The organism is Pseudomonas sp. 478, from assembly GCF_003254125.1.
Lineage (GTDB): Bacteria > Pseudomonadota > Gammaproteobacteria > Pseudomonadales > Pseudomonadaceae > Aquipseudomonas.
In genome coordinates, this window is record NZ_QKZG01000013.1 from 112,192 (window position 1) to 168,300 (window position 56,109).

Genomic DNA, 56,109 nt, shown 5'->3' on the forward strand with positions numbered 1-56,109 from the left:
GTGCTGGCTGGAAAATACCGAATCCCTGGAACAGCTACGCGCCCTGTGGCACGGCGTGCGGATTCACGTCGCCGACGCGCTGATCGCACCGCCGACCGGCGTCGACACCGTCGAAGACCTTGAGCGCGTTCGTCGCCTGCTGGAGGCCTGATGCGGGTTTTGTTTGTCTGCCTGGGCAACATCTGCCGTTCCCCCACGGCCGAAGGCGTGTTGCGACATAAACTGCGCGAAGCGGGGCTGGCCGATCAAATCGAAGTCGCCTCCGCGGGTACCGGTGACTGGCATGTCGGCAAGGCCCCGGACAAGCGCAGCCAGGCGGCGGCCAAGCTGCGCGGTTATGACCTGTCCGCCCAGCGCGCCCAGCAAGTGTCCCGCGCCGATTTCGCCACCTACGACCTGATTCTGGCGATGGACCACAGCAACCTGCGCAACCTCGAGGCTTTGCAACCGGCCAAGGGCAAAGCCGAGCTGGACCTGTTCCTGCGTCGCTACCAGTCGGAAATCGATGAAGTGCCGGATCCGTACTACGACGGCGACCAAGGCTTTGAGCAGGTACTGGACCTGATCGAGCGCGCCAGTGATTTGCTGGTGATCGAATTGAAGGGACGGTTATGAGTTTGCAGGTCCAACCCCGGGTTTCGCTCAAGCCGTTCAACACCTTTGGCGTCGATGTTCAGGCCCGGCTGTTTGCCGAGGCCCATAACGATGCCGACGTGCGTGAAGCCCTGGCTTATGCGGTGGAACATGACGTGCCGCTGCTGGTGATTGGCGGTGGCAGCAACCTGCTGCTGACGGCCGATATCCAGTCGTTGGTGCTGCGCATGGCCACCCGCGGGATTCGCATCCTGAGCGATGACGGCAGCAAGGTCGTGATCGAGGCCGAGGCCGGCGAGCCTTGGCATCCGTTCGTGCAGCACACTCTGGCGCAGGGGTTGTCGGGACTGGAGAACCTCAGCCTGATTCCCGGCACCGTCGGTGCGGCACCGATGCAGAACATCGGCGCCTATGGTGTGGAGATCAAGGACGTGTTCGCCGGCCTGACCGCGCTGGATCGCCAGACCGGCGACTTGCGGGACTTCACCCTGGAAGAATGCAACTTCGCCTACCGCGACAGCCTGTTCAAACAGGAACCGGGGCGTTGGTTGATCCTGCGGGTACGTTTCATCCTGGACCGCGCCGCGCACCTGCATCTGGAGTACGGCCCGGTGCGTCAGCGCCTGACCGAGCAAGGTATCGATCACCCGACCGCCACCGATGTCAGCCAGGCGATTTGCAGCATTCGCAACGAAAAGCTTCCTGACCCGGCAGTGCTCGGCAATGCCGGCAGCTTCTTCAAGAATCCGTTGGTGCCAGCGGCGCTCGTCGCGCAACTCAAAGGTGAATACCCGGATCTGGTGGCCTACGCGCAACCCGACGGGCAGATGAAACTGGCGGCGGGGTGGCTGATCGAGCGGGCCGGCTGGAAAGGTTTCCGTGAAGCCGATGCCGGCGTGCATAAATTGCAGGCATTGGTGCTGGTCAACTACGGCAACGCGACCGGTCTGCAATTGCTGAACCTGGCGCAACGCATCCAGAAAGACATTTCAGAACGTTTTCATGTCGACCTGGAAATGGAGCCCAATCGGTATTGAGGCTACGCTTTCAAGAATGATCTAAAAGCCCTGCACACGTTTAACGGTGCAGGGCTTTTTTGTTAATGCTGGGTTAACTTAGCCACCTAACGATGCAAACGTTTGCTCCACCAAAGGCCCGATGCAGACGCTACCGTCCGTATAAGAGAGCCCATTTAGCCTGAGCCGATCTGCGTGATACCAACCGCCAACCCTGGGCGGCAGATTGCTCGACCCCATAACCAATAATATGCGGGCGTGCCCATGATTACCCTGAAGCTCAATGGTCAAGACCATCAACTCGATGTCACCGAGGACATGCCGCTGCTCTGGGCAATCCGCGACGTGGCCGGTTACAACGGCACCAAATTCGGCTGTGGTATGGGCCTGTGCGGTGCCTGCACCATCCATATCGACGGCGCCCCGGCGCGCAGTTGCATCACGCCGATCGGTTCAGTGGTCGGCCAGAACGTCACCACCATCGATAACCTGCACGCCGACCCGGTCGGGCAAGTCGTCCAGCAAGCCTGGCTCGAGACCGCCGTGGCCCAGTGTGGTTTCTGCCAGGGCGGGCAGATCATGTCCGCCACGGCGTTGCTCAAGACCAACCCGAACCCCAGCGACGAACAGATCGAAGAGGCGATGGTCGGCAACATTTGCCGCTGCGGCACGTACAACCGCATCAAGACCGCCATCCGCCAGGCATCCACTCACCTGAAGGAGGCTAAGGCATGAGCCAGTTACCGAATGATTTCGCGCTGAGCAACCTCAGTCGTCGCGGTTTCCTCAAAGGCGTTGGCGCCACCGGTGCGTTGGTTTTGGTGGCGAGTTGGGGCTGGCAAGATGCTTTGGCTGCGGAGAAAGAGAAGAAATTCGGCGCCGATGGCATGCCCAACGGCTGGATCGACGATCCAAAGGTTTACGTCAGCATTGCCGCTGACGGCAGGGTGACCGTGGTCTGCAACCGTTCGGAAATGGGCCAGGGTGTGCGCACCAGTCTGACGATGGTGGTGGCCGATGAACTGGACGCCGACTGGGCGATGATGAAGGTGCAACAGGCGCCGGGCGACGAAGTGCGCTTCGGCAACCAGGACACCGATGGCTCGCGCAGCATGCGCCACTGGTACGAGCCGATGCGTCGCTGCGGTGCTGCCGCGCGGACCATGCTTGAACAAGCCGCTGCCGAACAGTGGAAAGTGCCGGTCAGCGAATGCCATGCGCAATTGCATAAAGTCATCCATAAACCGAGCGGTCGTGAGCTGGGTTACGGCGCCTTGGCCGCCGCGGCCGGTGCGTTGGCAGTGCCGGCGCGTGACAGCCTGCGGCTCAAGCAGCCGTCGGAGTTCCGCTACATCGGCAAGGAAGGCACCAAGGCCATCGACGGTGCCGACATCGTCAATGGCCGCGCCATTTACGGTGCAGACGTTCATTTCGATGGCATGCTCTACGCCACCATTGCACGCCCTGCGGTGTACGGCGGCAAGGTCAAGTCCGTCGACTCCAGTGCCGCGATGAAAGTCCCGGGCGTGATCAAGGTCGTGCAGATCGAAGGCCATCCGCTGCCGTCGGAGTTTCAGCCATTGGGCGGCGTGGCCGTGGTCGCCAGTAATACCTGGGCGGCGATCAAGGGCCGTGAAGCGCTGAAAATCGAGTGGGATGATGGCCCTAACGCCAGTTACGACTCGATCGCCTACCGCAAGGAAATTGAGGCCGCCTCCCTCAAACCCGGCAAAGTGGTGCGCAATACCGGCAGCATCGACGAAGCCATGGGCGGCGCCGACAGCACGCTCGAAGCGTCCTATTACCTGCCGCACCTGACGCAAGCCCCCATGGAGCCGATGGTCGCCATCGCCCGCTTCAAGGACGGTGTGTGCGAAGCCTGGGCCCCAAGCCAGGCCCCCCAAGTCACCCGCGAACGCATTGGCGAGCGCCTCGGCATTACGTTCGATAACGTCACCTTTAACGTCACTTTGCTGGGCGGCGGTTTCGGGCGTAAATCCAAACCGGACTTCATCATCGAAGCGGCCATCCTCGCCAAGGAATTCCCCGGCAAGGCCGTGCGGGTGCAATGGACCCGTGAAGACGACATCCACTGCTCCTATTTCCACACGGTGTCGGCCGAGTACCTGAAAGCCAGCCTGAACAAGGATGGCCTGCCGTCCGGCTGGTTGCACCGCACCGTGGCGCCGAGCATCACCGCGTTGTTTGCGCCGGGCATGAACCACGAGGCGGCTTTCGAACTGGGCATGGGCTTCACCAACATGGCTTACGCGATCCCCAACGTGCGCCTGGAAAACCCGGAAGCGGCGATTCACACCCGGGTCGGCTGGTATCGCTCGGTGTCGAATATTCCTCACGGTTTTGCGATTCAGAGCTTTGTCGATGAACTGGCGCACAAGGCCGGCCAGGATCCGCTCAAGTACCAGATCAAATTGCTGGGCCCGGACCGGCAGATCGATCCGCGCACCTTGAGTGAAGAGTGGAACTACGGCGAATCCCCCGAGCGTTATCCGATCGATACCGCGCGGATGCGCACGGTGCTGGAAACCGCTGCCAAAGCCGCCGGTTGGGGTCGTGAGTTACCCAAGGGCCGAGGTTTGGGGCTGGCGGTGCATTACAGCTTCGTGACCTATGTGGCGGCGGTGATCGAGGTTGAAGTCAAAGACGACGGCACGCTGATCGTGCACAAGGCCGACATCGCAGTGGATTGCGGTCCGCAGATCAACCCCGAGCGGATTCGCTCGCAGTTCGAAGGCGCCTGTGTCATGGGGCTGGGCAACGCGGTGCTGGGGGAAATCAGCTTCAAGGACGGTAAGGTCCAGCAGGACAACTTCCACATGTATGAAGTGGCGCGCATGTCCCTGGCGCCGAAGGAAGTCGCGGTTCATCTGGTCACGCCGCCAGGCAATGTGCCACTGGGCGGTGTCGGTGAACCGGGCGTGCCACCGATTGCGCCAGCACTGTGCAACGCAATCTTTGCCGCCACCGGCAAGCGCATCCGCAACTTGCCGGTTCGCTATCAGCTGCAAGGTTGGCAGAAGGCACAAGCCTGATGGACAGCGTCGATCTGAACGTCCTGCGCAGCGTGCTCGAATGGCGCCGCGCCGGTCAGCGGGTGGTGTTGTACAGCGTGGTCCAGACCTGGGGCACCGCGCCGCGGGCACCTGGCGCCATGCTGGCGTTGCGTGAAGATGGTGTGGTGATTGGCTCGGTGTCCGGTGGTTGTGTCGAAGACGATTTGATTGCCCGGCTGCATGACGGTCGGATTCCCGCCGATGGGCCGCCGGTGCAGTTGATCACTTACGGCGTCACCCGTGAGGAGGCGGCACGCTTCGGTTTGCCGTGCGGCGGCACCTTGCGCCTGACCGAGGAGCGGGTCGGCGATCCGGCTTGGGTCGCCGAGTTGCTGGCGCGCTGCGAGGAACATGAAATCGTGGCTCGCTCACTCAGTGTCGAGACGGGTGAAGTCACGCTGCAAGCGGCTGACAAGACGGATGTCCTGACGTTCGATGGCAAGACGCTACGGGCCATTTACGGCCCGCGTTGGCGGCTGTTGCTGATCGGTGCGGGGCAGTTGTCCCGGTATGTCGCCGAAATGGCACGGCTGCTGGATTTCGAAGTGCTGATCTGCGATCCGCGCACCGAGTTCGTTTACGGCTGGGAAGAGCAGCACGGGCGATTTGTTTCGGGTATGCCCGATGACGCGGTACTCAGCATCCAGACTGACGAGCGAACGGCCATCGTCGCACTGACCCACGATCCTCGACTCGATGACATGGCGCTGCTGACGGCGCTGGACTCCAGGGCGTTTTATGTCGGTGCGCTGGGGTCGCGGGTCAACAGCTTGAAGCGCCGGGACAATCTGGCTCAGCTAGGCTTGTCACAAGAGGCTATCGCTCGGCTGCACGGTCCGATCGGTTTGCACATTGGCAGCCACACACCGGCGGAAATCGCTTTGTCGCTGCTGGCCGAAATTGTCGCGATCAAGAACGGTGTCGAGCTCAAGCAGAAGAAGCTGTTGCAGGAGGGCGTATGAGCGAACCCATCGGCGTCATTGTGCTGGCAGCGGGGCAGGGCCGTCGGTTTCGACAGGAGGCCGGTGCCGAGCGGGACAAGCTGGTGGCGGATTGCACGGGGCGCGACGGCGCTGTGCATTCGATGATCGAGCAAGTGCTGGTGAATTTGCCGGCGTCTCTTGAGAAGCGCGTCCTGGTGACCACGGTGGATCGACCGCAAGTGATCCGCATGGCCAAGGCTTATGGTTGCGAAATTGTGCTGATTGAATCGACCGGCATGGGCGACAGCATCGCGGCCGGGGTGGCGGCGTGTCCGCAGCTCAGTGGCTGGCTGATTGTGCTGGGGGACATGCCGTTCATCTTGCCGTCGAGCATCGAGCGGGTAGTGGCGAGTATGGCCGACGATTGCATCAGCGTGCCGGTGCATGAAGGCGAGTTCGGGCACCCGGTGGGATTTGGGCGCAGCTTTGGTCCGGCGTTAATGGCGTTGTCCGGCGATCGAGGGGCCAAGGCGTTGTTCGCGCAGGCGAGAGTAGTCGAGGTGGTCGTGGACGATCCTGGGGTGTTGTGGGATGTGGATGTGCCGGAGAAATTGACCTTCCAGTAGCCTCGGAACAGATCCCCTGTGGGAGCGAGCCTGCTCGCGATAGCGTTCGATCAGCTTGCATAAGTATCGAATGTTAAACCGCCATCGCGAGCAGGCTCGCTCCCACAGAGAGTGATATTTGCGGTGTCTAGTCCTGAATAAGGTTTACACCTTCTGGTTTCTCATCAGGAAGGTGCAATGGACACGGGCATAAAAAAAGCCCCGCCTGGATCACCAGGCGGGGCTTTTTAGTGGCCGATGGAATCAGACGAGAGGTTTAGGCTCGTGTTCTTTTTCCAGGGCTTGCTCGTGTTGCTCTACCGCTTCCTGAACGGAGCGCGGTGCTTCTTCGATCACCGATTCAGCGGGTTCGGCAGCAGCGACTTCAGCAGCCGGGGCAGGTGCTGCCTCGACGACTTCAGCGACAACCGGTGCTGGTTCGACAGCCGCTGGAGCAGCAGCGGCAGCCAGTTCGGCTTCCTTCTGCAGACGTTCCTCTTCACGCTTGCGACGACGCACTTCTCGTGGGTCGTTCGGCGCACGGCCACTTGGCGTCAGGGCGCTGACAGGGGCGGCTTCGACTTGCGGTGCGGCCACTTCGGCAACAACCGGCGCTTCAACCACCGGAGCAGGCTCGGCAGCAGCAACCACTGGCTCGGACACCTTGGCCTCGGCTTCTGGCACTTCGGCGACGGGTGGCTCGGCAACCCAGTTGAACGCCGTTTGCTCTTCGCGAACTTCACGGACAGCTTCGGTTACTGTTTCGCTAGTTGTTTCGGCAGCCGGTTCTGCGGCAACTACTGGCTCAGCGGCAGCTTCGAATACAGGCTGTGCTTCACGAACCGGGGCCACTTCGATTTCCGGAGCGGCGGTGGCTTCGACCGGAGTCGTTGCTTCAACCACTGGCGCTTCCACTGGAGCCGTTTCCAGGGTGGCGGCAGTTGCGCGTTCGGCTTGCTCGTTAGCCTGTGCTTCGGCTGGAGCGCTGATCACGGTGCTGGCAACAGCTGCGGTAACAGCCAGGCCGGCGGCCAGATCGGCTGCGCTTGGCGCTTCGCTGGTTTCGGCAGCTTCATTACCTTCGGCGGACTCGGATTCTTCCGAACCTTCGATCACGTTACCGTTGGCATCGCGTTGACGCTCGCGACGGTTGCTGCGACGACGCTGGCCACGGGAGCGGCGGCGTGGGCGTTCGCCTTCGGCGCCGTCCTGACCGTCTTCCTGCAGTTGCTCTTCGTTGGTAACCAGTTCTTCTTCAGCTACAGCGGCAGCGGCTTGGGCTTGCTCGGCACGTGGCTGACGTTCTTCACGCGGTGGTCGTGGAGCACGTTCTTCACGTGGCTGACGAGCCGGACGCTCTTCAACGGCAGCAGCGGTAGCAGCGGCGGCCGGAGCGGCATCCAGAGGCTCGCGCAGTTCACGAACCGGACGCTCTTCACGATCGCCACGTGGCTTGCGATCTTCGCGAGGAGCGCGCGGTGCACGTTCTTCACGAGGTGCGCGTGGTGCGCGCTCTTCACGTGGAGCGCGTTCTTCGCGGGCGACTGCTACTGCTGGCGTTTCCTCGCGGGCTTCGCGTGGCTCACGTGGTGCGCGCTCTTCACGCGGTGCACGTTCCTCGCGAGGCTTGCGTTCTTCATCGCGGCGACCGTTACGGTTGCGGCTCTGCTGACGACCGTTGCGACGCTCTTCGTTGCGGGCCGGACGCTCGGTGGTTGCCGGTTTTTCAACCACCACCGGAGCAGCAGGCTCTTCCTTGGTCGCGAACAGGCTGACCAGCGACTTCACCAGGCCTTTGAACAGGCTTGGCTCTGGCGCGGCGACCGGTGCGGCAACAGGAGCGGCAGCGACGACTTCGGTCGGAACCGGAGCGTTGGCGCGGGCCGGAGCTGTCTTGACCGCGGCTTCCTGGCGAACCAGGGTGCGGGTCGCAGCGGCTGGCTGGACTTCTTCGACTTCGGCAGCGGCAGCAGCGATTTCGTAGCTGGACTGGCCGACTGCGGCTTCCGGGCTGTCATCGCGCAAACGCTGCACTTCGAAGTGCGGCGTTTCGAGGTGATCGTTCGGCAGAATGACGATGCGGGCACGGGTGCGCAGTTCGATCTTGGTGATCGAGTTGCGTTTTTCGTTGAGCAGGAACGCGGCGACCGGGATCGGCACCTGGGCACGAACTTCGGCAGTGCGGTCTTTCAGGGCTTCTTCTTCGATCAGGCGCAGAATCGCCAGCGACAGCGATTCAACGTCACGGATGATGCCGGTGCCGTTGCAACGCGGGCAAACGATGCCGCTGCTTTCGCCCAGCGATGGACGCAGGCGCTGACGGGACATTTCCAACAGGCCGAAGCGCGAGATGCGACCGACTTGCACGCGAGCGCGGTCGGCTTCCAGGCATTCGCGGACTTTCTCTTCCACGGCGCGCTGGTTCTTGGCAGGGGTCATGTCGATGAAGTCGATGACGATCAGGCCGCCGATGTCGCGCAAGCGCAACTGACGGGCGATTTCTTCGGCGGCTTCAAGGTTGGTCTGCAGAGCGGTTTCTTCGATGTCGCTGCCTTTGGTGGCGCGCGCCGAGTTGATGTCGATGGACACCAGGGCTTCGGTCGGATCGATAACGATGGAACCACCGGAAGGCAGTTCAACGACGCGCTGGAAAGCGGTCTCGATCTGGCTTTCGATCTGGAAACGGTTGAACAGCGGAACGCTGTCTTCGTAGAGCTTGATCTTGCTGGCGTACTGCGGCATCACCTGGCGGATGAACGTCAGGGCTTCGTCCTGGGCTTCAACGCTGTCGATCAGCACTTCGCCGATGTCCTGGCGCAGGTAATCGCGGATGGCGCGGATGATCACGTTGCTTTCCTGGTAGATCAGGAACGGCGCGGAGCGATCCAGCGAGGCTTCTTTGATGGCGGTCCAGAGTTGCAGCAGGTAGTCGAGGTCCCACTGCATTTCTTCGCTGCTGCGGCCCAGGCCGGCAGTGCGAACGATCAGGCCCATGTCGGCTGGAGCAACCAGGCCGTTCAGGGCTTCACGCAGTTCGTTGCGCTCTTCACCTTCGATGCGACGGGAAATACCGCCGGCACGCGGATTGTTCGGCATCAGAACCAGGTAACGACCGGCCAGGCTGATGAAGGTGGTCAGGGCTGCGCCCTTGTTGCCACGTTCTTCTTTTTCGACCTGAACGATGACTTCCTGGCCTTCGCTCAGGACGTCCTTGATATTGACGCGGCCTTCGGGGGCTTTCTTGAAGTATTCGCGGGAGATTTCTTTGAGGGGCAGGAAGCCGTGGCGCTCAGAGCCGAAATCGACAAAGGCAGCCTCAAGGCTTGGTTCGATGCGAGTAATCCGGCCTTTATAGATGTTGGCCTTTTTCTGCTCGCGTGCACCGGATTCGATGTCCAGGTCGTAGAGGCGTTGGCCATCTACCAGTGCAACACGCAACTCTTCGGGTTGAGTTGCGTTAATCAGCATTCTTTTCATGTAGTACCGTCGGTTTCCGGGCTGCCGGAAACGGCGTTCGGCACACACGACTTCTCATGGTCGGTGTCAGGTGCGTCAGGAGTGGTTGGACACTCCAGTGTCTAGCGATGGCGGCCAATGTGGGCCGGCGTCGCGACGTACGCGTCCTGCTTGCTGTGGCTACTTAAGCACTCAGTCAGGAGGAGGAATCAACCAGCGGCTGTGGACGAGATGAAGCGTCTTGATAAAGCCTATTGCTACACAGTCCAGCGGTTGTGCATCTCCACCCTACACGTATCCCTGATAATTCGGGTGCTGCCGCGCGCAGAATCCGCAGCGGGTTGGCATTTACCGTGAGCTCCGAAAGGGGAGGTCACGCATCATGGCTAATTTAGGCGTTGTTTCCGAAGCGTTCGCTCGGGGTTGTTCGTAGCTGACTGCACTTTGTGAACTGGCCGTGAATATTTGCTCGCAAGGCGAGTGAAAACTCTGCTTTGCGGCATGCTTCAGGCCTCATGTCACCTGCGCTCGTTACAACTGCGAACTCTACCGTTTCGTAGCGAAAGCCCCGTAGGACGGCCTCTCGTCCTCGTGAATTGCGTTGGTCAGGGCCGGTTTTTGACCGTTAGTCCGCTGTCCAGGCCACTTTTGGCGGCGTTCGCGACTATAGCAGCAATGATTAAGTGCTTCAATTCCATAAAAAATTGTTATCATCCGCACCATGACGACTACTGCCCCTTCGACCCCAGCCGTACAACTGCTGGAGGTCTCGCCGGAATATGCCGGCCAACGTATTGATAACTTCCTTCTCGCTCGGCTCAAAGGCGTGCCCAAGACCTTGATTTACCGCATTTTGCGCAAAGGCGAAGTGCGAGTGAACAAAGGTCGGATCAAGCCCGAATACAAGCTGCAGGCGGGCGATATCGTGCGCGTGCCGCCGGTTCGCGTGCCTGAGCGCGACGAACCTGTGCCGCTGGCACAAGGCCTGCTGCAGCGCCTCGAAGCCTCGATTGTGTTCGAGGACAAGGCGTTGATCGTGATCAACAAGCCTTGCGGTATCGCGGTTCACGGCGGCAGCGGCTTGACTTACGGGGTGATCGAAGCCTTTCGTCAGTTGCGCCCCGATTGCAAGGAGCTCGAGCTGGTTCACCGTCTCGACCGTGACACCTCCGGCCTGCTGATGATCGCCAAGAAGCGCAGCATGCTGCGTCACTTGCACACGGCATTGCGCGGCGATGGCGTCGACAAGCGCTACATGGCGCTGGTTCGCGGCAACTGGGCGGCCTCGATCAAGCAGGTCCGGGCGTCGCTCGGCAAGAGCAATCTGCGCTCCGGCGAGCGCATGGTCGAGGTCGACGAGGAGGAGGGCAAGGAGTCCGTGACCGTGTTCAAGGTCCTGCGTCGTTTCGGCGACTTTGCCACCCTGATCGAAGCCAAACCGATTACTGGCCGGACTCACCAGATCCGCGTCCACACCTTGCACGCCGGGCATTGCATCGCCGGTGACACCAAGTACGGCGATGAAGGCTTCAGCAAAGAGATTCGTGACCTGGGCGGAAAGCGCCTGTTCCTGCACGCCTACCTGCTGACCGTGCCGTTGCCTGATGGCGGTGAGCTGAAGTTGCAGGCGCCGGTCGACGAGATGTGGGCCAAAACCGTGGAGCGCCTGAGTGCACCCATCTGATTACAAGCTGCTGATTTTCGATTGGGACGGCACGCTCGCCGACTCCATTGGTCGGATTGTCGAGTCGATGCATGTCGCGTCCGAGCGCTCCGGTTTTCAGTTGCGCGATGATTTTGCCGTCAAGGGCATCATCGGTCTTGGCTTGCCGGAAGCGATTCGCACGTTGTATCCGGAAATTGGTGGCGACGAACTGGTGGCCTTCCGTCAGTACTATGCTGATCACTACATCGCCTCGGAAGCCGTGCCATCGCCGTTGTTCGAAGGTGTGGTCGAGTCGATGGAAGCGTTTCGTGCCGAGGGTTATCACTTGGCGGTCGCGACCGGCAAGGCTCGTCGCGGTCTGGATAGGGTGCTGAAGTCTCACGGCTGGGAAGATTATTTCGATATCACCCGCGCGGCCGACGAAACCGCCAGCAAACCCCATCCGTTGATGCTTGAGCAGATCCTCGCTCACTGCGAGGTTCGCCCGGAGCAGGCGCTGATGGTGGGCGATTCGTCCTTTGACTTGCAGATGGCACGTAATGCCAGCATGGATTCGGTGGCCGTCAGCTATGGTGCGCAATCGATCGAAGCGTTGAAATTATTCGAGCCGGTATTGGCTATTAATCGTTTTTCAGAATTGCGTGCCTGGCTGAGTCAGCGGGCTTAATAGGTTTTTGCTGGGGTAAATGTCATGACCGACGAATGGAAAGCGCCCGCCAAGGCGAGCGCAGAGAGCGGTGACGAGAAAAGCTGGAAGCTGCTGGAAAAAACCTTGCTGGCCAGCGTGCAGGAGCAGCGTCGGTCCCGTCGCTGGGGGATTTTCTTCAAGCTGCTGACCTTTGTGTACCTGTTTGGCTTGTTGATCCTGTTCTCGCCTTTGATGGACATGGAAAAAGCTGCCACCCGCAGTGGCAATTACACTGCGCTGATCGATGTGACCGGCATGATCGCCGACAAGGAGCCTGCCAGCGCTGACAACATTGTCGGCAGTCTGCGTGCAGCGTTCGAGGACGATAAGGTCAAGGGTGTCATCCTGCGAATCAACAGTCCGGGCGGCAGTCCGGTGCAGTCGGGCTACGTCTATGACGAGATCCGCCGTTTGCGCGGCCTGCATCCAGACACCAAGCTTTACGCGGTGATCTCGGATTTGGGTGCTTCCGGCGCTTATTACATCGCCAGTGCGGCGGATCAGATCTACGCCGACAAGGCGAGCCTGGTGGGTTCCATTGGTGTGACGGCGGCCGGTTATGGCTTTGTCGGGACGATGGAGAAGCTGGGTGTCGAGCGTCGCACTTACACCTCCGGCGAGCATAAATCGTTCCTCGATCCGTTCCAGCCGCAGAAGCCTGAAGAAACTCTGTTCTGGCAGGGCGTGCTCGATACCACTCATCAGCAGTTCATCAGCAGCGTCAAGAAAGGTCGTGGCGACCGCCTCAAGGACAAGGAACATCCGGAGTTGTTCTCAGGGTTGGTCTGGTCGGGCGAGCAGGCGTTGCCGCTGGGCCTGATCGATGGTCTGGGGAATGCCAGTTCGGTGGCGCGTGATGTGATCGGCGAGAAAGAGTTGGTGGATTTCACCGTTCAGGAATCGCCCTTCGACCGCTTCTCGAAAAAACTCGGTGCCAGCGTGGCTGAACATCTGGCGATGTGGATGGGCTTTCAGGGGCCTTCGTTGCGCTGATTTTCTGGCTGCATAAAAAAACCGGCTTTTGCCGGTTTTTTTAAGTCAAAAGATCTTTAAGGTATCTGCACACCTTCGGCCAGTAACATGTCCACCAGGCGAATCAATGGCAGGCCGATTAGGCTGGTGGCGTCAGGGCCTTCGGTGCTTTGAAACAGGCTCACCCCCAAGCCTTCGGCTTTGAAGCTGCCAGCGCAGTCGTAGGGCTGCTCAGCGCGCAGGTAGCGTTCGATGCGCGCCTCATCGAGCGTGCGCATGTGCACGGTGAACGGCACGCAGTCGACCTGGCATTCACCCGTCTGGCTGTTGAGCAGCGCCAGGCCGGTAAGGAAGGTCACACTGGCGCCGCTCGAAGCCAGCAATTGTTCGCGGGCTTTTTCTAAGGTGTGCGGTTTGCCGATAATCCGATCGCCAAGTACCGCGACCTGGTCGGAGCCGATAATCAGGTGAGCGGGGTGGCTGCTGGCCAGCGCGCGTGCTTTTTCCTCGGCGAGGCGCTTTACCAGCACGACGGCAGACTCGCCCGATCGGTGGCTTTCGTCGATATCCGGCGAGCTGCAGGTAAACGGCAGCTGCAAGCGGGCCAGCAATTCCCGGCGATAAACCGAGCTAGAAGCGAGTAATAAAGGCAGCATGCGCATCTCCAAAAGGCAGGGGCGAATTCTAGCGGAGGCTTGCAAGTGACGGACAGGGCTGAATTTCCTTTGACATGGCTGGGGGCATCCCTATAATGCTGCGCCTATGTTGAATGACCCGATTCCACCTCACGTTGACCCGCGCAAATTGGCTGATCGTGGCACCACCCTTCAAGGTGAACTGCTGCTGGCCGATTTGGAGAGACTCTGCGACCCGCTTTCCGACACTGTCGGTACGGTGCAGGCTAAATTCGTTTTTGAACGAGATGAACGTAAGTCTGTGGTAATCCACAGTTTTATCGACACCGAAGTCAAAATGGTTTGCCAGCGTTGTCTTGAGCTGGTCACCCTGCCGATCCATAGCGAATGCAGTTATGCTGTGGTGAAGGAGGGTGCGAATACCCAGTCGTTGCCGAAAGGTTATGACGTGCTGGAACTGGGCGAAGATCCATTGGATCTGCAGTCACTGATCGAGGAGGAGCTTCTGCTCGCCTTGCCCATTGTGCCTGCTCATCATCCGGAAGAATGCCAGCAGCCGGCGGGTCTCGATGAGCCCGAACCGAGCGAGGACGAGGTAACGCGGTCCAACCCGTTCAGTGTATTGGCGCAGTTAAAGCGTGACCCAAACGTTTAGGAGTTAATCAATTATGGCTGTTCAGCAGAACAAAAAATCCCGCTCTGCCCGTGACATGCGTCGTTCGCACGACGCCCTGACGGCAAGCACTCTGTCTGTAGAAAAAACCACCGGTGAAATTCACCTGCGTCACCACGTATCGCCAGAAGGCGTATACCGTGGCCGTAAAGTGATCGACAAGGGCGCTGACGAGTAATCACTTGTCTGCTCAAGTCATCGCGATTGACGCAATGGGCGGGGACTTCGGTCCCCGCAGCATTGTTCAGGCCAGCCTTGCTTGCCTGTCTGCTACGCCCTCGCTGCACCTGACCCTCGTCGGTCAACCCTCCCTTCTTGAAGAATTGCTCTCTGGCCAATCGGCTGTGGATCGCTCGCGCCTGTCGATTGCGCCGGCGTCTGAAGTCATCACCATGGACGAAAAGCCTGCCCAGGCCCTGCGCGGCAAGCCCGACTCGTCGATGCGCGTGGCGCTGGAGTTGCTGCGAGACGGCAAGGTGCAGGCTTGTGTCAGTGCCGGCAATACCGGTGCGCTGATGGCGCTGTCGCGGTTTGTGCTCAAGACCTTGCCGGGCATTGATCGGCCGGCGATGGTGGCGGCGATTCCGACGCAGAAGGGTTATTGCCAGTTGCTCGACCTGGGCGCCAATGTCGATTGCAGCGCCGAGCATCTGTTGCAGTTCGCTGTGATGGGGTCGGTGGCGGCGGAAACCCTGGGCATCGTTCGTCCGCGAGTGGCGCTACTGAATATTGGCACCGAAGACATCAAGGGTAATCAGCAGGTCAAGCTGGCTGCAACATTGTTGCAAAGTGCTCGTGGTATCAACTACATCGGCTTTGTCGAGGGTGACGGTGTGTACCGTGGCGAGGCGGATGTGGTGGTCTGTGACGGTTTTGTCGGCAATATCCTGCTCAAATCCAGCGAAGGCCTGGCGACCATGATTGCCGCGCGCATCGAAGCCTTGTTCAAGAAAAACCTTGCGTCGAAAGTGGTCGGTGCTCTGGCATTGCCGCTGATGAAGCGCTTGCAGGCTGATTTGGCGCCTGCGCGGCATAACGGCGCAAGCTTCCTCGGGTTGCAGGGGATTGTGGTGAAAAGCCATGGTTCGGCGGGGGTTCAGGGCTTCCAGAGTGCGATTCAGCGTGCCTTGATCGAGATCCAGGAAAACCTGCCGGAACGTATTCATGGTCGCCTGGAGGATTTGTTGCTTTAGGCGTTTTCGTCGGACAATGCTTAAATGTGACCGCTCAGTTCAATTTGCCATCCAACTGTCAGTTTCTTGCGTCCCCAAGCGGGACGTCAATTCTCCGACGACAAGATCATTAGGGGCTTGTTACATGTCTGCTTCCCTCGCATTCGTCTTTCCGGGACAGGGTTCGCAGTCCCTCGGCATGCTGGCCGAGTTGGGCGCACAACATCCGGTTGTCCTCGAAACATTCAAAGAAGCTTCCGATGCTCTGGGTTACGACTTGTGGGCACTGACCCAGCAAGGGCCGGAAGAGCAACTCAATCAAACCGATAAAACCCAGCCGGCCATTCTGACCGCCTCGATTGCCTTGTGGCGTCTATGGCTGGCTGAAGGCGGCGCGCGTCCGGCTTATGTTGCCGGTCACAGCCTGGGCGAATACAGCGCTCTGGTCGCTGCAGGCAGCCTGAGCCTGGGCGACGCGGTGAAGCTGGTTGAGCGCCGTGGTCAGTTGATGCAGGAAGCCGTTCCGGCCGGGCAAGGTGGCATGGCTGCCATTCTCGGTCTGGACGATGCTGATGTGCTGGCAGCCTGTGCCGAAGCGGCTCAAGGCGAAGTGGTCAGTGCGGTCAACTTCAACTCCCCTGGCCAGGTGGTCATCGCCGGTGCCAAGGCAGCGGTCGAGCGTGCCATCGAAGGCTGCAAGGCTCGTGGTGCCAAGCGCGCCATGCCGTTGCCGGTCAGCGTGCCGTCCCATTGCGAGCTGATGCGTCCGGCGGCCGAGCGTTTCGCCGAGTCGATCGCAGCGATCGACTGGCAGGCGCCGCAGATTCCAGTGGTTCAGAACGTCAGCGCCACTGTGCCGGCTGATCTGGAAACCCTCAAGCGCGATCTGCTCGAGCAGCTTTACAAGCCTGTACGCTGGGTCGAATCGGTTCAGGCGCTGGCCGCCAAAGGTGCTACCCAGTTGGTCGAGTGCGGCCCAGGCAAAGTGCTGGCAGGCCTGAACAAGCGTTGCGCCGAAGGCGTGTCGACATCCAACCTCAATACCCCCGACGCCTTCGCTGCCGCTCGCGCAGCGTTGGCCTGAATCAGGAGAAGCCTGCATGAGTCTGCAAGGTAAAGTTGCACTGGTCACTGGCGCGAGCCGCGGTATCGGCCAGGCTATCGCCCTGGAACTGGGTCGTCAGGGCGCCATCGTTATCGGCACCGCGACGTCTGCCTCGGGTGCCGAGCGCATTGCGGCAACCCTGGCGGAAAACGGGATTCAAGGCACTGGCCTGGAACTCAATGTCACCAGCGACGAATCCGTTGCGGCAGTACTGGCGAGCATTACATCGCAGTTCGGTGCGCCGGCGATCCTGGTCAATAATGCCGGTATCACCCGCGATAATCTGATGATGCGCATGAAAAATGACGAATGGCATGACGTCGTTGATACCAATCTGAACAGTCTGTTCCGCCTGTCCAAGGGTGTTTTGCGCGGTATGACCAAAGCCCGTTGGGGACGAATTATCAGTATTGGCTCGGTTGTGGGTGCCATGGGCAACGCAGGCCAAGTAAACTACGCAGCCGCCAAGGCCGGTCTGGAAGGTTTCAGCCGTTCATTGGCGCGTGAAGTCGGTTCGCGTTCGATTACGGTAAACTCGGTGGCCCCTGGGTTCATCGACACCGATATGACCCGCGAACTGCCCGAGGCACAGCGTGAAGCCTTGCAGACGCAGATTCCGCTGGGTCGTCTGGGACAAGCTCAAGAGATCGCGTCTGTGGTCGCTTTTCTTGCATCCGACGGTGCGGCTTACGTTACTGGGGCTACAATCCCGGTGAACGGCGGGATGTACATGAGTTAAATGTGACGGATTGCTTCAAAAAAATGTCATACGAGCTGTCTAAAATCCGTTATAAAGCTGCAATCTATTTATAGGCAGAGGGTCGTCGGGTTTGAGGAGTGAAGCTTTCAGTTGAAAAACTGAAAAGTCTTTCTATACACTTACCCACTGGCCAGCTGCCTGAATTTGTCCATTAGGAGTGAAAACAAGGTATGAGCACCATCGAAGAGCGCGTCAAGAAAATCGTTGCTGAGCAACTGGGCGTTAAAGAAGAAGAAGTGGTCAACACTGCTTCCTTCGTTGAAGACCTGGGTGCCGACTCCCTTGACACCGTTGAGCTGGTGATGGCTCTGGAAGAGGAATTCGAGACCGAAATCCCTGACGAAGAAGCTGAGAAGATCACTACTGTACAAGCTGCAATCGATTACGTTACTAACCACCAGGCTTAATAGCTTGTAATCGTTGCTTGCTGTCATGGAAAAACCGCACTGCCATCACGGCGTGCGGTTTTTTCCTTTAGGCCTGATGCAAAGTCGTCATTTGAAAAAAGGAGAGTGCTGTGTCGCGTAGACGCGTCGTAGTCACCGGTATGGGTATGTTGTCGCCACTGGGCACGGATGTGCCGAGCAGTTGGCAGGGCATTCTGGCTGGCCGCAGTGGCATTGGTCTGATCGAACACACCGACCTTTCTGCCTATTCCACCCGTTTTGGCGGCTCGGTAAAGGGCTTCAATGTCGAGGAATACCTGTCGGTCAAGGAAGCTCGCAAGCTCGACCTGTTCATTCAATACGGTCTGGCCGCAGGTTTTCAGGCAGTTCGTAACGCCGGTCTGGAAGTCACCGACGCCAACCGTGAGCGCATCGGCGTGGCCATGGGTTCGGGTATTGGCGGGCTGACCAATATCGAAGAAACCAGCCGCACGCTGCATGATTCCGGCCCACGACGGATTTCTCCGTTTTTCGTGCCTGGCTCGATCATCAATATGATTTCCGGTTTCCTGTCCATCCATCTGGGCGCACAGGGACCTAACTACGCCATCGCCACCGCGTGTACCACCGGTACGCACTGCATCGGCATGGCGGCACGCAACATCATGTACGACGAAGCCGACGTGATGATTGCCGGCGGCGCTGAAATGGCAGCTTGCGGTCTGGGCATGGGCGGCTTCGGTGCCTCGCGCGCGCTGTCGACCCGCAACGACGAACCGACCCGCGCCAGCCGTCCATGGGACAAGGGCCGTGATGGCTTCGTGCTCTCCGACGGTGCCGGCGCTCTGGTTCTGGAAGAACTGGAACACGCCAAGGCCCGTGGCGCGACGATCTACGCCGAGCTGATCGGCTTTGGCACCAGTGGCGATGCCTACCACATGACTTCGCCTCCGGCCGATGGTGCAGGTGCTGCACGTTGCATCACCAATGCGCTGCGCGATGCCAAGATCAATGGCGATCAGGTTCAGTACATCAACGCCCACGGCACCTCGACGTCGGCCGGCGACCTTGCGGAAGCCCGTGCGATCAAGTCGGTATTTGGCGATCACGCTTACAAACTGGCGGTCAGTTCGACCAAGTCCATGACCGGTCACCTGCTGGGTGCGGCGGGCGCGGTCGAGGCGATCTTCAGTGTGCTGTCGATCAACAGCCAGGTAGCGCCACCGACCATCAACCTTGATGAGCCGGACGAAGGTTGCGACCTCGATTTCGTACCGCATACCGCGCGCAATATGGATATCGATGTGGTGCTGTCCAACTCCTTCGGGTTTGGCGGTACCAATGGCTCGCTGGTATTCCGCCGGTTCGCTGACTGATGGACAGCTGGGTCGACGGTCAACCGGCTGACGCTTTGTCGCTGAAGGATCGCGGCCTGGCTTACGGTGATGGTCTGTTCGAGACCATCGCTGTACACAACGGCAGTCCAGTGCTGCTGGATCGGCATATGGTGCGTTTGGTCAAGGGTTGCCAGCGCTTGGCAATTAATCTCGATCATGCGGCTGTCTGCACAGAGTTACTGACCTATGCCCAAGCGTTGGGCGAAGGTGTGCTCAAGCTCATCGTCACGCGTGGCGAGAGCGCGCGCGGTTATGCGCCCGATCCTTCGGCTCAGGCACGCCGCATCATGCTGGGCAACCCTCCTGCGGTTTATCCTGCTGCCAATGCGGAGCAGGGCGTTCGCCTGTTCCCCTGTGCGACGCGGCTTTCCAGGCAGCCTCTGCTTGCCGGACTCAAGCACCTGAACCGTCTTGAGCAGGTTATCGCCCGCTCCGAATGGCAAGACACCGATCATGCCGAAGGCTTGATGCTCGATCAGGCCGGACGCGTCATTGAAGGCGTGTTCAGCAATCTGTTCCTGATCCGCGATGGCGTGCTGATCACGGCTGATTTGAAGCGCTGCGGCGTGGCCGGCGTGATGCGTGCCGAATTATTGTTTCAAGCCGAGTCATTGGGGATTCCCACGCAAATCACCGATATCACCCTCGATCAGCTGCAATGGGCTGATGAAGTCTTTGTCTGCAACAGCGTGTATGGCATTTGGCCGGTGCGCGCCTATGCCGCACTGAGCTGGCCGGTTGGTCCGCTCACCCGTAAACTCCAAACCATTGCCCGCGCGCTACTGGATGCTTGATACGTGAGACGTAAATTCTTGCTGCTGCTGGAAACCGGATTGGTTCTGGCAGGGCTGTGTCTGGGCGCTTCTGCCTGGAAAATCCATTCGGCGCTGGAACAGCCGCTGAACATCACCCAGGAAGAGCTGCTGGAAGTGCCCAAAGGCACGACACCGACCCGCACCTTCTATCGACTCGAAGCCGATGGCGTCATCAAGGACGCTTTCTGGCTGCGGGTGTATTGGCGCTTCAATCTCGCCAAGCAACCGTTGCACAAGGGCGAGTACCGCATGCAGCCCGGCATGACCGTCGAAGGCCTGATTGACCTGTGGAAACGCGGGGAAATGGTTCAGTACAGCCTGACTCTGGTCGAGGGCTGGAATTTCCATCAGGTCCGCGCTGCTCTGGCCAAGGATGAAAAACTCGAAAAGACCCTCGACGGTTTGAGTGACAGCGAGGTGATGGACAAACTCGGTCACAGCGGGATTTTTCCGGAAGGGCGATTCTTCCCTGACACCTATCGCTTCGTGCGCGGCATGACCGATGTCGAGCTGCTGAAAAAAGCTTACGACCGTCTTGATGAAGTCCTCGCCAAGGAGTGGAGCCAGCGCGCCGCTGACGTGCCTTACACCGAACCCTATCAGGCGCTGATCATGGCCTCGCTGGTGGAGAAGGAAACCGGCGTGCCGCAGGAGCGCGGGCAAATCGCTGGCGTGTTTGTACGGCGTATGGAAATGGGCATGTTGTTGCAGACTGATCCGACCGTGATCTACGGCCTCGGTGATCGTTACAACGGCAAATTGACTCGCGCCCACCTCAAGGAACCGACGCCGTACAACACCTACGTGATTTCGGGACTGCCGCCGACCCCGATCGCCATGGTCGGCCGCGAAGCGATTCATGCAGCGCTGAACCCGGTGGCGGGCAATAGCCTCTATTTCGTTGCGCGTGGTGATGGCAGCCACGTGTTCTCCGATGATCTGGACGCGCACAATAACGCTGTGCGTGAGTTCCAGATCAAGCGCCGTGCCGACTATCGCTCCAGTCCGGCGCCAACCACTGCGCCAGAGGCGGCGGATGAGCAGGCACCGATTCCGGCGGCTTCGCCCGACACAGTCCTCGAGGTTGTGCCGCAAGTGCCGTCGCAAGAGCCTGCTCAGACGGCGCCACCAGAGCCGCAAGCGCCTGACCCGTCGCCATCTCCGGAGCCGGCGCAAGAACCCGCTCAAGAACCCGCAGCCGCGCCCGAACCGAATGCAGCCGCGCCGCAAAGCCCGCAATGACTCTGACTAAGGACTGCCTGTGACTGGCTTGTTTATTACCCTGGAAGGCCCGGAAGGGGCCGGCAAGAGCACCAATCGCGAATACCTGGCCGAGCGCCTGCGCGCCGCGGGTATCGAGGTCGTGCTGACTCGCGAACCAGGCGGCACGCCGTTGGCCGAGCGGATCCGCGAAGTGTTGCTGGCGCCGGTTGACGAAGTCATGAACCCCGACACCGAGTTGCTGTTGGTGTTCGCCGCGCGAGCCCAGCATCTGGCCGCGGTGATTCGTCCGGCACTGGCCCGCGGTGCTGTGGTCTTGTGTGATCGCTTTACCGATTCGACCTATGCCTATCAGGGGGGCGGTCGCGGCCTGTCGCTGGAGCGCATCGCGACGCTGGAAGCCTTCGTCCAGGGCGATCTGCGCCCGGACCTGACGTTGATTTTCGATCTGCCGGTGGAAGTGGGCCTGGCCCGCGCCAGTGCTCGCGGTCGCCTGGATCGCTTCGAACTCGAAGGCCGAACCTTTTTTGATGCGGTGCGCAGTGCTTTCCTCAAACGTGCTGAAGCGGATCCTGCGCGTTATGTCCTGGTCGATGCCGCCCAGCCGTTGGCGCAGGTTCAGCAGGCACTGGATGCTTTGCTGCCGCGTCTGCTGGAGTTGACCCGTGGCTGAAGCCTATCCGTGGCAGGACAGTCTCTGGCAGCAGTTGGCCGGTCGCAAACAACATGCCCACGCCTATCTGCTCCATGGCCCGGCCGGGATCGGCAAGCGTGCACTGGCTGAGCGCTTGATGGCCAGTTTGTTGTGTCAGCGGCCGAGCGCCGCCCACGATGCTTGCGGCGAATGCAAATCCTGCTTGTTGCTCAAGGCCGGCAGTCACCCCGACAACTACATTCTGGAACCGGAAGAAGCCGATAAGGCGATCAAGGTCGATCAGGTTCGTGATCTGGTCAGCTTCGTGGTTCAGACCGCGCAGATGGGCGGTCGCAAAGTGGTGCTGATCGAGCCGGCCGAGTCGATGAACATCAACGCCGCCAACGCCTTGCTCAAAAGCCTTGAAGAACCGTCCGGTGATACGGTGTTGCTGCTGGTCAGTCACCAGACCAGTCGTTTGCTGCCGACGATCAAGAGTCGCTGCCAGCAGCAGGCCTGTCCGCTGCCGAGCGAAGCCATGAGTCTTGCGTGGCTGGCGAAAGCTTTGCCGGATTGCTCGGAAGAAGAGCGCATCGAGTTGCTGACCCTGGCCGCCGGTTCGCCACTGGCCGCCGTCAACTTGCAGACCCAGGGCGTGCGCGAGCAGCGGGCGCTGGTGGTCGATGGCGTGAAAAAGTTACTCAAGCAACAACAGTCGCCGACGCAACTGGCCGAAGGCTGGAATGCGATTCCGCTGTTGCTGCTGTTCGACTGGTTCTGCGACTGGTCGAGCCTGATCCTGCGCTATCAGCTGACTCAGGATGAAGAAGGGCTGGGATTGGCGGACATGCGCAAGGTGATTCAGTACCTGGCGCAGAAAGCCGGCCAGGACAAAGTCCTGAATATTCAGGACTGGATTCTCGCCCAGCGCCAGAAAGTGATGAGCAAAGCCAACCTCAATCGGGTGTTGTTGCTGGAGGCGCTGTTGGTGCAATGGGTGGGTTTGCCTACCCAGAAGTGACCGACTGTGCCTAGACTCTGAGCATCTGCAACGGAGGTCAGCATGAATGAACTCGTCAATCCGGGGCCGCGAAACGGCATTTTGTCCCTGACGATCAAGGACAAGTCCGTGCTTTACGCGGCCTACATGCCGTTCATCAAGAACGGTGGCCTGTTTATCCCGACCAACAAGAGTTACAAGTTGGGCGATGAGGTATTCATGCTGTTGCACCTGATGGACGAGCCGGAGAAGATTCCGGTCGCCGGCAAGGTCACCTGGATCACCCCCAAAGGTGCGCAGGGCAACCGGGCCGCCGGCGTCGGCGTACAATTCAACGAAGGCGACAATACCGCGCGCAGTCGAATCGAAACCCATCTGGCCGGAGCCCTGAAGTCCGACCGTCCCACTCATACGATGTAAGTTGCAGCCCTTTTATGCTCGTAGATTCCCATTGCCACCTTGATCGCCTCGACCTCGCCGCCCACGACGGCTCCCTGGATGCTGCACTGGATGCGGCCCGTCAGCGCGGGGTAGGGCACTTTCTGTGTATCGGCGTCAGCGTCGAGAATGCTGCCGACGTCAAAGCCCTGGCCGAACGTTACGACGACGTCGACTGTTCGGTTGGCGTGCATCCGCTGGACGTGCAACCGGGCGCCGCGCCAGCACTGGATTGGCTGTTGCGCGAGCTCAACCACCCGCGTGTGGTCGCGATCGGTGAAACGGGCCTGGATTATTACTACGAGCCGGAAGCGGCAGAGTTGCAGCAGGAGTCGTTTCGCCTGCATCTGCAAGCGGCACAGCAGACGGGCAAACCGGTGATCATCCACACCCGTGGTGCCCGCGCCGATACGTTGAACCTCCTGCGTGAAGCGGCGCTGCCCCAGGCGGGCGTGCTGCATTGCTTTACCGAAGACTGGGACATGGCCAAAGCGGCGCTGGACATGGGGTATTACATTTCCTTGTCCGGGATTGTCACTTTCCGCAATGCCGATGCTCTGCGTGACGTGGCCAGTAAAGTGCCGGCGGACCGATTGCTGGTGGAAACCGACTCGCCTTACCTGGCGCCGATCCCTCATCGCGGCAAGCCGAACCTGCCGCAGTACGTGCGCGACGTAGCGGAATTTCTGGCAATGTTGCGAGGTGAGCCCTACGAGCGGTTTGCCGAGCAAACCACCGAGAACTTCAAGCGCCTGTTTCCGTTGGCGCATGTGAAAGGCTAAATCGCAGGCAAAAAAAACCCGGGTTCTGGGGGGTGAATCCGGGTTAAGACCATTAGGAGTAAAACAAAGGCACGCGGTCCGTTGGTACCTATATCGGCGCAACACTTGGGGGAGATGTCCCGCCGACAGTTGAAGTATTGATCAGTATTGCGCCGAGTCCAGTTTGCCGGCGCCGGTTTTTAAACAAATTTGGAATACGGGCGCTTCGGTTGAGTTCTCATTCATCTGCGAGGCTGCCGGAATTCATCAAGAAACACATATATGGTCGGATGATCCGTGCATTTTTGCGCAAGTTAGGCATAATACGCGGCTTCGAATTTTGACCCCTACAGACCTTTTCTTATGCATAAAGAACCTCGTAAGGTCCGTGAGTTTCGTCGCCGCGAGCAAGAAATTCTCGATACCGCGCTCAAGCTGTTCCTCGATCAAGGTGAAGACAGTGTCACCGTCGAGATGATTGCTGATGCCGTCGGTATCGGCAAAGGCACGATCTACAAGCACTTCAAATCCAAGGCCGAGATCTATCTGCGCCTGATGCTCGATTACGAGCGCGATTTGAACGAGCTGTTGCATTCGGCCGATGTCGACAAGGACAAGGAAGCCCTGTCCCGGGCCTACTTCGAATTCCGCATGCGCGACCCTCAACGCTATCGGTTGTTCGATCGCCTGGAAGAAAAGGTGGTCAAGGGCAATCAGGTGCCGGAGATGGTCGAGGAGCTGCACAAGATTCGTGCCTCGAACTTCGAACGTCTGACCCTGCTGATCAAGGGCCGGATCAGCGAAGGCAAACTCGAAGACGTTCCGCCTTACTTCCATTACTGCGCATCCTGGGCGCTGGTGCACGGCGCCGTGGCGCTGTATCACTCGCCGTTCTGGAGCAATGTGCTGGAAGATCAGGAAGGTTTCTTCCAGTTCCTGATGGATATCGGCGTACGCATGGGCAACAAACGCAAGCGCGATACCGACACCCCGAGCAGCTGAACCATTCAGTTGCCTTATTGCGCCATGATTTCGCTACGTGGTGCAGTACCGCAGGAATATACTCAGGCATAGGACTTGCTAAAACTTGATTTGTGAGTCAAGTTTTAGCGGTCCGAATATTCTTCCGCCGGAGTAGTCCATGATCGTTGACCGTCAAGGCAGGCGTTTTCGCAATTTGCGAATCAGTCTGACTTCAGCCTGCAATTACGCTTGTACCTACTGCGTGCCCAACGGCAAGCGATTGGTCGCTGCGCAGGATGAATTGTCGGCCGAGGCCATGGCGCGTGGCGTGGCCTATCTGATCGAAGCCGCCGGCATTGAGCGTTTGCGCATCACCGGCGGCGAACCGCTGGTCAGCCCCAAACTCGAAACCTTCATGACTGCTGTCGGGCAGATGGGCCTGGCGGACATCAGCCTGACCACCAACGGTCAGCTGCTGGCGAAAAAGCTGCCACTGCTGGTGGATGCCGGCATTCGTCGCATCAACGTTTCCCTCGATACCCTGGATGCCAGCGCTTTTCGCAGCATTGCCCGTGGCGGCGATCTGGCGACTGTGCTCGACGGTATGGATCAGGCCAGCGCCGCCGGCTTGAAGATCAAGGTCAATATGGTGCCGCTGCGTGGGCAGAACCTCGATCAAGTGATGCCGCTACTCGATTACTGTCTGGAGCGCGGCTATGAGCTTCGCTTCATCGAGTTGATGCGCATGGGCCATCTGGCCAGCGACTCGAATGCTTTCCTGCAGCAGTTTGTCAGCCTTCAGCAGTTGCTCAGCCTGATCGGCGAGCGCTACGAATACCTTCAGGCCGATGCGCCAGTAGACGCCACCGCCGTGCGTTACCAGATTCCGGGTCAGGGCTACTTCGGCGTTATCGCCAACGAAAGCGTTCCTTTCTGCCGCACCTGTTCGCGGCTGCGTCTGTCCTCTACGGGCTGGCTGCATGGCTGCCTGTCGTCGAGCAACCGCCACTATGTCGGCGACCTGCTGGACAAGCCCCGTCATCAAGCGTTGCCCGCCTTGCAGAGACTCTTGGTGAAAGCCTTGGGCGATAAGCAGGAAGTGGCATTTTCCGGTGGCGCGACCATCATGAAAATCATTGGCGGCTGATCCGGCCTCATCGCGGGCAAGCCCGCTCCCACAAGGATTTGCACTAACCCTGTGGGAGCGGGCTTGCCCGCGATTGCGTTTGAACAGACGACATCGTTCATGAGCTGGCGCGGAAGCTGCATCCCATGGCCATTCGCCGGTTTTCCGTCACCGGCCTCTGGAGGGTAGGATGCGTAGCCTGGTTTTGCTGCTGGCCGTTTTGGCGCTTGGTGGCTGCATGAATGTCAGCGATCTGGCTGAAGGGACTCGCTACCACATGAGCGACGCGGGGCTGCTCGACCATAGCGACAGCCGCCGTGTGAACAACCTGCGCATCCAACCGGACTCATTCGTCTATATCGCCCAGGGCGCCTTTGTGCCGCCAGGCAGTACTGTCTACCCACGACCTAACGTGATTGCCGAAGTCGCCTTCGATGGCTTTGTGGAATACTTCCCCATGGTCCGCCGCGCCCGTGCCCCGGAAGGTCTTGATCAAGCCATGGGCGAAGCTCGTGCCGCCGGTGCCCATTACCTGCTTTATACCCGGTTCGCCAAGTCTGATGACCGTATCGGCAACTCGGACGAGTGGCTTGATCAGGAAGCCCTGGATCGCCTCGGTATCGATGGCGGCGTGATTCAGATCATGTTGATCGAGACCAGCACCCAGTATTTGATTGATACTGCACGTATCAAGGGTCGTGGCGGTTTACTGACGTTCCACGACAAAAAGCCAGAAGACCTGATGGGCCCGCCGCTGGAACAATACGCGCGCAGCCTGCTGGGGCTCAGCGACCAGTAATTCAAAAGGAGAGCGCCATGAGTGGCCCGCAAAAAGCCAACGACCTGTTGGGGCAAATCCCCAAAACCAAAGGCTTGCCGCCGGTCCACCTGTGGAACCCCGATTTCTGCGGCGACATCGACATGCGAATCGCCCGAGACGGCACCTGGTATTACCTGGGAACGCCGATCGGGCGCAAGCCGATGGTCAAGCTGTTCTCCACCATCATCCGTCGCGATGGTGACGATTACTTCCTCATCACCCCGGTCGAGAAGGTTGGCATCAAGGTCGACGATGCGCCCTTCGTGGCGATTGCCGTGGATGTCGAAGGCGAGGGTGAAAACCAGGTCCTGCGCTTTACCACCAATGTTGACGAGACCGCCGAGGCCGGCCCCGAACACCCCATGCGCGTGGTGATTGACCCGGTCACGCAAGAACCTGCGCCCTACGTGCATGTGCGCACCAACCTCGACGCCCTGATCCACCGCAACGTGTTCTACCAACTGGTGGAGCTGGCCGTCACCCGCGAGATTGACGGGCAGCGCTGGTTAGGTGTGTGGAGCGCTGGCGAGTTCTTTCCCATCGGGCTTGAGCCGTAATTCGCCGGGTTGTTGTGTTCTGGAAAATGGCCCGCTAATCAAGCGGGCCATTTTTTTACCTACAAGCCTTTGTCCTTAAGCCGAGCCGCATGTTCAAGATAGAGGCGGACCGGGCTTACGTTCCAACTCGTGATCCCGGCCATTTGATTGACTGCGTCGAAATGGTCCATCGGATAATCCGAACGAATAACTTTGCCCAAGTGCGAGCTGTACTGTCCAACGAGCCCATCGTTGGCGTGTTTCTCTTTATAAAATAACTTCGACAGCACGATACAGTTCAAGTGGGACGGATCGAGCGGTTGCAGACTTTGAAATTTTTGTACGATCCCGCTCCAGGAGTAGTAGTACACACCGTTTTCAATTTCGTTACCTTCCCCACCCCATTGTTTCGGTACCCCTTGCGGGTACTTGCGATTGAAAGCAGCCAACCCCGCGCTAGTCAGGGACTCGAAGGCCGCTTGAGGGTCCTGAGGGTTTTCCGGATGGTCGCTGATCAGCGAAATGAAGGTGCCGACTGCTTTGAACAGGGCGAGTACGAGCGCTTCGGGCAGCTCACCAGGCGTCAGCGCCTTATGCAATTGGTCGGCAATCTCGGAGCCATGATTGGGGCAACTGACAGAAGTGACTGATGCGACCTTTTCCGGGTGTAGCGCCGCTACGTAACGTGCCGCCAACGGACCTTGGCTATGGCCGATCAGATTGACCTTGGCAGCTCCCGTTTCCCGCAATAGGCGATCGACGTGTTCGAGCAGTTTTTTACCGCGCTCCTCGTTTCCGTTAACGGCTGGAATGTTGACGGAAAACACCGTGGCCCCGGCATGTTCCAGAGCTTCCTTGATCTCGAAGAAGTAGGGATAACCGGCAATTTTATCGAAGCCAAAAAGACCGTGGACCAAAACAATCGGGTATTGCGTAGACGCATCCATGTTCATGCTTATACCTGTCGATAGCGGACTTGAGTGGAACAGATGCTATTGACTGCTTGATCTGTCGCGGCTAACCGTAGGTCACAATGTGGGTTCGTTCAAATTGTTCGTCTGAATGCAATCAGATCGAAAAATTCAAATTGACACTCAATCGTATGATGATTAGCGTGGGCACCCATTGCGAACGGCTTTGTGCCGTCCCTGAATCGAGGTGTCCATGTCCAGCAGTTTTCATGCGTCGACGGTCGATTGGCTGGGTTGCTGGATCGCCACGGGGCAGGTCAAGCCAGGTGAGACGCTCAAGGTCGAAGCCGACCTGGGCGAGCAGCTCGGTGTCAGCCGCACGGTTATCCGCGAGGCCATCAAAACCCTGGTCGCCAAGGGTATGCTCGAGGTCGGGCCCAAGGTCGGCACGCGGGTGTTGCCGGTGCGCCGCTGGAACCTTTTCGATCCGCAAGTCGTCGGCTGGCTGTCGCGCAGCGGCTTGCCGGAGAACTTCGTCGACGACTTGCTCGACCTGCGTCGCACTATCGAACCCATGGCTGTACGCTGGGCTTGCGAGCGCGCTACCGTCGAGCAGGTTCACGCCATCCTTCAGGCTTACAACGCACTGGAGCGGGCAGTGGACAGCGGGATCGATTACAACCGTGCCGACCAGTTCTTCCACGAGTGCATCCTCGCTGCCAGCCACAATCAATTCATCGAACAAATGGTCCCGGCCCTCGGCGCGCTGCTGGCGGTGTCGTTCGAAGTGTCCGCCGCCGACCCGGACGAACTGCGCCGCACGCTACCGATTCACAAAGACATGGCCGAGGCCATCGCCGCCCGGGATGCCGCGCGGGGAGTCTGGGCCTGCATGACCCTGATCGATAACGCTGACTTGGCCATCAAACGCTTCTACCCGCAAGTCATGGCTGACAAGAAGGCCAGCTGACAATACAAAACCCTGTGGGAGCGGGCTTGCTCGCGAAGGCGGTGTGTCAGGTAACCGTAATGTTGAATGTATCGACGCCTTCGTCGGAACGCCGCCCGGAGCAAGCCCGCTCCCACATAAAAAACAAGAACAACGCAGGAGGTTTCATGGAGTGGACTGCGGTTACCGAACACCGGGCACGACTGGGCGAAGGCCCGTTCTGGGACGCGCCGACCCAGGCGTTGTACTGGGTTGATATTGCCGGTCAACAGGCGCTGCGGCTGATTGGCGCCAACGTGCAGATCTGGCAGATGCCCGAGCACGTGTCCGCCTTCATCCCCTGCGAAAGCGGCGATGCGCTGGTGACGTTGAACAGCGGCGTGTATCGACTCGATCTGGATTCCCCCGGCCTGGAACCACGATTGACCTTGCTCTGCGTCGCCGATCCGCAACCCGGCAATCGCGCCAATGAAGCCCGCTGCGATGCTCAGGGCCGCCTCTGGCTCGGCACCATGCAGAACAACATCGGCGAGCAGGGCGAAGACGTGCCTATTGTGCGGCGTTCCGGTGGCCTGTTTCGCATCGATCGCGATGCTCGGGTCACGCCGTTGCTTCGCGGGTTGGGCATCCCGAACACGTTGCTGTGGAGCGACGACGCGACCACCGTGTATTTCGCCGACAGCCTCGACAACACGCTCTACCAGTACTTCATCCGCACCGACGGCAACCTTGACCCGGCCCACGTCTGGTTCGGGCCCCATGAGCGAGGCGGTCCTGATGGCTCGGCGATGGATGCCGAGGGTTATATCTGGAACGCCCGTTGGGATGGCAGTTGCTTGCTCAGGCTGACCCCGGACGGGCAGGTTGATCGCGTGATCGAGCTGCCCATCAGCCGCCCCACCAGTTGCGTATTCGGCGGTGAAGACCTCAAAACCCTGTACATCACCTGCGCCGCGAGCCCGCTCAACCATGCGTTGGACGGCGCGTTGCTGTCGATTCGAGTCGATGTGCCCGGAAAAACCTGTACGCGGTTCGCGGGTTAAGTCCCAAAATATGGGATGCAAAATTATATATTGAGATTATTTGGCAGTCGGGTTTATAGTCGGCTCCATCAGTTACACGCACTCACACTTAAAAAAACAAAACAGGTGAAGTGATGCAGCGATTTTCCAAAAAGCCTTTTGACCGGACATCGACAGATGCCCGGTTTTTGTCGTGCCTTCGAAAAGGAGTCTTGATCCATGGCTGAACCTCTTTCCTTGCCACCGGTGCCCGAACCGCCGAAGGGTGAGCGCCTGAAAAACAAGGTCGTGCTGCTGACTGGTGCTGCTCAGGGTATCGGCGAGGCGATTGTCGCGACCTTCGCTTCCCAGCAGGCCAAGCTGATCATCAGCGATATCCAGGGTGAGAAAGTCGAAAAAGTCGCGGCCCACTGGCGGGACAAAGGCTTCGACGTGCAGGCAGTCAAGGCTGACGTTTCCAACCAGCAAGACCTGCACGCCATGGCCAAACTGGCAATTGAGCTTCACGGACGGATCGATGTGCTGGTCAACTGCGCCGGGGTCAATGTGTTCCGCGATCCGCTGGAAATGACCGAGGAAGACTGGCGCCGCTGCTTCGCCATCGACCTGGACGGCGCCTGGTTTGGCTGCAAAGCGGTGCTGCCGCAGATGATCGAGCAGGGCATCGGCAGCATCATCAACATCGCTTCGACCCATTCCACGCACATCATTCCCGGCTGCTTCCCGTACCCGGTGGCCAAGCACGGTTTGCTCGGCCTGACCCGCGCCCTGGGCATCGAATATGCGCCGAAGGGCATTCGCGTCAACGCCATCGCGCCGGGTTATATCGAAACCCAACTGAACGTCGATTACTGGAACGGTTTTGCGGACCCGCATGCCGAGCGTCAGCGCGCTTTCGATCTGCATCCGCCACGTCGCATCGGGCAGCCGATCGAAGTCGCCATGACCGCTGTATTCCTGGCCAGTGATGAAGCACCGTTTATCAATGCCTCGTGCATCACCATCGATGGCGGTCGCTCGGTCATGTACCACGACTGAGTCAATCGGGTTTCAGGCGCGGAACTACGTCTGAAATCCAATCATCATACGATATGACTATTGGCTGCACAGTTTGATTGGCTTACAAATAACGCTCAAAAAAAATAACAAGGAGTCAGCTTATGAATCGTCGTCGTGGGATCCGTTCCCTGTGCTGTGCCGCTTTGGCGGTCACCGCGGTCAGCCTGAGCAGTTCGTTGCTGGCGGCCGAGGAAGTGAAGATCGGTTTTCTGGTCAAACAGGCGGAAGAGCCCTGGTTCCAGACCGAATGGGCATTCGCTGAAAAGGCCGGCAAGGACAAAGGCTTCACCGTGATCAAGATCGCCGTGCCGGATGGCGAGAAAACCCTCTCGGCAATCGACAGCCTGGCAGCCAACGGCGCCAAGGGCTTTGTGATTTGCCCGCCGGACGTCGGTCTCGGCCCGGCCATCGTCGCCAAAGCCAAGACCAACGGTTTGAAAGTGATTGCGGTCGATGACCGTTTCGTCGATGCCAATGGCAAGTTCATGGAAGACGTGCCTTACCTCGGCATGGCGGCGTTTGAAGTCGGTGAGAAACAGGGCAATGCCATGGCCACCGAAGCGAAAAAACGCGGCTGGGACTGGAAAGAAACCTACGCGGTGATTAACACCTTCAACGAACTCGACACCGGCAAGAAGCGCACCGACGGTTCGGCCAAGGCGCTGACAGATGCCGGCTTCCCGAAAGACCACATCCTCTTCACTGCACAGAAAACCCTCGACGTCCCAGGCAGCATGGACGCCACCAATTCGGCGCTGGTGAAACTGCCGGGCGCGGCGAAAAACCTGATCATCGGCGGCATGAACGACAACACCGTGCTGGGCGGCGTGCGCGCCACTGAAAGCGCCGGTTTTGCCGCGGCCAATGTGATCGGCATCGGCATCAACGGCACCGACGCCATCGGCGAATTGAAGAAGGCCAACAGCGGCTTCTTCGGCTCGATGCTGCCGAGCCCGCACATCGAGGGCTACAACACCGCCAGCATGATGCACGACTGGGTCACCACCGGCAAAGAACCGCCGAAGTACACCGCGATGGATGACGTAACGCTGATCACTCGCGAGAACTTCAAGCAGGAACTGGAAAAGATCGGCCTCTGGAACTGAGGCACGGTTGATTTCATCGGTGGCCCTGGCGACGGGGCTGCCTGATCTGTGTGATGAGGTGGTTATGCACGCGCAAACAAAAATAAAACAACACAATGCAGGCGGCAGCTTGCGCTTCAACGGGATCGGCAAGACCTTTCCCGGGGTGAAGGCGCTGGATGGCATCAGCTTCATCGCCCACCCGGGCCAGGTTCACGCCTTGATGGGCGAGAACGGCGCCGGTAAATCGACCCTGCTGAAAATCCTCGGCGGGGCTTATACCCCAAGCAGCGGCGACCTGCAGATCGGCGAGCAGGTGATGGCCTTCAAGTCCACCGCCGACAGCATCGGCAGTGGCGTCGCGGTGATCCATCAAGAGCTGCACCTGGTCCCGGAAATGACCGTGGCAGAGAACCTGTTCCTCGGTCATCTGCCGGCCAGTTTCGGCCTGATCAATCGCGGCGCGTTGCGGCAACAGGCACTGGCTTGCCTCAAGGGCCTGGCCGATGAAATCGATCCGCAAGAGAAAGTAGGGCGCCTGTCCCTCGGGCAGCGGCAACTGGTGGAAATCGCCAAGGCTTTGTCCCGTGGGGCGCATGTGATCGCGTTCGACGAACCGACCAGCAGCCTGTCGGCGCGGGAGATTGATCGTTTGATGGCGATCATCGGTCGCCTGCGCGACGAAGGCAAAGTGGTGCTTTACGTCTCCCATCGCATGGAAGAAGTGTTCCGCATTTGCAACGCGGTGACGGTGTTCAAGGACGGTCGCTTTGTGCGCACGTTCGAGGATATGAGCGAACTGACTCACGATCAGTTGGTGACCTGCATGGTCGGTCGCGACATTCAGGACATCTACGATTACCGCCACCGTCAGCGTGGCGCGGTGGCGCTCAAGGTCGATGGTTTGCTGGGGCCGGGTTTGCGTGAGCCGGTGAGTTTCGAGGTGCACAAAGGCGAGATTCTCGGGCTGTTCGGTTTGGTCGGTGCCGGTCGTACCGAGCTGTTCCGCATGCTCAGCGGGCTTGAGCGCAACACCGCCGGACGCCTGGAATTGCGCGGCCATGAACTGAAGTTGCGTTCACCCCGCGATGCGATTGCCGCCGGGATTCTGCTGTGTCCCGAGGACCGCAAGAAAGAGGGGATCCTGCCGCTCGCCAGCGTCGCCGAAAACATCAACATCAGCGCTCGCGGCGCCCATTCCACCTTCGGCTGCCTGTTGCGTGGCCTGTGGGAGAAAGACAACGCCGACAAGCAGATCAAGGCGCTGAAAGTGAAGACCCCCAACGCGGCGCAGAAAATCATGTACCTGTCTGGCGGCAATCAGCAGAAGGCCATTCTCGGCCGCTGGCTGTCGATGCCGATGAAAGTGCTGCTGCTCGACGAACCGACTCGCGGCATCGACATCGGCGCCAAAGCCGAGATCTACCAGATCATCCACAACCTGGCCGCCAGCGGCATCGCGGTAATCGTGGTCTCCAGCGACCTGATGGAAGTGATGGGTATTTCCGACCGCATCCTGGTGCTCTGCGAAGGCGCGATGCGCGGCGAGCTTTCTCGCGCAGAGGCCAATGAATCCAACCTGCTGCAACTGGCTTTGCCGCGCCAACGCGCCGACGGCGTGGCGAACTGAGAGGTGACTATGACAATCCAAAACAACGCTTTACCCACCCAGCGCAAACCTCTGGACCTGCGGCGCTTTCTCGATGACTGGGTGATGCTGCTGGCGGCTGTCGGGATCTTCGTGCTCTGCACCTTGCTGATCGACAACTTCCTCTCGCCGCTGAACATGCGTGGCCTGGGCCTGGCGATTTCGACGACGGGGATTGCCGCGTGCACCATGTTGTATTGCCTGGCGTCCGGGCACTTCGATTTGTCGGTGGGGTCGGTGATTGCCTGCGCCGGCGTGGTCGCCGCGGTGGTGATGCGCGACACCGACAGCGTGTTTCTCGGTGTAGTGGCGGCACTGTTCATGGGGCTGATCGTCGGGTTGATCAACGGCATCGTGATCGCCAAGCTGCGGGTCAATGCGTTGATTACCACGCTGGCAACCATGCAGATCGTTCGCGGCCTGGCTTACATCTTCGCCAACGGCAAAGCGGTGGGCGTGTCGCAAGAGCAGTTCTTCGTCTTCGGTAACGGCCAGTTGTTGGGGGTGCCGGTGCCGATCCTGATCACCATCGTGTGCTTCCTGTTTTTCGGCTGGCTGCTGAACTACACCACCTACGGGCGCAACACCATGGCCATCGGCGGTAACCAGGAAGCGGCGTTGCTGGCTGGGGTGAACGTTGACCGGACCAAGATCATTATCTTTGCCGTGCACGGGGTGATCGGGGCGTTGGCCGGGGTGATCCTGGCGTCGCGCATGACGTCCGGACAGCCGATGATTGGCCAGGGTTTTGAGCTGACGGTGATTTCTGCCTGTGTGTTGGGCGGGGTGTCGTTGAGCGGCGGGATCGGCATGATCCGGCATGTGATTGCCGGGGTGCTGATTCTGGCGATCATCGAGAATGCGATGAACCTGAAGAATATCGATACGTTTTATCAGTATGTGATTCGCGGCTCGATCTTGCTGTTAGCTGTCGTGATCGACCGCCTCAAACAACGCTAAAACCTGCGTGCGTGCGAGCCTGCTCGCGAAAGCGGTTTGTCTGACACAAATATGTTGGATGTGCCGACGCCATCGCGAGCAGGCTCGCTCCCACATTGGTCTGTGTTTAAACACAATTTTTTGTGTTTGGCGCAAATCCCCTGTGGGAGCCAGCCTGCTGGCGATTGACCGCGCAGCGGTCGCTTTTCAAGGTTCATCCTCCCGTCACCTCCCCTAAATATCCCTTGCCCGCCCAACCCCGTTTCGGGTATTTCTTTGTACATGATTAGACAGGTACGATTTGACAAGAAACAACGGGTGGTCGACGAACTCATCCGGCGCATCGAAAGCGGCCTCATGGAGGACGGCTTTCTGTTGCCGGGCGAGCATCAATTGGCTCAAGAATTCAAAGTCAGCCGCGGCACGCTGCGCGAAGCCCTGGCTGAATTGAAACGGCGCAACTACATCGCGACGCAAAGCGGGGTGGGTTCCATCGTCACCTTCGACGGCGTGGTGCTCGATCAACGCAGCGGCTGGGCCCAGGCCCTGGCCGACAGCGGGGCGCTGATCAATACCGAAGTGCTGCGGCTGGAGGCGGTCACCCGTCCTGACCTGTTGCCGCGTTTCGGCACCGACCAATTCATCACCCTCGACCGTCGCCGCCGTTCCAACGAAGGCAAACTGGTCTCCCTTGAACGCTCATTGATGCCCGCCACCGGAGGCCTGGAAAGCCTGCCGCGGGTCGGCCTTATCGACAACTCCCTGACCATCACCCTGGCCGCCTACGGCTATATCGGCGAACGCGGCGATCAATGGATCGGCGCCGAACCCTTGAACGCCGAAGACGCCGAACTGCTCGGTCGTCCGGAGGGCACGGTGTTCCTCAAGGCCTTGCGCACCACTTACGACCGGCAAAACCGCTTCATGGAGCAGGTCGAAAGCTTGCTCGATCCGGTGCATTTTCGCCTGCACTTGCAGTTTGGAGAGTCAAAGTGACCGCGCTCAATCGTGCATTGGGCGCGTTCTACGGACTGGCCCTGGGCGATGCCCTGGGCATGCCGACCCAATCCCTGAGCCGCGCCGAGATCAAGGCGCGCTTCGGCGAAATCACAGGCCTGGAAGACGCAGGCCCCGATCAACCGATCGCCGCCAACATGCTCAAAGGCTCGATCACCGATGACACCGAACAGGCGATTCTGGTCGGCCAATTGCTGGTTGAAGGCGAGGGCCGGATCGAACCGTCGCTGCTCGCCCAACGGTTGATCGAATGGGAAGCCGCGATGCAAGCCAAGGGCTCGCAAGACTTGCTCGGCCCTTCGACCAAACGTGCCATCGAGATGATCCTCGCCGGCCACTCGCCGGAAGAAGCGGGGCGCTACGGCACCACCAATGGCGCGGCGATGCGCATCACGCCGGTAGGGATCGCGGCGGATGTCGCTAATCCTGAGCGATTCATCAACGCTGTCGTGCAGGCTTGCCAGGTCACCCACAACACCACGCTGGGCATTTCCAGCGCGGCGGCGGTGGCGGCGGTGGTCTCGGCCGGTATCAACGGCATGGACCTGGGCGAAGCATTGAACCTCGGCCAGCAAATCGCTCTGCAAGCTGAAGGCCACGGTAACTGGGTGGCCGGCGGACGCATTGCCTCGCGCATCAGTTGGGCGCGGACCATCAGCGTCGACAGTGACAACGCATTGCTGGCGGATTTGATGTACGACGTGATCGGCACTTCGGTGGCTTCACAGGAATCGGTGGTGGTCTCGTTTGCCCTGGCCCAGCAAGTGGCCATTGGTGAAATGAACGCGTTCGAAGCGCTGTGCATGGCCGCGAGCCTGGGTGGCGACACGGACACCATCGCGGCGATTCTCGGCGCCATGCTCGGGGCCTGCCTGGGCCTTGAGAGTTGGCCGGCGGCGATGATCGACAAGGTCAAAACCGTTAACGATCTGGAGCTAGAGCCCCTTGTGAAAGGACTCTTGGCTTTGCGTCGATCGGACTGACGCTATCGCGAGCAGGCTCGCTCCCACAGGGAATCTATGTCGTTCACAGATCCAGTGTGGGAGCGAGCCTGCTCGCGATGGGCGCGCCGCCTACTTGATTTGATAACCCGCAACGGAAAGCACAAACACGGCCAGGACCGCCGGGATGTTATGTCGATTTCCGCAATTGCCCACAACCACAACAAAGGCAACAGGAGCATTTCACATGAGTTCATCAAACGCCGGGCAAAGCGCCGGGCAACTGGAAACCCGAGGCATCGAGCCCGTGCCGGAAGCGGAGTGCAACGGTCATCCGCTGCAGCTGTTCTGGGTCTGGTTTGCTGCCAACATCTCCATCCTCGGCCTGCCGCTGGGCGCGACCCTTGTAGCCTTTCGCGGCTTGGCGATCTGGCAGGCGATCATCGTCGCGATCCTGGGGGCTGCCGGCTCCTTCGCCGTGGTCGGGATCATCTCCATTGCCGGTCGCCGTGGCCGCGCCCCGAGCCTGACGTTGTCGCGAGCGATCTTCGGTGTACGCGGCAACATCGGCCCGACCCTGGTCTCGCTGATGTCGCGTCTGGGCTGGGAAACCGTCAACACCACCACCGCCGCGTTCGTATTGCTGTCGCTGTGCTCGATCCTGTTCGGCTCGCCGGTGGAAGCCAAAAGCGCACCCGTGCTGACGTTGATCTTCATTGCGATTTTCGTACTGCTGACCCTGTCGGTGTCGGGTCTCGGTCACGCCACCTTGCTGGTGATCCAGAAGTGGGCAACCTACGTGTTCGGCGCGCTGAACATTCTGGTCGGCGGTTTCCTCTGCGCCACCATCGACTGGAGCGCGGTGTTCAACGCCACGCCGGCCCCGTTGAGCGCAATGATCATCGGCGTCGGCACCATGGCTGCAGGCACCGGAATCGGTTGGGCCAACGCCGGTGCCGACATGTCGCGCTACCAGCACCGCAGCGTCAAAGCCGCACGTCTGGTGGCGTCGGCAGCGTTTGGTGCGGGGATTCCGCTGGTGCTGCTGATCACCCTCGGCGGCTTGCTGTCAGTGGGCAACAACGACCTGGCCTCGGCCACCGACCCGATCATCGCGATCCGCGACATGCTGCCGACCTGGATGGCCGTGCCGTACCTGATCACCGCGTTCGGCGGGTTGCTGCTGTCGAACAACCTGTCGGTGTACTCCGCCGGTTTGACCACGCTGACACTCGGCTTGAAGGTCAAACGCGTCTACGCGGTGGTGGTGGACATCGTCGCGATCTTCGCGGGTTCGATCTATTTCATGCTGATCGCCGACAGTTTCTACGGCCCGTTCATCACTTTCATTTCGCTGCTGGCGGTGCCGATTACCGCGTGGGTCGGGATCTTCGTCGTTGACCTGATCCATCGTCATTACTACAGCCCCAAAGACCTGCTGGACGTCAGCCCGAGCAGCGCTTACTGGTACAGCGGCGGTGTCGAGTGGCGCGCCTTCGGTGCGTGGGCGTTGGCGATCACGCTGGGCTTCAGCTTCACCACCATCGGCACGACCGAACAAACCGTGTGGTTCCGCGGCTTCCTGTCCGACTCCTGGCTGGGCCATAACGGCCTCGGGTGGATCGTGACGTTCCTGGTGGCTGGCGGGATTTACTTTGTACTCGGTGGCGCCAAGGATCGCCGCGCCGCGTTGACCGAGAATGCTCATGCCTAGATTGCTACACACCGGCCAGGTCATGATCGACCTGGTCATGGCCGTGGATAAACTGCCGCATTCGGGCGGCGACGTGCTGGCGCAATCCGCCAGTTTCGAGGCGGGCGGCGGCTTTAATGTGATGGCTGCCGCCCAGCGCAATGGTTTGCCGGTGGTTTACCTCGGTCGCCACGGCACCGGGCGTTTCGGTGATCTTGCCCGTGAAGCGATGAAGGCTGAAGGCATTCGGATTGGCATCACTCACTGCGCCGAACGGGATACGGGATTGTGCGTCGCGTTGACCGAGGCGTCGGCCGAGCGCAGTTTCATTTCCTATATCGGTGCCGAAGGTGAGCTGACGGCCGAGGATTTGGCCAGCGTGCCGGCCGAGGCGGGTGACTACGTCTACGTCAGCGGCTACAGCCTGCTGCATGGCGGCAAAGCCCAGGCGCTGGTGGATTGGGTACTGGATTTGCCACGAGGAATCAACGTGGTGTTCGATCCGGGCCCGCTGGTGGATTCGCCGGATGAGCCGTTGATGCAAGCCTTGCTGGCGCGCATCGATTTGTGGACCAGCAACAGCGTCGAGGCGCTGAAGTTTACCGGTGCGTCGGACATTGCCGAGGCGTTGAACCGGTTGGCCGATCATCTGCCGACCGACGTGTTGATGGTGGTGCGTGATGGCCCGCAAGGGTGCTGGATCAGTCAGGGTGGAGACTGCCGGCATGTGCCGGGTTTCAAGGTTGAGGCGGTGGACAGCAATGGCGCGGGGGATGCGCATGCCGGGGTATTTGTGGCCGGGTTGGCGCAAGGATTGTCGGCGAGTGAGGCGGCGCGGCGGGCGAATGCGGCTGCAGCGTTGGCGGTGACTCGCTGGGGGCCGGCGACTTCGCCTGGGACTGCCGAGGTGGATGCGTTAATTCGCAAGACCTTTGCCGCCTGATCGGCCGCCATCGCGAGCAGGCTCGCTCCCACAGGAGATTTGTGTCGTTCACAGATCCAGTGTGGGAGCGAGCCTGCTCGCGATGGGGCCACCAAATTCAACAAAAAATACTGGCCTTACCCAGCCTTGCGCAACGCCTCGATCAACTCCTGCTTGCGCATGCTCGACCGTCCCGGAATCTTCTTCGCCCGGGCTTCTTTCATCAAGCTGTCGACGGTCTGGGTTTCGCGCGAAGCCTTGCTGTTACGCGAATGACCTTCACGGCTGGCCACCGCACGACGAGCTGATTCCTGGCGATCTTCGGCCTTGGCTCTCGCCGGTTTCTTGCGTCCGGACCCACCTTTGCGCTCACCGCCACCCGACTGCTTGTTGACGGTCGCCCAGGCCCGGGCTTCGGCTTCTTCTTTCGAGACACCCTTGTGCTCGTAGCTCTCTTCGATGTGTTCGGCCTTGCGTTTCTGCTCGGCGGTGTACTTGTCTTTACTTCCACGAGGCATGGGATTTCTCCTTCTGCTTGTAGCGTTTCTCAAACGGTCACAGCCGCGCACGACTGCGACCTGATTCGTCTTGTCAAACGTCCAGCTTGCGCGCCGCCTCAACCCCTGCGGCACTGAGTTTGATCGGCAAGTTCAACGAGTGCTCACCGGCCTCGTTGCAGGTCACATGACCCTGTTGGATCAATCCACGATCCTGCAGCGTGGCGAGGGTGCTGGCCACGACTCTCTCCCCCCGGTAATTGTCCAGGACCTCTTTGCCCAAACCGCTTGGATGGGCATGCAGCAGACGGGTCAGGACTTCTTTCTCAAGGTTGTTATCGACGTTCATGGTTACCTCTTCATGGATGTGGATAGGTCCATTTAATTAGACTCCTTATCTGATATTGGTCCGCCCCCGATTTGGATTGGTGCCTGATGAACGACGAACGGTCTAGGCCTGCTGCAACGCTTTGTGGGTAACGGCTCGACGCCAGACCAGCCGGCCGACGCTGATCAGCCAATTCAGTACAGCAACCGCCAACACCGTGAGCAACAGCGTCGCCATCCCATGTTCCACGATGATTTTCCCGGCCAGCAACGGAAAGCCAAACACGCCGATAAAGTAGGACAGGCTGAACAGCAGCAAGGATTGCGCGGTGGTGCCGTTCGGCGCCTCGTTGGCCGCCATGCCGTTGATCACCGAATAGGTCAGCCCGTAACCGACCCCGAGCATCACCGCCGCCAGCACGTAGCTGAACTCGTCGTCGACGACAAACCCGAACATCAGGATTGAGCCCATCATCAAGCCCGACAGCAGGCAGGACGCCCGGAACGGGTCGCGCTTGACCACGAAACCGGCGATCAGCATGCGGCTGCTGATCGCTGCGCTCATGAAACCGAGGAAGAACAGTGAATAGTCGAGTGAACGCGCCGCCGCGTAGCTGGTTTGAAAACTCGACAGACCGCCGAAAACGCAACCGCCAAGCCCGACCATGATGATCGGGAACACCGCTCTGGACGACAGCACTTGCGCTGCTGCACGCCAGGAAATTCGCGACACCGCTGCCGAGTGGGCGGGCGCTTTTTTCAGCTGCGAATCCAGCCGCCAGAACAGCAACACGCCGATCAGGCTGGCCAGTGCCGCGAGGTAAAACGCCGCGGTGATCGGATACCCGAGGGCACTGGCGGCGCGCCCTAACAAGGGACCGCTGCCGATCCCGGTCATCATGCTGCCCGACAACAGCGCAAAGTATTTCGCGCGTTGGGCAGGCGTTACCAGACTCGCCACGATGATCGGCCCGAGGGTGTAGAACACACCCCAACCCAGCCCCAGCAAGAGTCCGAAAAACAACAGCAGATTGCCGAAGCCCGGCGCCAGGGCGAAGCCCAGGCTGGCAGCCACCAGCAGAATGCCGAACAGCGCAATCGAGCGCGCCGCGCCGAGCAAATCGGATAAGTGCCCGGAGACGATCACCGCTGCAAACGTACTGAGCATCGCCGCCGAAATCACACTGCCGGCATCGTGCTCGTTGCCACCGCGGGAACCGATCAATAGCGACAGCAAGAAGGTCGAGCCATAGGACAGCGACAGCAGATAGCTGGCCAGACAAAACAGGCCGAACAACCTGCTTGAGACTTGGGGTGTTGCGCTAGGCATGACGCGGTTCCTTGACCCGATAGAAGAGAGCTTCATCTATCTATCACGCAAGGCATCGATGTTAGGTCTGAGGTTATTGATTTCAGGGTTAGTGTTGGGCGGAGTAATGCGTTTAGCAGACGCCTATTTCTTCCTTGAACAGCTCCATGAAGCCCTTCAGGCGTTCGTGACGAATCCGCGCCAGACGTTGGCCGGTGGTCGTCTGGAATCCGTCCGCCAGGTGCAGCAGTTTGGTCTGGAAATGGTCGAGGCAAAAACGTTTGTCATCGTATTCCCGTGCCTTCGCCTCGGGATCCTCTGGGTCGTACAACGCGCTGCCCATACGTCCGGCGATGTAAAAGGTCCGTGCCACACCGAGCATGCCGAGGGAATCGAGGCGGTCGGCGTCCTGCATGATTTTCGCTTCAAGCGTGGTTGGCGCGATGTTGGCGGAAAAACTGTGCGCTTCGATGGCATGGGCAACCGCGCTGACTTTTGCGTCTGGCCAGGCCATGTCCGCCAACAATTTCGATGCCTTCTCGGCGGCCAACCACGACGCCTGAGAACGCGACGGCGAGTTCTTCTCTACCGCCACGCAATCATGCAAAAGCACGGCCGCGAGCAGCACCTCAAGATCGCCACCTTCTTCAGCGTGAAGCGAACGCACGTTGTGCCAGACCCGCTGCAAGTGCGAAATATCATGGGCACCATCTTCCGACGGCTCCAGCGCGTGGGGCAACAGTTGCGCAGCGAGGCGTTGCAGTGGCGCGAAAGCATCAGTGTTCATAAACATCCTGTTAAGTGAAAACGTCTTTTGCAATGGCTACACATGCTCCATGGATCAGCTTTGAATTTCCAGTGTGACGAGCGCTGCTTGCCGACTTAGTATGGCGTTTTCAACTTTTGACGAAGGCACGTCCATGACGATCGAGATCCGCCCGGCGACCCCGAGCGATGCACCGCAAATCCTCGGGTTCATCACCGAACTGGCCGACTACGAACGTGCCCGCCACGAAGTCATCGCCAGCGTCGCCGACATCGAGCGCAGCCTGTTCAGCGAAGGCGCCACCGCCCACGGCCTGATCTGTTTGCGCGACGGCTTGCCGATCGGTTTCGCGGTGTTTTTCTTCAGTTATTCCACCTGGCTCGGCAGCAACTGCCTGTACCTCGAAGATCTCTACATCACCCCTGATCAGCGCGGCGGCGGCGCCGGTAAAACCTTGCTGCGCCACCTGGCGAAAATCGCCTGCGCCAATGATTGCGGTCGATTTGAGTGGAGCGTGCTGGACTGGAATAAACCGGCGATTGAGTTCTACAAGTCGTTGGGTGCGCAGCCGCAGGAAGAGTGGGTTCGATATCGGATGGATGGGGCGGTGTTGCGGGAGTTTGCCGAGGGGCGGTGATCGTTTACCCGCTCTGACTCTGAATAAGTTGTCGGCACCGCTCTAGTCCGGCATTCTGTGCGCACTTTTGCATATTCACGGATGATACCTGCAATGTCTTCGGCATTAATTCATCTCCTGAATTTCGCGACGAATTCGGCTAATAGTTCGAATGTGTCGAAAGCCAATGGCGCGTCGATCTTTACCACCACCTTAAAATTCAACAGCAAGGAGCTTTGACTTGAGTGGAAAACCAGCTGCTCGTGTAACCGACTCAACCTCGTGTCCGTTGCCGGGCCATGGCACCAATCCAATAGTCTCTGGATCACCAGACGTTTTCTTCGATGGTCTTGCCGCTGCCCGCATGACGGATAAATCCGCCTGCGGTAGCCCCATTACTGGTGCAGTATCAGGCACGGTGTTCATCGACGGCCTCAATGCCGCAACCCTCGACAGCACCGGAGGTCACGGCAACGTTGTGGTTGGTGGTTCCGGGACTGTGATCATCGGTCAGAGCGGGGGAGGCGCGGCGTTCAGCAGTTTGCTACCGATGCCAGTGCATTTCACAGACAGATTGCAGGTAGTTAATGAGGCGACCGGCAAGCCGATTCCTTATCACCCCTACACCATTCAGCGAGGAACATGGCATTACTGATGCGGTTGGCTTCACCCATACCGTCAGTTCCCATTTGGCTGAAACCATTAAATTGTTCGTGGAGTGATAGGGAAGTCGGCTGAAGGACTGGCGGCGAAAGAAGAATCACCAAAAAAAAGGGAAATAAAAACTCACACATTAACGTGTAAGACTGATCAGTCTGTTAAGCAGGTTCCCGTAGCTTTGTGGGACTTGGTTGTGTTTTTTATTGGTGGTGCGGGTGATCAGGAAAGTTATTATGGTACAGGCCCAAATAATAATATTGATTATGTTCGCCGGATCACGGTAGACGACGCAAAGCAATTGGAGATTTTAAAGCGCTGCCCATCCTGGGCGCTCAGTTATAATGCGTTTATAAGTGATGAAGATCTTGAAAAGAATGTGTTGAGTTGGATGCCTAATTGCTCTACCGCTATTTATATTGTTGGTCATAGTCTGGGTGGTTGGAATGGTGCCCATCTCTCTAGTGTACTGGCAGACAGAGGGTTCAAAGTAAGGATGTTAATAACACTTGACCCAGTCGGTGAAGGGAAAATCGTCTACGGAATTTCAAGTATTTATAGGCGGGAGCCAAAACCCAAAGCCGACTACTGGGTGAATATTCGGGCTGCTGCGGTCGACTGGAATGTGTCGGATCTGGTCGCAGATTTCGGTGAACAGTGGGAAGTTACACAAGGGCCTGACGTAATGGGGCGGGTGGATATCAACCACGCCGATGCAAACAGGATGTTCGTGCAACCGTTACCGGGCGGTAAGGCAGCTCGGCAAATATTTAATGAGTCGATTTTGAGTTATTTCAGGGAGTGAATCTGGATGCACAAGGCTTTTCTGTTTTTTTTAATAATGATGAGTGCATCCTGTTCTTTAAATCATGGGAAGCCTGTAGCAACACTTGAATATTCCAGTGTCGCGGAACTTCGTAGTACTGGCCTTTACCAGGTTTATTTTACTTCAGATGTGGATGTGCTCCAGTTGTTTAAGTCTAAAATTGGCGAGGGTCTTGTCTGTGCATTAGAAGACGATTTGGATTTTGCTGAGTCGCATCATATAAAAAGATCTGGTTTTGGTTTGGTAGAATCTGTGCCAGGAGACTTATCTTTGCGATATCGGGCAAATGTCATTTTTAGTGAGTCGGCAAACGGGAAAGGAGGGGAGAACTATCTGGAGGGTGAAACCTTGGCTCCGCTTTTGAGGAAACGTGATTTTATCTCATGTGTGTTTAGAGTTCACACCACTACGTACAAAACGTACTTCTCAAAGGTCATGCGCATACCAACCAAGGAGCTTTTGAAGGCGGTTGTTAAACAGTAAAAGCGCGCATCTCTGACTCGAACATACGCAGGAAACGTACTCGTTCAATTACTGAGTTCCCAGTTACCACTGACCAAACCATCGAGTGTTTGCCGCACAGTGATCTTGAAAGCCCCGGCCCTTCCTTCATCGAAGGCCGCTCGCCATGCCGCGTACCCCTGACTGAAATCCGGAATCTCTGCAGTTTCGCCAATGCGATGGGTGATGCTGCGTTCCAGGGCTTTTACCTGGAAGGGCAGGTGAGGCATGTCGTTGAACTCATTGCCTGTCACCGGATTGATCATCCGAAAGCCATCGACCCTGATGTGAACGACCTTGCCCAGTTTCGGATAATTTTCGATTTTCAGGATCGTCAGTGTCGATACGTCCTCACCCGGTCGGTTTTTGTAGGCCCAGATATCGCCCACCTTCAAGTCTTTCGATGCGCTGAATGCCGCTATGGACCAGAGCACGCCGCATAACAGCAGAGCCTTTGAAGCAATCTTCATTTTTCTTCCTTGAATGGGTGTACGGCAGCAATGGCCCGGCATTTTAAAGCGTCGCCGTAGAAAAACTTGTCACACTTGTATATCCCACAATATGGGAGTGATATTTATATATTGAGATTTAGGCGCGTCCGGGTTTATAGTCCAGCTCACTCACTGCCAATAAACAAAACAGGTGAAGCGATGCTGGCGCAATTGATCGCGCTCGATTGGGGGACAACCTCATTACGTGCTTACAAACTCGCCGCGGGTGGCCAGGTACTCGAACAGCGTTCGCTGTCGTCGGGGATCATGCAGCTGCCCAGGACGCCGCGAATGATCGCGGGTCAGGAATGTGCCGACGGTTTTGAACTGGCCTTCGATGAGGCCTGCGGTGACTGGCTGGACGCGCAGCCCGATTTGCCGGTGATTGCTTGCGGCATGGTCGGCAGCGCACAAGGCTGGCGTGAAGCGGCCTACCGCGATACGCCGGCGAACGTTGCCAATCTCGGAACTTCCCTACAAACGGTTCGCAGTCTTCGCGGTGTCGATGTGCATATCGTGCCGGGCGTGATTCAGCGGTCTCGCTTGCCAAACGTGATGCGTGGCGAAGAAACCCAAGTGCTCGGTGTCCTGCAAACTCTACCGGGCGAGGCGGGCAACGATCTGTTGATCGGCCTGCCGGGCAGTCATTCGAAATGGGTGGAAGTGGCCGAAGGCTGCATCGTGCATTTCGATACCTTCATGACCGGCGAAGTCTTCGCCGTGCTCAGCGAACACAGCATTTTGGGGCGCACCCAGCAAAAGGGCGCGTCCTTCGATGGCCACGCCTTTGATCGTGGTGTGCAGGTGGCCCTGTCGGCGGATGGCGAGATCGGGCCGTTGTCGACATTGTTCAGTGCCCGCAGCCTCGGGTTGACTGGCGAGCTCAGCGCCACCGCCCAACCGGATTACTTGTCCGGTCTGTTGATCGGCCATGAACTGTCAGCGTTGGCGAGTGTTCAGCGACGCCGACGTAACAGCGTTCATCTGCCTTCGATCGTCCTCATCGGTAATGCCCAACTCTGTGCCCGCTACCGCCGGGCGCTCGACGCCTGTGGATTTGCCCGGGTGACCCTGGCCGAACAAGCCACCGAACGCGGCTTGTGGCAGTTGGCGGTTGCCGCCGGACTGATCACACCCAACCCATCCCGTTAAACCTGACTGGAGGTCTGACATGCTCAAGCAAGCATTGGCGCAAAACGGTCTGATCGCGATTTTGCGTGGCCTGCGCCCGCAAGAAGCGGCAGCCATCGGCGAAGTCCTTTACGCCGCCGGATTTCGCGTCATCGAAGTGCCGCTTAATTCCCCTGAGCCGTACGAAAGTATCCGCATCCTGCGCAGTACCTTGCCCGCCGATTGCCTGATCGGTGCCGGCACAGTGTTGACGCCGGAGCAGGTCGAACAAGTGAAAGCGGCGGGCGGTCAGGTGATCGTCATGCCGCACAGCGATGCCAAGGTGTTGCGTGCTGCGAAAGCGGCGGGGTTGTTCTTGTCGCCGGGTGTGGCGACGCCGACTGAAGCCTTTGCGGCATTGGCCGAAGGGGCGGACGTGCTGAAGATGTTCCCGGCCGAGCAGATGGGCCCGGCAGTCGTCAAAGCCTGGCTCGCGGTGCTGCCAGCGGGAACGATTCTGGCGCCGGTCGGCGGGATCACGCCGGACAACATGCAGGTGTTTATCGACGCGGGCGTCAAAGGTTTCGGCCTCGGTTCCGGGTTGTTCAAACCGGGCATGACACCTGAGGAAGTGGCGGTAAACGCCAAGGCATATGTCGCTGCCTGGAATGCATTGCGTTAAGTCTTTTTGGCGCTGCGAGCGCTGCATCTAATAAGAGAGGCAATAGATGAAAATCACCAAACTAACCACCTTCATCGTTCCGCCGCGCTGGTGCTTCCTCAAGGTCGAAACCGACGAGGGCGTGACCGGTTGGGGCGAGCCCGTAGTCGAAGGCCGCGCTCACACTGTCGCCGCTGCCGTTGAAGAATTGTCCGACTACCTGATCGGCAAAGACCCACGCAACATCGAAGACATCTGGACCGTGCTTTACCGCGGCGGCTTCTACCGGGGCGGCGCGATCCACATGAGCGCGCTGGCCGGTATCGACCAGGCGTTGTGGGACATCAAGGGCAAGGCCTTGGGTGTGTCAGTCAGCGATCTGCTCGGTGGGCAGGTGCGGGACAAAATTCGCGTCTATTCGTGGATCGGCGGCGACCGCCCGGCGGATACCGCTCGCGCTGCAAAAGAAGCCGTCGAACGTGGTTTCACTGCAGTGAAAATGAACGGCACCGAAGAGCTGCAATTCCTCGACTCCTTCGAGAAAGTCGACCTGGCCCTGGCCAACGTCGCCGCCGTGCGTGATGCGGTGGGCCCGAACGTCGGCATCGGTGTGGACTTCCATGGCCGGGTGCACAAGCCCATGGCCAAGGTGCTGATGAAGGAACTCGATCCGTACAAATTGATGTTCATCGAAGAGCCGGTGCTCAGCGAAAACTACGAAGCGCTGAAAGAACTGGCGCCGCTGACCAGCACCCCGATTGCTCTTGGCGAGCGGCTGTTCTCGCGCTGGGATTTCAAGCGTGTGCTCAGCGAAGGTTACGTCGACATCATCCAGCCGGACGCGTCTCACGCCGGCGGCATCACCGAAACCCGCAAGATCGCCAACATGGCCGAAGCCTACGACGTGGCGCTGGCGCTGCACTGCCCGTTGGGGCCGATTGCACTGGCCGCGTGTTTGCAGCTGGATGCGGTTTGCTACAACGCGTTCATCCAGGAGCAGAGCCTGGGCATTCATTACAACGAGAGCAATGACCTGCTGGATTACGTCAAGGATCCGCGGGTGTTCGACTACGACAAAGGCTTCGTGAAAATCCCCAATGGCCCGGGCCTGGGGATCGAGATCAACGAGGAATACGTCATCGAACGCGCGAAGGTCGGCCACCGCTGGCGCAACCCGATCTGGCGCCATGCCGATGGCAGTTTTGCCGAGTGGTGAGTTCTCTCTGACCCACCGCAAATCCCTGTGGGAGCCAGCCTGCTGGCGATTTGGTCGGCACCCCCAGCATTCTTGGTGACTGACACACCGCTATCGCCAGCAGGCTGGCTCCCACAGTTTGATCTCCATGGACAGGGAGATTTGCGGCAAACCCTGATTTCACATCGACCTCAATAAACATAAGAAGAGGCATTCCCCCATGCAACCGCAAACCCTCACCGGGCAGGCGTCGTTGGTGACGCCCAGTCGCAAGCGTTTTTTCATCATGGTGCTGCTGTTTATCACCGTGGTGATCAACTATCTGGACCGCAGCAACCTGTCCATTGCCGCCCCGGCACTCACCAGCGAACTGGGCATCGACCCGATCCACGTCGGGCTGATTTTCTCCGCGTTCGGCTGGACCTACGCCGCCATGCAAATCCCCGGCGGCTGGCTGGTGGATCGGGTTCCACCGCGTATCCTCTACAGCGTCGCACTGCTGTTGTGGTCGATCGCCACAGTGATGCTCGGCTTCGCCGCCAGTTTCATCGCGCTGTTCGTATTGCGCATGGCGGTGGGTGCGCTGGAAGCCCCGGCCTACCCGATCAACAGCCGTGTGGTCACCACCTGGTTCCCCGAGCGTGAACGCGCCACGGCCATTGGTTTCTATACCTCCGGGCAATTCGTCGGCCTGGCATTCCTGACGCCGGTATTGGCCTGGCTGCAGCATCAATATGGCTGGCACATGGTGTTTGTCAGCACCGGTGCGGTGGGCATTCTCTGGGCAGTGATCTGGTACGCGGTGTATCGCGAGCCGCGGGATTTCAAAGGTGCCAATGACGCCGAAATCGACCTGATCCGCGAGGGCGGCGGACTAGTGGATATCCAGGCTGAACAAGCCAAAGTCAAAGCCAAATTCAGCTGGATCGACCTCGGCATCGTTCTGACCAAGCGCAAGTTGTGGGGCATCTACCTCGGCCAGTTCTGCCTCAACTCGACGTTGTGGTTTTTTCTGACGTGGTTCCCGACCTACCTGGTGAAATATCGCGGTATGGACTTCATCAAGTCCGGCCTGTTGGCGTCGCTACCGTTTCTTGCCGCCTTCGTCGGTGTGCTCTGTTCGGGGTTCTTTTCCGACTGGTTGATCCGCCGCGGCTACACCGTGGGTTTCGCCCGCAAGTTGCCGATCATTGGCGGCCTGCTGATTTCCACCTCGATCATCGGCGCCAACTTCGTCGAGTCGACCCCGCTGGTGATTGCCTTCCTCGCGTTGGCGTTCTTCGGTAACGGGCTGGCTTCGATCACCTGGTCGCTGGTGTCAACGTTGGCCCCGGCGCGATTGCTCGGGTTGACCGGTGGGGTGTTCAACTTCATCGGCAACCTGTCGGCGATTACCACGCCGATCGTCATCGGTTTCCTGGCTACCGGTGATTCGTTCGCTCCGGCGATCACCTATATCTCCGTTCTGGCGTTGATTGGCGCACTTTCCTACATCTTGCTGGTCGGCAAAGTCGAGCGTATCAAGTTGTAGTGGCGGCATGCGGGCGACCATAATGCCGCCCGTTCACTCGCTCAACGGTAAAGGCTGGATATGCAGGAAGACGCCCCAAAAATCGCCAAGGACGCCGCCCCGACCGGCACCCAGACACTGCTTCGTGGTTTGGGTGTGGTTCAGGCCGTGGCCAGTGGTGCCCGCGATCTCAAGGAGATCGCCCGGCTGATCGGCACGACGCGCAGCACCACTCATCGTCTGGCCAGTTGCCTGGTGGACGAGCGTTATCTGCGCGTGGTGCCGCAAGTCGGTTATCTGTTGGGGCCGAAGTTGATCGAGCTGGGCTTCCAGGCGCGTGAAGAATTGCCGCTGGTGACATTGGCCGGGCCGTATCTGGATGAATTGTCGGCGTTGACCGGCGACACCATTCACCTGGCGATTCGTGAAGGCGACGAGGTGCTGTACCTGCACAAGAATCCGGGGCGCAATGGCCCTGAAATGCGTTCGCGGGTCGGCCATCGCATGCCGTTGGCGCGCACCGGGATCGGCAAGGCGCTGATGCTCGATGACACGCAGGAAGAATGGCAGCGGCTGTACGAAGTCAGCTTGCCGGCGGGTGGGAAAAATCAGTTCTGGCCACAGCACCCGGAGCAGTCCTGGGAGCAGTTTCAGCAGCGCATGGTCGAGTATGTGGCGGGCGGTTATGCGTTCGATCTGGAAGATAACGAACCGTCGATCCGCTGCGTGGCGGCGCCGATCCGTGATGCCAGCAAGCGCATCGTTGCCGGCATTAGCATCGCCAGCACCGTGCCGTATATGCCGCTGGAGAAAATGGCCGAGCTGATTCCCCTGATCAAAGGGGTCACGGCTCGGCTTTCGGCGGAGCTTGGCGCTAAGGTTTAGACCTTCAGCGTGGCCATGTCGATGACGAAGCGATACTTCACATCACCGGCGATCATGCGGGCGTAAGCCTCGTTGATCTGGCGGATGTCGAGCATTTCGATGTCGCAGGTGATGTTGTGTTCGGCGCAGAAATCCAGCACTTCCTGGGTTTCGGCAATGCCGCCGATCAGCGAGCCGGCCAGCACACGACGGCCCAATACCAGTTTGGCAGCGTGGACCGGTGGGTCGATCGGTTCAATCAAGCCCACCAGAATGTGCACGCCGTCGAAACGCAACGTATCGAGGTAGGGATTTAGGTCGTGTTGCACCGGAATGGTGTCCAGCAGGAAGTCGAAATGTCCTGCGGCGGCCTTCATCTGTTCGGCATCGGTGGACACGATCACGTGGTCCGCACCCTGGCGACGACCTTCTTCAGCCTTGCTCGCCGAGCGGGTGAACAGCGTGACTTCGGCGCCCATCGCCTTGGCGAACTTGATGCCCATGTGGCCGAGGCCGCCCATGCCGAGAATCCCGACCTTGTCACCCGCCTTCACGCCGTAGTGCTTGAGTGGCGAATAGGTGGTGATGCCGGCGCAGAGAATCGGCGCGGCGCTGGCCGGGTCGAGTTTCTCGGGGATGCGCACCACGAAGTGTTCGCTGACCACGATGCTGTCGGAATAGCCGCCCATGGTGTTGCTGCCATCGACGCGGTCCGGGGTGGCGTAGGTCATGGTCGGACCTTCGAGGCAGTATTGCTCGAGGTTCGACTGGCAGGCTTCGCAGCTGCGGCACGAATCAACCATGCAGCCGACACCGACCAGATCGCCGACTTTATGTTGGGTGACGTTCGCACCGACGGCGGTAACTTTGCCTACGATCTCGTGGCCGGGCATCAGTGGGTAAACGGCAATGCCCCACTCGTTGCGTGCTTGATGGATGTCGGAATGGCAGACGCCGCAGTAGAGAATATCGATCGCAACGTCGTCAGCACGTGGGGTGCGGCGCTCGAATTTCACGGGGGCGAGGGGAGTGGTGGCCGACTGGGCGGCGTATCCGATGGCGGTGTACATGATGAACCTCGCAAAAGCTGTGACGGGTGAGGTGGCGCATTCTGGGCGCCGCACCGGCCACCGGCCATGGCGATTCCTCCGGGTGTCATGCCTAATCCTCCGGCATCAGCCTTCAATGGGTCGCATTGGCCATCAGACCTGCGATGATGCTTTCATCCCTAATCCGCGACTTTTTTGTGAAGAGCCCTCATGTTGCTGACCCGTCATCTGGATGCCAATGCCACGCTGGTTTCGCTGATTCAGCCTTTGACTAATCGCGACGGTTTCGCTTCCACGGCGTTGCCGGGTGTGCAGGTTTTGCGGGCCAGTTGTGATGTGGCTCGCGGCCCGCAGATTTACGAGCCGAGTCTGGTCATCATCGCCCAAGGCAGCAAACTGGCGTATCTGGGGCCGCGTACGCTGGAGTACGGCGCCGGGCATTATTTGATTCAGGCATTGCCGGTGCCGTTCGAATGCGAGACGTTTTCAGCCCCCGACGGCCCGATGCTGGGTGTTTCCATCGCCATTGACCGGGTGTTGCTCGGTGAGCTGGTCTTGGCCATGGGGCTGGCACCGGGGCGTAGTATTGCGGCGCAAACGCCAGCGTCCATGACCTCGGCAGTGCTCGACGATGCGATGCGTGGTTGTGTTGAACGGCTGCTGCGTTGCCTGCACGATCCGCTGGAATGCCAGGTCATGGGGCAGGCGCGATTGCGTGAGTTGTTGTTCGTCGCCTTGCGCGGGCCGCAAGCCGATGTGCTGCGGGCGCTGGTCGAGCAGCAGGGGCAATTCGCCCGGATCGCGGCGTCGCTCAGCCATCTGCATGCGCATTACACCGAACCGCTGAATGTCGAAACCCTGGCCAGTTGCGCGAACATGAGTGCGTCGACCTTTCATGAGCATTTCAAGCGCAGCACCTTGTTGTCGCCAGTGCAGTACTTGAAGCGCTTGCGTTTGCTCAAGGCGCAGACGTTGCTGGTGGCCGAAGGTCTGGGCGTGGCGCAGGTGGCGCATCGGGTCGGGTATCAAAGTACGTCGCAGTTCAGTCGCGAATACAAGCGCTACTTCGAGCGTAGTCCCGGTGACGAACGCGCTGCCTGACACACGCTGATCCCTTGTAGGAGCAAAGCTTGCTCGCGATAGCGTTGTGTCATCCACCATTGTCGTCGTCTGACACACCGCTATCGCGAGCAAGCTTTGCTCCTACAATTGGCGGTAGTGATTCCTGAATTTCGGACAACAAAAAGGCCCCCATTTCGGGAGCCTTGATGTTCAGCCGTTCGACTTACATGTTCGGGTAAGTCGGGCCGCCGGAGCCTTCCGGCGCCACCCAGGTGATGTTCTGTGCAGGGTCCTTGATGTCGCAGGTCTTGCAGTGAACGCAGTTCTGGGCGTTGATCTGGAAGCGCTTCTCGCCGTCTTCCTTGGTCACCACTTCGTATACGCCGGCCGGGCAGTAACGCTGGGCAGGCTCATCGTAGAGCGGCAGGTTCTTGGCGATCGGGATGCTCGGGTCGGTCAGCTTCAGGTGGCAGGGCTGTTCTTCTTCGTGGTTGGTACCGGAGATGAACACCGAGCTGAGTTTGTCGAAGCTGAGCTTGCCGTCCGGTTTCGGGTAGTCGATCTTCTTGCAGTCGGCCGCCAGCTTGAGGCAAGCGTAATCCGGCTTGGTGTCGTGCAAGGTGAACGGCAGTTTGCCGCCGAAGATGTTCTGGTCGAGCCAGTTGAAGCCGCCGCCGACGATGGCGCCGAACTTGTGGATCGCCGGACCGAAGTTGCGGCTGGCGAACAGTTCGTCGTAGAGCCAGCTCTTCTTGAACGCGTCGACGTAAGTGGTCAGCTCTTCGGTGCCGTCTTTTTCAGCGAACAGCGCCTCGGCCACGGATTCAGCGGCGAGCATGCCGGACTTCATCGCGGTGTGGCTGCCCTTGATCTTGGCGAAGTTCAGGGTGCCGAGGTCGCAACCGATCAGCGCGCCGCCCTTGAAGACCATTTTCGGTAGCGAGTTCAGGCCGCCTTTGCAGATGGCGCGAGCGCCGTAGCTGATGCGCTTGCCACCTTCCAGGTACTGCTTGAGTACCGGGTGATGCTTGAGGCGCTGGAACTCGTCGAACGGCGACAGGAAGGTGTTGCTGTAGGAAAGATCGACGATCAGACCGACTACGACCTGATTGTTTTCCAGGTGATAGAGGAACGATCCACCGGTGTTCTCGGTGCCCATGATATCCAGCGGCCAGCCGGCGGTGTGGACCACCAGGCCTGGTTGATGCTTGGCCGGGTCGATTTCCCAGATTTCTTTCAGGCCGATGCCGTAGTGCTGGGCGTCGGCATCGCTGTCGAGGTTGAAGCGCTTGATCAGTTGCTTGCCGATGTGGCCACGGCAACCTTCGGCGAACAGCGTGTACTTGCCACGCAGTTCCATGCCCGGGGTGTACAGGCCTTCTTTCGGGTTACCTTCGCGGTCAACGCCCAGGTCGCCGGTGATGATCCCGCGAACTACGCCGTTTTCGTCGAACAGTGCTTCCTGAGCGGCGAAGCCTGGGTAGATTTCCACGCCCAGGTTCTCGGCCTGCTGGGCCAGCCAGCGGCACAGGTTGCCCAGGGAGATGATGTAGTTGCCTTCGTTGTGCATGGTCTTGGGCACAAAGAGGTCAGGAATCTTTTGCGCGCTGTCGGCGTTCTTGAGAACGAAGATGTCATCGCGGGTGACTGGTGTATTCAGCGGGGCGCCGAGTTCTTTCCAGTCAGGGAACAATTCGTTCAGGGCGCGTGGTTCGAACACGGCGCCGGACAGGATGTGAGCACCGACTTCGGAGCCTTTTTCGACCACGCAGACGCTGATTTCCTTACCGGCTTCGGCGGCCTTCTGCTTCAATCGGCAGGCGGCGGAAAGACCAGCGGGGCCGGCACCGACGATGACCACGTCGAATTCCATGTATTCGCGTTCCACAGGTTATCTCCTACTCAAGGCTCAACAGTTTTTTTTTCTAATTGGAGGTTTGGTGTCGCATCCATGAATTCCTGCGCAATGCAGGAAGAGGACAATCGATGAGCCACCTTTCTCTCTAAGGTGGCGCATTATATCTACACCACTCCTAGCGTCCAATACAAACGTTTGTTTGAATCGGCTCAAAGCCAGAGAAATCAAAGTCACGCGGCTTATGACTGGCCATTTTGCCGTATTGACCGGAATAGGCGTTCCGGTCAAGATACGGTCGGTTTTGCGCTCGCCGTAGGCTGACTGTTGGTTTCAAGAGCACCTCTAAAGACAGGGCGATGGCAGTACAAGGTGATGCGCAGCGCAGGTTCCGGCGCGCAGTTTACACGCCGCGATAATGAATGACTCGTCAGTCACCACTGACGAACGGTCATCTTCATCGTGAGCGCTTGTCACTTGACACCTTTGCCAGCGTTTTTAGAGGTGCCCTTGCGCCGATGAGCATCAAACCGCCAGGTTCGCCTAGGCGACTTTCTTTTCACCGGAGAGTAACGAGGAATCCATGAAGGTTCTTGTAGCTGTCAAACGCGTTGTGGATTACAACGTCAAGGTTCGCGTCAAGGCGGACAATTCCGGCGTCGACCTCGCCAACGTCAAGATGTCGATGAACCCGTTCTGCGAAATCGCAGTGGAAGAAGCCGTACGCCTGAAAGAGAAAGGTGTTGCGACTGAAATCGTCGTCGTCTCCATCGGCCCGTCCACCGCTCAAGAGCAACTGCGCACCGCGCTGGCTCTGGGTGCCGACCGCGCCATCCTCGTCGAATCCGCTGAAGACCTGACTTCGCTGGCCGTTGCCAAGCTGCTCAAGGCTGTTGTCGACAAGGAACAGCCTCAGCTGGTGATCCTTGGCAAACAAGCCATCGACAGCGACAACAACCAGACCGGCCAGATGCTCGCGGCATTGAGCGGCTACGGTCAGGGCACGTTCGCGTCCAAAGTCGAAATCAGTGGCGACAGCGTTGCCGTGACTCGCGAAGTCGACGGCGGCGCGCAGACGGTTTCCCTGAAACTGCCGGCCATCGTCACCACCGACCTGCGTTTGAACGAGCCGCGTTACGCGTCCCTGCCAAACATCATGAAAGCCAAGAAGAAGCCTCTCGAAGTGCTGAC

Annotated in this window: 57 protein-coding genes and 1 pseudogene (2 of these 58 cut by a window edge); 48 read left to right on the forward strand and 10 right to left on the reverse strand. The window is 59.2% G+C overall.

The genetic code is table 11. The features are described 5' to 3' along the window. From kdsB to DFS28_RS24220, 7 genes are all read left to right on the forward strand, one after another. Positions 1 to 151, forward strand: the 3' end of a protein-coding gene (gene kdsB / locus DFS28_RS24190; protein WP_008152377.1) for a 3-deoxy-manno-octulosonate cytidylyltransferase. 614 nt of this gene lie to the left of the window's left edge; 151 of the gene's 765 nt are visible here — the last part of the coding sequence; its start codon lies off the left edge, out of view; it ends in the stop codon at positions 149 to 151. After that, positions 151 to 615 (forward strand): low molecular weight protein-tyrosine-phosphatase, encoded by a 465-nt coding sequence (locus tag DFS28_RS24195; RefSeq protein ID WP_111451767.1) that lies wholly within the window; start codon positions 151 to 153, stop codon positions 613 to 615. Before kdsB ends, DFS28_RS24195 begins: the two co-directional genes overlap by 1 nt. Beyond that, positions 612 to 1,631 (forward strand): UDP-N-acetylmuramate dehydrogenase, encoded by a 1,020-nt coding sequence (murB, locus tag DFS28_RS24200; RefSeq protein ID WP_102614838.1) that lies wholly within the window; start codon positions 612 to 614, stop codon positions 1,629 to 1,631. Before DFS28_RS24195 ends, murB begins: the two co-directional genes overlap by 4 nt. A gap of 243 nt (positions 1,632 to 1,874) precedes the next feature. Further along, positions 1,875 to 2,345, forward strand: coding sequence for a (2Fe-2S)-binding protein (locus DFS28_RS24205; RefSeq protein ID WP_111451768.1), 471 nt, complete (start codon positions 1,875 to 1,877; stop codon positions 2,343 to 2,345). Then, entirely contained in the window at positions 2,342 to 4,663 is a 2,322-nt protein-coding gene (locus DFS28_RS24210; RefSeq protein ID WP_111451769.1) for a xanthine dehydrogenase family protein molybdopterin-binding subunit, read from the forward strand. The genes DFS28_RS24205 and DFS28_RS24210 overlap by 4 nt, the downstream gene beginning before the upstream one ends. Further along, complete coding sequence (locus tag DFS28_RS24215) at positions 4,663 to 5,646, forward strand: XdhC family protein (RefSeq protein ID WP_111451770.1); 984 nt, start codon at positions 4,663 to 4,665, stop codon at positions 5,644 to 5,646. Before DFS28_RS24210 ends, DFS28_RS24215 begins: the two co-directional genes overlap by 1 nt. Then, entirely contained in the window at positions 5,643 to 6,233 is a 591-nt protein-coding gene (locus DFS28_RS24220) for an NTP transferase domain-containing protein (protein WP_111451771.1), read from the forward strand. The genes DFS28_RS24215 and DFS28_RS24220 overlap by 4 nt, the downstream gene beginning before the upstream one ends. Before the next feature lie 243 nt (positions 6,234 to 6,476). Here the strand turns inward: DFS28_RS24220 and rne are convergent, their stop codons facing one another. After that, on the reverse strand, positions 6,477 to 9,689 hold the full coding sequence (rne, locus tag DFS28_RS24225) for a ribonuclease E (RefSeq protein ID WP_111451772.1): 3,213 nt from the start codon (positions 9,687 to 9,689) through the stop codon (positions 6,477 to 6,479). 700 nt (positions 9,690 to 10,389) lie between these two features. Between rne and rluC the strand changes: the two genes are divergently transcribed. The 3 genes from rluC to DFS28_RS24245 are packed head-to-tail and all read left to right on the forward strand — an operon-like array spanning position 10,390 to position 13,015. Further along, positions 10,390 to 11,352: a 23S rRNA pseudouridine(955/2504/2580) synthase RluC gene (rluC, locus tag DFS28_RS24235; protein ID WP_008152351.1), complete on the forward strand. Its 963-nt coding sequence runs from the start codon at positions 10,390 to 10,392 to the stop codon at positions 11,350 to 11,352. Beyond that, entirely contained in the window at positions 11,339 to 12,001 is a 663-nt protein-coding gene (locus DFS28_RS24240; protein ID WP_111451774.1) for an HAD-IA family hydrolase, read from the forward strand. The genes rluC and DFS28_RS24240 overlap by 14 nt, the downstream gene beginning before the upstream one ends. Positions 12,002 to 12,025: 24 nt before the next feature. Continuing rightward, positions 12,026 to 13,015: a S49 family peptidase gene (locus tag DFS28_RS24245; RefSeq protein ID WP_111451775.1), complete on the forward strand. Its 990-nt coding sequence runs from the start codon at positions 12,026 to 12,028 to the stop codon at positions 13,013 to 13,015. 56 nt (positions 13,016 to 13,071) lie between these two features. On the opposite strand, the gene DFS28_RS24250 is transcribed toward DFS28_RS24245, so the two are convergent. Then, positions 13,072 to 13,650: a nucleoside triphosphate pyrophosphatase gene (locus DFS28_RS24250; protein WP_111451776.1), complete on the reverse strand. Its 579-nt coding sequence runs from the start codon at positions 13,648 to 13,650 to the stop codon at positions 13,072 to 13,074. Between the two features lie 106 nt (positions 13,651 to 13,756). Between DFS28_RS24250 and DFS28_RS24255 the strand changes: the two genes are divergently transcribed. The 17 genes from DFS28_RS24255 (at position 13,757) to DFS28_RS24340 (ending at position 27,457) form a co-directional block, all read left to right on the forward strand. Then, a complete protein-coding gene (locus tag DFS28_RS24255; protein WP_004371317.1) occupies positions 13,757 to 14,284 on the forward strand; it encodes a YceD family protein in 528 nt (175 codons plus the stop codon). Between the two features lie 13 nt (positions 14,285 to 14,297). Beyond that, complete coding sequence (gene rpmF, locus DFS28_RS24260) at positions 14,298 to 14,480, forward strand: 50S ribosomal protein L32 (protein WP_008152339.1); 183 nt, start codon at positions 14,298 to 14,300, stop codon at positions 14,478 to 14,480. A 4-nt stretch (positions 14,481 to 14,484) separates the two neighbouring features. Next, positions 14,485 to 15,495, forward strand: coding sequence for a phosphate acyltransferase PlsX (gene plsX, locus DFS28_RS24265; protein WP_081757410.1), 1,011 nt, complete (start codon positions 14,485 to 14,487; stop codon positions 15,493 to 15,495). 124 nt (positions 15,496 to 15,619) lie between these two features. Then, positions 15,620 to 16,558 (forward strand): ACP S-malonyltransferase, encoded by a 939-nt coding sequence (gene fabD / locus DFS28_RS24270; RefSeq protein ID WP_008152335.1) that lies wholly within the window; start codon positions 15,620 to 15,622, stop codon positions 16,556 to 16,558. A 16-nt stretch (positions 16,559 to 16,574) separates the two neighbouring features. Further along, positions 16,575 to 17,318, forward strand: coding sequence for a 3-oxoacyl-ACP reductase FabG (gene fabG / locus DFS28_RS24275; protein ID WP_111451777.1), 744 nt, complete (start codon positions 16,575 to 16,577; stop codon positions 17,316 to 17,318). A 191-nt stretch (positions 17,319 to 17,509) separates the two neighbouring features. Next, on the forward strand, positions 17,510 to 17,746 hold the full coding sequence (gene acpP / locus DFS28_RS24280; protein ID WP_003442511.1) for an acyl carrier protein: 237 nt from the start codon (positions 17,510 to 17,512) through the stop codon (positions 17,744 to 17,746). Between the two features lie 110 nt (positions 17,747 to 17,856). Beyond that, the gene (gene fabF, locus DFS28_RS24285; protein WP_111451778.1) at positions 17,857 to 19,101 is read left to right on the forward strand and encodes a beta-ketoacyl-ACP synthase II; all 1,245 of its coding nucleotides are present in this window, start codon (positions 17,857 to 17,859) and stop codon (positions 19,099 to 19,101) included. Beyond that, positions 19,101 to 19,916, forward strand: a complete 816-nt coding sequence (pabC, locus tag DFS28_RS24290) for an aminodeoxychorismate lyase (protein ID WP_111451779.1) — start codon at positions 19,101 to 19,103, stop codon at positions 19,914 to 19,916. The genes fabF and pabC overlap by 1 nt, the downstream gene beginning before the upstream one ends. Before the next feature lie 3 nt (positions 19,917 to 19,919). Further along, positions 19,920 to 21,179, forward strand: coding sequence for an endolytic transglycosylase MltG (mltG, locus tag DFS28_RS24295; protein WP_111451780.1), 1,260 nt, complete (start codon positions 19,920 to 19,922; stop codon positions 21,177 to 21,179). A gap of 19 nt (positions 21,180 to 21,198) precedes the next feature. Next, positions 21,199 to 21,831: a dTMP kinase gene (tmk, locus tag DFS28_RS24300; protein WP_111451781.1), complete on the forward strand. Its 633-nt coding sequence runs from the start codon at positions 21,199 to 21,201 to the stop codon at positions 21,829 to 21,831. Further along, complete coding sequence (locus tag DFS28_RS24305) at positions 21,824 to 22,813, forward strand: DNA polymerase III subunit delta' (RefSeq protein WP_111451782.1); 990 nt, start codon at positions 21,824 to 21,826, stop codon at positions 22,811 to 22,813. The genes tmk and DFS28_RS24305 overlap by 8 nt, the downstream gene beginning before the upstream one ends. Before the next feature lie 42 nt (positions 22,814 to 22,855). Then, positions 22,856 to 23,212, forward strand: a complete 357-nt coding sequence (locus DFS28_RS24310) for a PilZ domain-containing protein (RefSeq protein ID WP_008152321.1) — start codon at positions 22,856 to 22,858, stop codon at positions 23,210 to 23,212. 14 nt (positions 23,213 to 23,226) lie between these two features. Then, positions 23,227 to 24,012, forward strand: a complete 786-nt coding sequence (locus DFS28_RS24315) for a TatD family hydrolase (protein ID WP_111451783.1) — start codon at positions 23,227 to 23,229, stop codon at positions 24,010 to 24,012. A gap of 342 nt (positions 24,013 to 24,354) precedes the next feature. Continuing rightward, positions 24,355 to 24,993, forward strand: a complete 639-nt coding sequence (locus DFS28_RS24320; RefSeq protein ID WP_008152317.1) for a TetR/AcrR family transcriptional regulator — start codon at positions 24,355 to 24,357, stop codon at positions 24,991 to 24,993. A 139-nt stretch (positions 24,994 to 25,132) separates the two neighbouring features. Further along, on the forward strand, positions 25,133 to 26,101 hold the full coding sequence (locus DFS28_RS24325) for a GTP 3',8-cyclase MoaA (protein ID WP_046049083.1): 969 nt from the start codon (positions 25,133 to 25,135) through the stop codon (positions 26,099 to 26,101). 169 nt (positions 26,102 to 26,270) lie between these two features. Continuing rightward, positions 26,271 to 26,879 carry a DUF4823 domain-containing protein gene (locus DFS28_RS24335; protein ID WP_033056964.1) on the forward strand — a complete coding sequence of 203 codons (609 nt, stop codon included), beginning with the start codon at positions 26,271 to 26,273 and terminating at the stop codon, positions 26,877 to 26,879. A gap of 17 nt (positions 26,880 to 26,896) precedes the next feature. After that, on the forward strand, positions 26,897 to 27,457 hold the full coding sequence (locus DFS28_RS24340) for a DUF1285 domain-containing protein (RefSeq protein WP_111451785.1): 561 nt from the start codon (positions 26,897 to 26,899) through the stop codon (positions 27,455 to 27,457). Positions 27,458 to 27,516: 59 nt separating this feature from the next. Here the strand turns inward: DFS28_RS24340 and DFS28_RS24345 are convergent, their stop codons facing one another. Then, a complete protein-coding gene (locus DFS28_RS24345) occupies positions 27,517 to 28,389 on the reverse strand; it encodes a triacylglycerol lipase (protein ID WP_111451786.1) in 873 nt (290 codons plus the stop codon). 211 nt (positions 28,390 to 28,600) lie between these two features. Between DFS28_RS24345 and DFS28_RS24350 the strand changes: the two genes are divergently transcribed. The 10 genes from DFS28_RS24350 (at position 28,601) to DFS28_RS24395 (ending at position 39,643) form a co-directional block, all read left to right on the forward strand. After that, positions 28,601 to 29,317: a FadR/GntR family transcriptional regulator gene (locus tag DFS28_RS24350; RefSeq protein WP_008152308.1), complete on the forward strand. Its 717-nt coding sequence runs from the start codon at positions 28,601 to 28,603 to the stop codon at positions 29,315 to 29,317. A 146-nt stretch (positions 29,318 to 29,463) separates the two neighbouring features. Further along, a complete protein-coding gene (locus DFS28_RS24355) occupies positions 29,464 to 30,339 on the forward strand; it encodes an SMP-30/gluconolactonase/LRE family protein (RefSeq protein ID WP_111451787.1) in 876 nt (291 codons plus the stop codon). Between the two features lie 198 nt (positions 30,340 to 30,537). Continuing rightward, the gene (locus DFS28_RS24360) at positions 30,538 to 31,356 is read left to right on the forward strand and encodes an SDR family oxidoreductase (protein ID WP_111451788.1); all 819 of its coding nucleotides are present in this window, start codon (positions 30,538 to 30,540) and stop codon (positions 31,354 to 31,356) included. Between the two features lie 122 nt (positions 31,357 to 31,478). After that, positions 31,479 to 32,483: a substrate-binding domain-containing protein gene (locus DFS28_RS24365; protein WP_111451789.1), complete on the forward strand. Its 1,005-nt coding sequence runs from the start codon at positions 31,479 to 31,481 to the stop codon at positions 32,481 to 32,483. Between the two features lie 64 nt (positions 32,484 to 32,547). Further along, positions 32,548 to 34,092 carry an L-arabinose ABC transporter ATP-binding protein AraG gene (gene araG / locus DFS28_RS24370; RefSeq protein ID WP_111451790.1) on the forward strand — a complete coding sequence of 515 codons (1,545 nt, stop codon included), beginning with the start codon at positions 32,548 to 32,550 and terminating at the stop codon, positions 34,090 to 34,092. Between the two features lie 9 nt (positions 34,093 to 34,101). Further along, on the forward strand, positions 34,102 to 35,070 hold the full coding sequence (araH, locus tag DFS28_RS24375; RefSeq protein ID WP_111451791.1) for an L-arabinose ABC transporter permease AraH: 969 nt from the start codon (positions 34,102 to 34,104) through the stop codon (positions 35,068 to 35,070). Positions 35,071 to 35,331: 261 nt separating this feature from the next. Next, positions 35,332 to 36,045, forward strand: coding sequence for a GntR family transcriptional regulator (locus DFS28_RS24380; protein WP_008152295.1), 714 nt, complete (start codon positions 35,332 to 35,334; stop codon positions 36,043 to 36,045). Continuing rightward, complete coding sequence (locus tag DFS28_RS24385; RefSeq protein WP_111451792.1) at positions 36,042 to 37,049, forward strand: ADP-ribosylglycohydrolase family protein; 1,008 nt, start codon at positions 36,042 to 36,044, stop codon at positions 37,047 to 37,049. Before DFS28_RS24380 ends, DFS28_RS24385 begins: the two co-directional genes overlap by 4 nt. 205 nt (positions 37,050 to 37,254) lie before the next feature. Further along, entirely contained in the window at positions 37,255 to 38,721 is a 1,467-nt protein-coding gene (locus tag DFS28_RS24390) for a cytosine permease (RefSeq protein WP_111451793.1), read from the forward strand. Next, positions 38,714 to 39,643 carry a PfkB family carbohydrate kinase gene (locus DFS28_RS24395; protein WP_111451813.1) on the forward strand — a complete coding sequence of 310 codons (930 nt, stop codon included), beginning with the start codon at positions 38,714 to 38,716 and terminating at the stop codon, positions 39,641 to 39,643. Before DFS28_RS24390 ends, DFS28_RS24395 begins: the two co-directional genes overlap by 8 nt. 116 nt (positions 39,644 to 39,759) lie before the next feature. Here DFS28_RS24395 and DFS28_RS24400 read toward each other — a convergent pair whose 3' ends face one another. The 4 genes from DFS28_RS24400 to DFS28_RS24415 form a co-directional block, all read right to left on the reverse strand. Then, entirely contained in the window at positions 39,760 to 40,140 is a 381-nt protein-coding gene (locus tag DFS28_RS24400) for a Rho termination factor N-terminal domain-containing protein (RefSeq protein WP_111451794.1), read from the reverse strand. A gap of 73 nt (positions 40,141 to 40,213) precedes the next feature. Next, on the reverse strand, positions 40,214 to 40,468 hold the full coding sequence (locus DFS28_RS24405) for a hypothetical protein (protein ID WP_111451795.1): 255 nt from the start codon (positions 40,466 to 40,468) through the stop codon (positions 40,214 to 40,216). Between the two features lie 102 nt (positions 40,469 to 40,570). Continuing rightward, on the reverse strand, positions 40,571 to 41,776 hold the full coding sequence (locus DFS28_RS24410; RefSeq protein ID WP_111451796.1) for an MFS transporter: 1,206 nt from the start codon (positions 41,774 to 41,776) through the stop codon (positions 40,571 to 40,573). A gap of 112 nt (positions 41,777 to 41,888) precedes the next feature. Then, on the reverse strand, positions 41,889 to 42,542 hold the full coding sequence (locus tag DFS28_RS24415) for an HD domain-containing protein (RefSeq protein WP_111451797.1): 654 nt from the start codon (positions 42,540 to 42,542) through the stop codon (positions 41,889 to 41,891). Between the two features lie 133 nt (positions 42,543 to 42,675). On the opposite strand from DFS28_RS24415, the gene DFS28_RS24420 reads away from it, so the two are divergent. The 4 genes and pseudogenes from DFS28_RS24420 (at position 42,676) to DFS28_RS30645 (ending at position 45,103) form a co-directional block, all read left to right on the forward strand. Then, positions 42,676 to 43,158 (forward strand): GNAT family N-acetyltransferase, encoded by a 483-nt coding sequence (locus DFS28_RS24420; protein ID WP_111451798.1) that lies wholly within the window; start codon positions 42,676 to 42,678, stop codon positions 43,156 to 43,158. A 220-nt stretch (positions 43,159 to 43,378) separates the two neighbouring features. After that, positions 43,379 to 43,859: pseudogene (locus DFS28_RS24425) on the forward strand (PAAR domain-containing protein). Further along, positions 43,856 to 44,599 (forward strand): alpha/beta hydrolase, encoded by a 744-nt coding sequence (locus DFS28_RS24430; RefSeq protein WP_256596904.1) that lies wholly within the window; start codon positions 43,856 to 43,858, stop codon positions 44,597 to 44,599. Before DFS28_RS24425 ends, DFS28_RS24430 begins: the two are co-directional and overlap by 4 nt. Positions 44,600 to 44,605: 6 nt before the next feature. After that, positions 44,606 to 45,103, forward strand: coding sequence for a hypothetical protein (locus tag DFS28_RS30645; protein WP_178082229.1), 498 nt, complete (start codon positions 44,606 to 44,608; stop codon positions 45,101 to 45,103). Positions 45,104 to 45,147: 44 nt separating this feature from the next. Here DFS28_RS30645 and DFS28_RS24440 read toward each other — a convergent pair whose 3' ends face one another. Further along, positions 45,148 to 45,591, reverse strand: coding sequence for a hypothetical protein (locus tag DFS28_RS24440; protein WP_111451799.1), 444 nt, complete (start codon positions 45,589 to 45,591; stop codon positions 45,148 to 45,150). A gap of 180 nt (positions 45,592 to 45,771) precedes the next feature. On the opposite strand from DFS28_RS24440, the gene DFS28_RS24445 reads away from it, so the two are divergent. From DFS28_RS24445 to DFS28_RS24465, 5 genes are all read left to right on the forward strand, one after another. Beyond that, positions 45,772 to 46,764 (forward strand): 2-dehydro-3-deoxygalactonokinase, encoded by a 993-nt coding sequence (locus DFS28_RS24445; protein WP_111451800.1) that lies wholly within the window; start codon positions 45,772 to 45,774, stop codon positions 46,762 to 46,764. Between the two features lie 19 nt (positions 46,765 to 46,783). Continuing rightward, positions 46,784 to 47,404: a 2-dehydro-3-deoxy-6-phosphogalactonate aldolase gene (locus DFS28_RS24450; RefSeq protein WP_095132093.1), complete on the forward strand. Its 621-nt coding sequence runs from the start codon at positions 46,784 to 46,786 to the stop codon at positions 47,402 to 47,404. Between the two features lie 46 nt (positions 47,405 to 47,450). Further along, positions 47,451 to 48,599 carry a galactonate dehydratase gene (gene dgoD, locus DFS28_RS24455; RefSeq protein WP_111451801.1) on the forward strand — a complete coding sequence of 383 codons (1,149 nt, stop codon included), beginning with the start codon at positions 47,451 to 47,453 and terminating at the stop codon, positions 48,597 to 48,599. A 199-nt stretch (positions 48,600 to 48,798) separates the two neighbouring features. Then, positions 48,799 to 50,109 carry an MFS transporter gene (locus tag DFS28_RS24460; RefSeq protein ID WP_056745425.1) on the forward strand — a complete coding sequence of 437 codons (1,311 nt, stop codon included), beginning with the start codon at positions 48,799 to 48,801 and terminating at the stop codon, positions 50,107 to 50,109. Between the two features lie 60 nt (positions 50,110 to 50,169). Beyond that, complete coding sequence (locus DFS28_RS24465; protein ID WP_008152270.1) at positions 50,170 to 50,973, forward strand: IclR family transcriptional regulator; 804 nt, start codon at positions 50,170 to 50,172, stop codon at positions 50,971 to 50,973. Here DFS28_RS24465 and DFS28_RS24470 read toward each other — a convergent pair. Beyond that, positions 50,970 to 52,022 carry an NAD(P)-dependent alcohol dehydrogenase gene (locus DFS28_RS24470; RefSeq protein ID WP_111451802.1) on the reverse strand — a complete coding sequence of 351 codons (1,053 nt, stop codon included), beginning with the start codon at positions 52,020 to 52,022 and terminating at the stop codon, positions 50,970 to 50,972. The two genes, DFS28_RS24465 and DFS28_RS24470, sit on opposite strands and share 4 nt — an antisense overlap. A 189-nt stretch (positions 52,023 to 52,211) precedes the next feature. Here DFS28_RS24470 and DFS28_RS24475 point away from each other — a divergent pair, with 189 nt between their 5' ends. Beyond that, a complete protein-coding gene (locus DFS28_RS24475) occupies positions 52,212 to 53,102 on the forward strand; it encodes an AraC family transcriptional regulator (protein WP_111451803.1) in 891 nt (296 codons plus the stop codon). A 184-nt stretch (positions 53,103 to 53,286) separates the two neighbouring features. Here the strand turns inward: DFS28_RS24475 and DFS28_RS24480 are convergent, their stop codons facing one another. Beyond that, positions 53,287 to 54,951: an electron transfer flavoprotein-ubiquinone oxidoreductase gene (locus DFS28_RS24480; protein ID WP_111451804.1), complete on the reverse strand. Its 1,665-nt coding sequence runs from the start codon at positions 54,949 to 54,951 to the stop codon at positions 53,287 to 53,289. A gap of 550 nt (positions 54,952 to 55,501) precedes the next feature. Between DFS28_RS24480 and DFS28_RS24485 the strand changes: the two genes are divergently transcribed. Beyond that, positions 55,502 to 56,109 carry the 5' portion of an electron transfer flavoprotein subunit beta/FixA family protein gene (locus DFS28_RS24485; RefSeq protein WP_024164570.1) on the forward strand. Its footprint extends 142 nt past the window's final position, so 608 of the gene's 750 nt are visible here — the first part of the coding sequence; it begins with the start codon at positions 55,502 to 55,504; the stop codon falls past the right edge of the window.

Coding starts and splice junctions, on each gene's coding strand:
- DFS28_RS24380 (WP_008152295.1), top strand. CDS start 35,332: ATGATTAGACAGGTACGATTTGACAAGAAACAACGGGTGGTCGACGAA.
- araG (WP_111451790.1), top strand. CDS start 32,548: ATGCACGCGCAAACAAAAATAAAACAACACAATGCAGGCGGCAGCTTG.
- DFS28_RS24390 (WP_111451793.1), top strand. CDS start 37,255: ATGAGTTCATCAAACGCCGGGCAAAGCGCCGGGCAACTGGAAACCCGA.
- DFS28_RS24450 (WP_095132093.1), top strand. CDS start 46,784: ATGCTCAAGCAAGCATTGGCGCAAAACGGTCTGATCGCGATTTTGCGT.
- DFS28_RS24215 (WP_111451770.1), top strand. CDS start 4,663: ATGGACAGCGTCGATCTGAACGTCCTGCGCAGCGTGCTCGAATGGCGC.
- DFS28_RS24255 (WP_004371317.1), top strand. CDS start 13,757: ATGTTGAATGACCCGATTCCACCTCACGTTGACCCGCGCAAATTGGCT.
- DFS28_RS24205 (WP_111451768.1), top strand. CDS start 1,875: ATGATTACCCTGAAGCTCAATGGTCAAGACCATCAACTCGATGTCACC.
- DFS28_RS24360 (WP_111451788.1), top strand. CDS start 30,538: ATGGCTGAACCTCTTTCCTTGCCACCGGTGCCCGAACCGCCGAAGGGT.
- DFS28_RS24345 (WP_111451786.1), bottom strand. CDS start 28,389: ATGAACATGGATGCGTCTACGCAATACCCGATTGTTTTGGTCCACGGT.
- DFS28_RS24420 (WP_111451798.1), top strand. CDS start 42,676: ATGACGATCGAGATCCGCCCGGCGACCCCGAGCGATGCACCGCAAATC.
- DFS28_RS24325 (WP_046049083.1), top strand. CDS start 25,133: ATGATCGTTGACCGTCAAGGCAGGCGTTTTCGCAATTTGCGAATCAGT.
- DFS28_RS24365 (WP_111451789.1), top strand. CDS start 31,479: ATGAATCGTCGTCGTGGGATCCGTTCCCTGTGCTGTGCCGCTTTGGCG.
- acpP (WP_003442511.1), top strand. CDS start 17,510: ATGAGCACCATCGAAGAGCGCGTCAAGAAAATCGTTGCTGAGCAACTG.
- DFS28_RS24250 (WP_111451776.1), bottom strand. CDS start 13,650: ATGCTGCCTTTATTACTCGCTTCTAGCTCGGTTTATCGCCGGGAATTG.
- DFS28_RS24355 (WP_111451787.1), top strand. CDS start 29,464: ATGGAGTGGACTGCGGTTACCGAACACCGGGCACGACTGGGCGAAGGC.
- dgoD (WP_111451801.1), top strand. CDS start 47,451: ATGAAAATCACCAAACTAACCACCTTCATCGTTCCGCCGCGCTGGTGC.
- araH (WP_111451791.1), top strand. CDS start 34,102: ATGACAATCCAAAACAACGCTTTACCCACCCAGCGCAAACCTCTGGAC.
- DFS28_RS24220 (WP_111451771.1), top strand. CDS start 5,643: ATGAGCGAACCCATCGGCGTCATTGTGCTGGCAGCGGGGCAGGGCCGT.
- DFS28_RS24405 (WP_111451795.1), bottom strand. CDS start 40,468: ATGAACGTCGATAACAACCTTGAGAAAGAAGTCCTGACCCGTCTGCTG.
- DFS28_RS24415 (WP_111451797.1), bottom strand. CDS start 42,542: ATGAACACTGATGCTTTCGCGCCACTGCAACGCCTCGCTGCGCAACTG.
- DFS28_RS24465 (WP_008152270.1), top strand. CDS start 50,170: ATGCAGGAAGACGCCCCAAAAATCGCCAAGGACGCCGCCCCGACCGGC.
- DFS28_RS24335 (WP_033056964.1), top strand. CDS start 26,271: ATGCGTAGCCTGGTTTTGCTGCTGGCCGTTTTGGCGCTTGGTGGCTGC.
- fabG (WP_111451777.1), top strand. CDS start 16,575: ATGAGTCTGCAAGGTAAAGTTGCACTGGTCACTGGCGCGAGCCGCGGT.
- DFS28_RS24395 (WP_111451813.1), top strand. CDS start 38,714: ATGCCTAGATTGCTACACACCGGCCAGGTCATGATCGACCTGGTCATG.
- rluC (WP_008152351.1), top strand. CDS start 10,390: ATGACGACTACTGCCCCTTCGACCCCAGCCGTACAACTGCTGGAGGTC.
- DFS28_RS24310 (WP_008152321.1), top strand. CDS start 22,856: ATGAATGAACTCGTCAATCCGGGGCCGCGAAACGGCATTTTGTCCCTG.
- DFS28_RS24210 (WP_111451769.1), top strand. CDS start 2,342: ATGAGCCAGTTACCGAATGATTTCGCGCTGAGCAACCTCAGTCGTCGC.
- rne (WP_111451772.1), bottom strand. CDS start 9,689: ATGAAAAGAATGCTGATTAACGCAACTCAACCCGAAGAGTTGCGTGTT.
- fabD (WP_008152335.1), top strand. CDS start 15,620: ATGTCTGCTTCCCTCGCATTCGTCTTTCCGGGACAGGGTTCGCAGTCC.
- DFS28_RS24340 (WP_111451785.1), top strand. CDS start 26,897: ATGAGTGGCCCGCAAAAAGCCAACGACCTGTTGGGGCAAATCCCCAAA.
- DFS28_RS30645 (WP_178082229.1), top strand. CDS start 44,606: ATGCACAAGGCTTTTCTGTTTTTTTTAATAATGATGAGTGCATCCTGT.
- DFS28_RS24245 (WP_111451775.1), top strand. CDS start 12,026: ATGACCGACGAATGGAAAGCGCCCGCCAAGGCGAGCGCAGAGAGCGGT.
- DFS28_RS24475 (WP_111451803.1), top strand. CDS start 52,212: ATGTTGCTGACCCGTCATCTGGATGCCAATGCCACGCTGGTTTCGCTG.
- DFS28_RS24320 (WP_008152317.1), top strand. CDS start 24,355: ATGCATAAAGAACCTCGTAAGGTCCGTGAGTTTCGTCGCCGCGAGCAA.
- DFS28_RS24195 (WP_111451767.1), top strand. CDS start 151: ATGCGGGTTTTGTTTGTCTGCCTGGGCAACATCTGCCGTTCCCCCACG.
- DFS28_RS24350 (WP_008152308.1), top strand. CDS start 28,601: ATGTCCAGCAGTTTTCATGCGTCGACGGTCGATTGGCTGGGTTGCTGG.
- DFS28_RS24460 (WP_056745425.1), top strand. CDS start 48,799: ATGCAACCGCAAACCCTCACCGGGCAGGCGTCGTTGGTGACGCCCAGT.
- pabC (WP_111451779.1), top strand. CDS start 19,101: ATGGACAGCTGGGTCGACGGTCAACCGGCTGACGCTTTGTCGCTGAAG.
- DFS28_RS24410 (WP_111451796.1), bottom strand. CDS start 41,776: ATGCCTAGCGCAACACCCCAAGTCTCAAGCAGGTTGTTCGGCCTGTTT.
- DFS28_RS24440 (WP_111451799.1), bottom strand. CDS start 45,591: ATGAAGATTGCTTCAAAGGCTCTGCTGTTATGCGGCGTGCTCTGGTCC.
- DFS28_RS24445 (WP_111451800.1), top strand. CDS start 45,772: ATGCTGGCGCAATTGATCGCGCTCGATTGGGGGACAACCTCATTACGT.
- DFS28_RS24400 (WP_111451794.1), bottom strand. CDS start 40,140: ATGCCTCGTGGAAGTAAAGACAAGTACACCGCCGAGCAGAAACGCAAG.
- DFS28_RS24470 (WP_111451802.1), bottom strand. CDS start 52,022: ATGTACACCGCCATCGGATACGCCGCCCAGTCGGCCACCACTCCCCTC.
- rpmF (WP_008152339.1), top strand. CDS start 14,298: ATGGCTGTTCAGCAGAACAAAAAATCCCGCTCTGCCCGTGACATGCGT.
- DFS28_RS24315 (WP_111451783.1), top strand. CDS start 23,227: ATGCTCGTAGATTCCCATTGCCACCTTGATCGCCTCGACCTCGCCGCC.
- murB (WP_102614838.1), top strand. CDS start 612: ATGAGTTTGCAGGTCCAACCCCGGGTTTCGCTCAAGCCGTTCAACACC.